Below are 56,899 nucleotides of genomic sequence, written 5' to 3'. Positions count from 1 at the left end.
CGATTAGTCGTACAAGCCCTCACAACGGAAAGCGGGGTGTCACCGGACCCACGACCGGTGACACCCCGCGGTTCGCCGCCCGGTTCTACCGGGCCGTCGTCACCTCCACGTCGGAGGCCTTCACGAACGCCACCCGGTGGCCGAACTGGACCTGGTAGTACATCTCCTGGCCCCGCACCACCCGGTGCCCGGCCGTGTCGAACGTCGTCGCGTACAGGTACTCGCCCGGCAGCCGGTCACCGGCCACGTACGCCTGGCCCGCGCGGAGCGTGTACGGCAGCGGCGAGACCGACTGCACCGGCACCCCCGCCGGATAGGCCGACGCCTCCGGGTACGCCCGCCCGTACACCGGCACCTCGGCGAGCCCGTCCCTCGGTGTCAGTACCCTGGCCCGCGCGGGCACCGCCGTCGGCTGCGTCCCCGGATTGTGGAACCACGCCTTCTGGCCCAGGTACCAGATCGCCGTCCAGTCGCCCTCACGGCCCGCCACCGCGTACTGCTGTCCCGTCGAGGCCCGCGCACCGGTGTCGTTCACCCCGGTCGTCGAATCCTCACCGCCCGGCCGCATCCCGATGTCCTTGACCAGCGGCGCGCTCTCACTCGGCGCGGTGTGCAGCCGGACCGCGCCCGAGCCGTGCGGCGTGCACGCCTCTCCTGCCTTCGTGCAGCCCGTGTAGAGCGGCCGGTTGGCGTCGTAGTCGGGCCGGATGGTGACCACCGGGCTGTCCGGACCAGCCTCGGGCGTGAAGGGCCGGCCCAGCAGCGTGAAGTAGTGGGCCCAGTCCCAGTACGGCCCGGGGTCGGTGTGCATCCCCGGGATCGTGGCCGTCGTCGTCCCCGGCACGTTGTCGTGACCCAGGACGTGCTGACGGTCCAGCGGAATGCCGAACCGGTGGGCGAGGTAGCGCACCAGCCGCGCCGACGTGCGGTACATCGCCTCCGTGTACCAGGCGTCGGGTGACACGAGGAACCCCTCGTGCTCCAGGCCCACCGACTTGGCGTTCACGAACCAGTTCCCGGCGTGCCAGGCCACGTCCTTGAGCGGCACGTGCTGGGCGATGTGCCCGTCCGAGGAGCGCAGCGAGTACTGCCACGACACGTACTGCGGGTTCTGCACCAGCCGCAGGGTGGTGTCCCACGTGGCCTCGGTGTCGTGGATCACGATGTACTTCACCGACTGCGACCCGGGCCTTTCGGCCTTGTCGTGGTTGCCGTACTTGCCCTCCCCGAACTCCTCATACGGCGCCGGGATCCACTCGCAGGCCACCGAGCGCGGGCACTCCGTCCCGGCCGCGTCGGCGGAGCGCAGACCGAGATCCGCCACCTGCCCGCGGTCCGGCGCCACATCGGGATCGGCCGCGAGCACCACCTGCTGACCGCTGTCGGTCGTGCGGGCCTGGCCCGTGCGGATCACGTCGAACACGTCGTCGGCGTACGTCCTCGCCGTCGCCACGTCGTCCGCACCCGAGAACCGGGCCACCGCGCCGTACCACTGCGCCGGATCGTCGCTCGGCGGCCGGCCCAGCGACTTCTGCGCGTCCGCGAGCAGCGCGGCGCCGCCGCGCACGTTCGCCGCCGTGTTGTCGCGCAGCTCCCCCGGATCGATGCCCGACACCTGCGCCGCGCGGTCCAGCGTGCGCAGCCGCGGCGGGAGCGAGGCCGTGTCGGGCAGCGCCGCGTCGTCCACCGTGCGTACCGCACGCGCGCCGTCGCCCCGCGCGTCCTCGGCGCCGTGCGAATGATGCGGCGCCTCGGCCAGCGCGGTCCGCACGTCGGTCAGGTGCATGGGGCCGTAGCCCCCGGTCACACTGGCGGCTCCGCCGTGCGCGTCCCAGCGGGACTGCAGATACGACACGCCGAGCAGCACGCTCTGCGGCACACCGAACTCGTCGGCGGCCGCCGCGAAGTCACGCTGCAGCGCGGAGGGGGAAGGGCGCCCGCCGGCCGTCGCCGACGACCCCGCGGAGAGGAGGGGCAGGAGCAGCGCGGCAGCGGCCACCGCCGTGCCCGCTGTCCGCGCCTGCCGACGAGTGCTTCTGGAACGGGCGAGGGCACATCCTTGCAAGGCAGCCTCCCAGGACGGATGGTGAGCAGCGGCCGGACCGTTAAGGGGTATCGGCTTACGGACGATCCGTCAATCAGGCTCAGACGCAAGGAATTTGCACGTCAATCGGCGTGTCGGCGAGTTTCGGGAGGGCGGCTCGCGGGCCTGCGGCGTGTCAGTGGCATGGACCGATGTCCAGGTCAGCCCGCCCCGCTCACCCGGACCGCCACGAGACACGCGTCGTCGTGGACCGTGCGTACGTCTCCTTGGCGAGGCGGTCCTACTGACCCGCGGCGTTCACCGGGACGGAGCAGGGCGGTGGACCCGACGGGACCACGACAGTGCGCTGCGCCCCCGGTGTGCCGGCACCGGGCGCGCAGCGCGCTTCCCCCTCGTCCGGCGGTCAGCGGGTGCCGACCGCCGCGCGCACGGCCCTGCGGGCCAGTGCGCAGTCGTCGTGCAGCCGTCGCAGCAGCAGTCGCTGCTCCTCCCCGGCCGCGAGCCCCGCCGCCGGCGCCTGGCCCCCGACGACGGGCGGCGCCTCCCGCATCGTGCGCTGCACGGCCGTCTCATACGTACGGATCTCCCGCGTCAGCACGAGCATCAGATTCACCAGGAAGGCGTCGCGTGCCGCCGGACCCGACTGCTGGGCCAGCTGACTGATCTGACGGCGTGCCGCGGGGGCCTCCCCGAGGACCGCCCACAGCGTCGCCAGGTCGTACCCGGGCAGGTACCAGCCGGCGTGCTCCCAGTCCACCAGGACCGGGCCGGTGGGGGAGAGCAGGATGTTCGACAGCAGCGCGTCGCCGTGGCAGAACTGGCCCATGCCGTGCCGACCGCCCGCCTGGGCGAGACCGTGGAGCAGCTTCTGCAGGTCACCCAGGTCCCGGTCGGTGAACAGACCCAGCTCGTGATAGCGGGAGATCCGCGAACCGTAGTCGAGCGGAGCGTCGAACATGCCGGCGGGCGGCCGCCACGAGTTGAGCCCGGCGACGGCGCCGAGCGCCGCCCGCACGTCCGCCCTCGGCGGCGCCTCCAGAGGATGCCGGGCGAGAGCCGCCGGGCGGCCGGGCATCCGCTCGATCACCAGCGTGCAGTTCTCCGGGTCGGCGGCGATGAGCCGGGGCACCCGGACCGGCGGCCGGTGCCGCACGAACGCACGGTAGGAAGCTATTTCGTGCCGGAGCGACTCCGCCCACGCGGGCGAGTGGTCCAGTAAGCACTTGGCGACCGCGGTGGTACGCCCCGTCGTTCCGACGATGAGCACGGAACGTCCGCTGCGGCGCAGCACCTGCACCGGATGGAACTCCGGGCAGATCCGGTGCACCGACGCGACAGCCTTGCGCAGCTGGGCGCCCTGAGGGCCGGACAAGTCGATTCTCCCGCTGAGGGGGTGGCCGACCGCACCGGCGGGCACGCGTGCCCGGCCGGCGTGAGCGGGGGCGAGATACGGTCCGGAGCCGGCCGGGACAGCCGGACGCTGCGGCCGGGTGGGGGCGGACACGGAGGACGATGCTGCGTACATGGGCGATACAGATCCCTTCGTGTGCCGACAAGTTGCGTGCGCTGCCCCGCTCCGGACGTACCGGAGGCAACACCCTGGGGAATGTGCCCCTGGCAGCCGGAGCGGGGTGGCGCGTTCCTACCTGACACCGGCTCGCGGGTGGCACACCATCTGGCGGACCCTGGCGAACCCTGGCGAATAGTCGCCAGCCCCATGACGCGGGGTTACTGTCAACTCAGCCGAGAACCTGGGGGCTTGACGTGAGCGGAGAACCCAACACGCGCCTGAGCGACCTGTTCGGCCTGGCCGGCTGGTCCAAGGGCGAACTCGCGAGACTCGTGAACCGGCAGGCGGCGGCCATGGGCCACCCCCAACTGGCCACCGACACCTCGCGGGTACGGCGCTGGATCGACATGGGCGAGTCCCCGCGCGATCCCGTGCCGAAGGTGCTGGCGGCCCTGTTCACCGAGCGACTCGGTCGTGTCGTGACCATCGAGGACCTCGGGTTCGCACGGAGCGGGCGAGCGGGGAAGCGGCGGGACGTCCAGGGCACCGACAACCCTGACGGTCTGCCGTGGGCGCCCGACCGTACGGCGGCGGTCCTCACCGAATTCACGGGAATGGACCTCATGCTCAACCGACGCGGCCTCGTGGGCGCCGGCGCGGCGCTCGCCGCGGGCTCAGCGCTCACCAGCGCCATGCACGACTGGCTCAAGACCGACCCCGGCACCTCCCACGACCCCGCCCTCACCGCCGATCCGCTGCACGCCGACCCCGCTGGGTACGACCGCTACGAGGCCGCCCCCATCGGGTCGCAGGAGATCGACGCACTGGAGCGCTCCGTGGAGGTGTTCCGCGCCTGGGACGCCGCCCGCGGCGGCGGCCTGCAGCGCAAGGCGGTCGTGGGCCAGCTCAACGAGGTGGGCGGCATGCTCGCCTACCGCCACCCCGACCACCTCCAGCGGCGCCTGTGGGGCGTCGCCGCCAATCTCGCCGTCCTCGCGGGCTGGATGTCCCACGACGTCGGCCTGGAGCCCACCGCCCAGAAGTACTTCGTCATCGCCGCGCATGCGGCGCGCGAGGGCGGCGACCGCCCCCGCGCCGGCGAAGCGCTGTCCCGTGCCGCCCGCCAGATGGTGCACCTGGGCCGCCCCGACGACGCCCTGGACCTGATGAAGCTCGCCAAGGCGGGCTCGGGGGAGCAGACCCTGCCCCGTACGCGGGCCATGCTGCACACCATCGAGGCGTGGGCGCAGGCGTCCATGGGGCGCGGGCAGGCCATGCGCCGCACCCTCGGTGAGGCCGAGGAGCTCTTCGTCTCCGACAAGGGCGATGTGCCGCCGCCGAGTTGGATGCAGATGTTCGACGAGGCGGACATGCACGGCATGCAGGCGCTCGCGTACCGCACGCTGGCCGATCACGACCCGTCGGCAGCGAGCACCGCCCTGCGGCACGCCAAGCTGGCGCTCCAGCTGCGCGAGGGCGGGCGTCAGCGTTCCAAGATCTTCGACTACATCTCGCTGGCGTCGGCGTGCTTCATCGCCGACGATCCGGAGCAGGCCGACCGTTACGCCCGGCTCGCGCTGGTGTCGATGGGGGAGACCTCCTCGCACCGGACGTGGGACCGGCTGCGCGAGATGTACCGGCTCACCGGGCAGTACGCGGGCTACGCGAAGATCGAGGACCTGCGCGAGGAGATTCAGCTGGCGCTGCCCGCCGCCCCGTCGACGAAGCGCGGAAGCGCACGGATCTGACCGGTGGGCGCGCGGGATCAGCGGGCCCGGCGGTCGGCCCGAGGGGGCGTCCGCCTCGCCCGTCCTACGCGGTCACCTTCGCCACCAGTACACAGGCGTCGCCCTGGCGCTCGTCCTGACCGAATTCGCCCACCACGACCCTGACGCCTTCCTGTGCGTCACGCACCCCGGTGAGCCGTGCTGCCAGTGCCGTCAGCCGGTCCGCCGCATCCTCGCCGTCCTGTGGTCCCGAGCTCCCACGCGTCAGCCCGTCGGAGTGCAGGACCAGCACATCGCCCTGCCGCAGGGTCAGTTCACCCTGCTCGTACGATGCGCCCCTGGTGGCTCCCAGCAGCACCCCGTCGAGCGTCGACAGCGCCCGCCCCGTCCCGTCGCGGAACAACAGCGGGGCGGGGTGCCCCGCCTGCGCCCAGGTCACCAGGCGGCTGGCGGGGTCGTAACGGCAGCACACGGCGCTGCCGAGGGCAGGCTGGGGCGAGGTGTCCAGCAACTGGTTCAGATGGGCCATGAGCTGTCCCGGGCGGATGCCCGCCACGGCCATGCCCCGCAGGGCACCCAGCAGCATGGCCATGGTCGAGGTGACCGCCACTCCGTGACCGGTGAGGTCCCCGACGCTCAACAGCGATGAGCCGTCCGGGAGTTGCAGAGCGTCGTACCAGTCGCCGCCGATGAGCGCGCCGTCGGTCGCGTCGAGGCAGTGCGCGGCGATGTCCAGGGACGTGGGGCTGCCGACCGGGATGTGGCGCGCGCCGCGCCACGGTGTCAGCACCGCCTCCTGCATCTCGACGGCGAGTCGGCGCTCGGTCCGCTCGATGTGCTGGTGGCGCCGGAGCGAGTCCCGGGTCTCACGCACCGCCCGCTGGCTGCGCCGCAGTTCGCCGACGTCGCGGAGGACGGCCCACATGGCGGCCGTGGAGCCGTCGGCGTCGAGGACGGGCTCGCCCATCATGTGCACCGTGCGGACGCGGCCGTCGGGCCGCACCATGCGGAACTCGCCGTCGATCGGCCGGCCGTCGACCAGGCAGTCCGTCACCATCGCCGTGAGCAGCGGCTGGTCCTCGGCGAACACGACCGACGGCAGCTCGTCCAGGGACATGGGTCCGGCCTCGGGGTCGCGGCCGAGGATCCGGAACAGCTCGTCGGACCAGCTGACCTCGTCGGTCAGCAGATTCCACTCCGCGCTGCCGACCCGGCTGAGCAGCGAGCCGCTGCCGGCCGCGCCGTCCGCCTCGTACTCGGCGAGTTCCTCGGCGAACGCGTCGGCCGTCGCCGGTGGCAGGCCCTCCTTGAGCTGGTCCAGGTGCGCGCCCAGGTCGTCCAGATGATGGACGGCGAGGTCGTAGAGCGCGCGCTGCCACCGTCCCTGCGGGTCGTCCTCCGCGCCCACCGTGTCCTGGCGCACCGCGTCCACGTCTCCGCGCAGTCTGCGGGTGCGGGTGATGAGGGCGTCGACAGTGCCGCGCTCGGGCGGCTGGGCGGGACGGTCCGCGAACACATGGGACGGCATGTCGAACTCCGATACAGGCGCGGCCACGGCAGGACGGATACAGGGACCGGTTACGACTGTTGCACAGGCGGCGAGGTGCCGTAAGCCGTTTGGCAACACTCGATCCGGTGGTGTCTTTGGCATATGCCAGCGGCCACCCCGCTGTTCGTCCCCCTGTTCGGGCCGCCTGTGTCGCCCCGTACCCGCGTGAGGACTTGATGCCCGTGGCTGGCGTGATGCATGTGACGGAAGCGGCCTCCGTGGTCTTGGCATATGCCACGGCCGGACGCGTGTACGCCCGGGACGGTGGGGCGTGCGACGCCGAAGGATCCCCCCGTACGGTACGGAAATCGCCGCCCGGGTCGCCGTGCCGAGGTGTCTGTCATACTCGGATCATGACAGAGCCCCTTACCGTCATGACTCGCGGTGCCGGCGGCGTACGGCGTCGCGAGGTGGTGCGGATCGTCCGGGCGACCGCGCGGGACGCCCGGCGGCTGACCCGCATGGTGCGCGGCTCTCGTGCCTACGAGGGGCAGTACGCGGCCATGGTGGCCGGATACCGCGTCGGCCCCGACTACATCGAGGCGCACGAGGTTCATCTCGCGGTGGGTGACGAGGACCGGCTGCTCGGCTTCTACGCCCTCGTCCTGTCCCCGCCCGAGCTCGACCTGATGTTCGTCGCCGACGACGCCCAGGGCCTCGGGGTCGGCCGGCGGCTCATCGGGCACATGAAGGACCGGGCCCGCGAGGCCGGACTCGGGTCCGTACGCGTGGTGTCCCATCCGCCCGCCGAGGGGTTCTACCTGAGTGTGGGCGCCCGCCGGACCGGCACGGTGCGGGCCGCGCCGCCGGCGGTGCTGTGGGACCGGCCGGAGCTGCTGATCGACGTGGAGTGACCCGCGGGCGCGACGGGGCTCACTCCAGGAGCCGCTCACGAAGCCGCGTGACCACCTTCTCGTCGACACCGACGTGTCCGGTGGCGTAGGAGTGCAGTGATCGGAGCGGTAGAGCCGGCGCCATCTGACGGTCCGGCCGTCGGCCGCCCGGTACCCGCCCAAGTCCCGGAAGTTGTGGAGCCGTTCGAAGGTCACATGTCTGCCCATGCCGTCACCCTATGATCACCGGCCGCCGTTGCGGCGGTGGGCAGTGCGGGGTGGGAGCGCTCTCGTACGAGGGGGTGGGGGCGGCTGCGGTTCCCGCTCCGCGAGGGCGGCGGCGTGCCGTCCAAAGCGGCGGGCCTCGAAGGACCGGCTCCGGCGCGCGGTCGGCACCTCGGTCGAGGCCGGCCGTTCGGTCGCGGTCGGCGGTTCAGTCGCGCTCGACGAGTGCGGGGGCACCCGGCGACAGGGGCTGCTCGGTCCAGATCACCTTGCCGCTCCCCGTGTACCGCGTCCCCCAGCGCTCCGCGAACTGGGACACGAGGAACAGCCCCCGGCCCCCCTCGTCCGTGGTCGCCGCCTGCCGCAGATGGGGCGAAGTGCTGCTGCGGTCCGCCACCTCGCAGATCAGACTGCGGTCCCGGATCAGCCGGACCTGGATGGGGCCGTCGGCATAACGGATCGCGTTGGTCACCAGCTCACTGAGGATCAGTTCCGTGGTGAACGCCTCCTCGCCGACATCCCATTCGGCCAGCTTCCGCGACACCGCGGCCCGGACGTCCCGTACGGCGGCCGGGTCCGGCGGCACGTCCCACTCGGCCACCCGGTCGGACGTCAGGACGCGGGTACGCCCCACGAGCAGCGCGATGTCGTCGCGGGGGCGGTCCGGCAGCAGCGCCGCGAGGACCTGCTCGCAGGTCTCCTCGGGTGTCCGGCCGCCGTCGTGGTCCAGGGTGCGGCGCAGCATCTCCAGGCCCTCGTCGATCTCGCGCCCGCGGTCCTCGATGAGCCCGTCGGTGTAGAGGACGAGCCGGCTGCCCTCGGGCAGCCGCACTTCCAGGGTCTCGAACGGCATGCCGCCCAGTCCCAGCGGCGGACCGCCCGGCACGTCGGCGAACTCCGCTTTGCCGTCCGGGAGGACGATCGCGGGCTGGAGATGGCCGGCCCGCGCGATGCTGCAGTTCCCGGAGACCGGATCGTAGATCGCGTAGATGCAGGTGGCCCCCGTGACCGAGGCGTCCACGCCGTCGTCCGTCTCGTCCTGGTCGATACGGGCGACCAGTTCGTCGAGGTGCCACAGCAGTTCGTCCGGCGGCAGGTCCAGGCCGGCGAAGTTGTGCACCGCGGTGCGCAGGCGCCCCATCGTCGCCGCGGCGTGCAGCCCGTGCCCGACCACGTCCCCCACCACGAGCGCCACGCGCGCCCCCGGCAACGGGATGATGTCGAACCAGTCGCCGCCCACTCCGCCGAGGCCACCGAGCCCGGCCTGGGCCGGCCGGTAGCGGTAGGCCATGTCCAGCGCGGTCTGTTCCGGCAGGCCCCGGGGGAGCAGGCTGCGCTGCAGCGTCACCGCCATGGTGTGCTCGCGGGAGTAACGCCGTGCGTTGTCGACGCTCACCGCGGCGCGGGCCACCAGCTCCTCCGCGAGCGACAGGTCCTCCGCCTCGAACGGCTCCGGCGTCCCGGCCCGCCAGAACATCGCCACCCCCAGTACCACCCCCCTCGCCCGCAGGGGCACCGCGATCATCGAGTGCATCCCGTACTCGACCAGTTGCGGCGCCCGTACCGGGTCCTGGCGCTGCCAGCCGGAGAACGCGGCCAGATCCGTCTCCAGGACCGCGTCACCCTTGACGAGTCCCGAACCCAGCGGCGTCGTGGGCACGAAGCGGATCGTATGACCGAGCGGGTACAGCGCCGTGTCGCCGGGACCGCTGAACGCCGTGCGCCGCATGTCGACGTCCACGCCCGTGGCGGTCGGCTCCGCGCCGCGAAGCACGGCCTCCGCCAGATCGACGGTGGCGAAGTCGGCGAACCGGGCGGCGGCGAACTCGCACAACTCCTCGCAGGTGCGCACCACATCGAGCGTCGTGCCGATCTCCGTGCCCGCGTCGTACAGCAGCTTCAGCCGGCCACGCGCCACATCGACCCGTCCGGTCAGCGCCTGGAGCTCCGTGGTGTCCCGGAACGTCGCGACCGTGCCCGGCGGCCCGCCCGCCTGGTCCGTCGAGCGCTGGTTGACGGCCAGCAGCCGGTCGCCGACCGGGACGACCTCGTCGGTGGCGATGCGGCCGGACGAAAGGAGATGTGCGGTGCGCGGTTCGAGACCGAGGTCGTCGACCGGGGAGCCGTCGACGTCGGCCGGCAGGTCGAGCAGCCGGCGTGCCTCGTCGTTGGCCAGCAGCAGCCGGCCGTCCCCGCCCACGATGACGACCCCCTCGCGGACGGCGTGCAGGACGGCGTCGTGGTGCTCGTACATCCGGGTCATCTCGGCGGGGCCCAGGCCGTGGGTCTGACGGCGCAGCCTGCGGGTGACCAGGGCGGTGCCGCCGGTCGTGAGCAGCAGGACTCCCGCCGCGGAGCCGAACAGCAGGGGGAACTGGTCCTCCACGACGCCGCTGACGCGTGCGACGGTGATGCCCGCGGACACCAGACCGACGACCTTGCCGTCACTCGCCCTGACCGGGACGACGGCCTGGACGAGCGGGCCGATCGTCCCGGTGATCTTCTCGGTGACCACACGGCCCGCGAGGGCCGGAGCGTAGTTGCCGACGAACCTCTTGCCGATGCGGTCGGTGAAGGGGTGGGTGTAGCGGATGCCCTCGGTGTTGAAGACGACGATGAAGTCGACTCCCGAGCGTTCGCGGGCCTCCTCGGCCCGCGGCTGGAGCACGGCGGTCGGGTCCGGGGCGGCGAAAGCCTCGACGATGCCGGGCGCGTTCGCGAAGGTCTCGGCCACGGCGACGGACCGGTTGCGGGCCTCCCGTTCGCTGTCGGCGTGGGACTGGAGCACCAGCGCCGCCATGGCCACGGCAACGAGCGACACCACGATCGCCACCTGCAGGAGAAAGACCTGACCTGCGACGGTTCGCATCCGCAGAACCGCGCGCGGGCGGCCGTAGCATCCGGCCATATGCTCTTTCTACACCTCCCGCACAGGGTGGGCGAACCGCGCAGAGCGGAGCGAAGCACCCGCGCTCACGTGGCTGTGCCGCAGGTCGCTCAAGCATGCCAACCCGACGGGTGATGACCAAGGTCTTCGCGCAACTCCCTGACCGGAAAACCGACGTTCTCCACGGCAGTCGCGCCGGAGGAGAACGAATCCGCCAGGTGCGCGGGCTACGCCAGCAGGATCTGCGGACTCGCCTCCTTCAGCTTCGCCTGGGCCCAGCGCGCCTGGCGCAGGGTGTCCGGGCGGCAGGTGGTGGCGAGCCGCAGCAACCCCTGGTCGTTCAGGGCCTGCGCCGCCTGCGCGAGCATCTCCCAGTCGGCCGCCACCCCCGTCGCCTCCGTGCACACCTTCCGCAGGTCGCGCAACAGCAGCAGTTCCGCCTGCCCGTGGCGGCCGGCCAGTTCGCTCGCCCTCTCCCGCATCTTCGCCACCGGCGAGATCTCACCCGGCCCGGCCGGATCGAGATCGGCGCCGTACGCCGGGCCCGCCTCGGCCAGTGCCTTGATGTGCCGGTGCGACCAGCCCGCCAGGTCACGGGCCAGGTGGTACACCTCGTGGTCCACGCGGTGACGCTCGGAGACCACCATCAGATGGTGCGCCAAGGCATTCTCGCCGTCGTGCAGTTCGCGCAGCAGCAGGCCGATCCTCATGGCGTGCCTTCCTGGTCGTCGCCGCCGGCGGGCGGGCGTGCCTCCTCCGCCTCGGCCGCGGGGCCGCCGCGTGTGGGTGCGATGCCCGCGGTCACCGGGGCGGAGGCGGTGTTCGTGGGAACGGGCTGGATACCGTCGCCCGCGCCGATGCGCCGGATCCTGGCCGCGGCCGTCTTGAACAGCGGCTGTTTGGACGCCGGATCCCAGTCGGTCAGGGTGAGTTCGTTCGCCGCCCGGGGTGGCCGGCCGGCTCCGTGCCCGTCACCGTCGTCCCAGTAGCCGTAGTGGAAGGGCAGGAACAGCACGCCGTCCCGGATCGCCGTGATCCGTGCCGTGGCCCGCACACTGCCGCGCGGCGTCGTCGCCTCCATGAGGTCGCCCTCGGCGATACCGGCGGCCTCCGCGTCGTGCCGGGACAGCTCGATCCACATCCGGGGCGCGGCGGCCTGGAGTTGGGGCGTGCGGGCGGTCTTGGTACGGGTGTGGAAGTGGTACAGCGTCCGGCCCGTCGTCAGGACGAGCGGATACGCGTCCGAGGTCTGCTCGTGCGGCGGCACGTACTCGGCCGCCTTGACCACGGCCCTGCCCGAGGGGTTGAGCGCGCGGTACTCGGCCTCCTCCAACGGGGCGCCGGTGACGAGATCCCGGCCGTAGCTCTCGCAGGACGCCGGATCGCTGAAGAACCGGCCGTCGGCGTAGAGGCGTTCGGCGCCGTCGGGGTGCTCGTCGTCGCACGGCCACTGGATGCCGCCGTGCTCGCGCAACCGGTCGTAGGTGATGCCCGTGTAGTCGCACGGCCGCCCGCGGCTGCACTCCTGCCACGCCGCGAACGCCGACTCGGGCCCGTCCCACGGGACCAGGGGCCCGCCGTCCTTGTCGCGCAGGTCCAGGCGGGTGGCGTAGTCGAGGAAGATGTCCAGGTCGGAGCGTGCGTCGCCGGGCGGATCGACCGCCTTCTCGGACAGGTGCACCGTACGGTCGGCGTTGGTGAACGTGCCCGTCTTCTCGCCCCACGCGGCGGCCGGCAGGACGACGTCCGCCAGCTGGGCCGTCTCGGTCAGGAAGATGTCCTGCACCACCAGGAACAGCCGCCTCTGGCCCAGCACCCCGCGGATCCGGTGCAGTTCGGGCAGGGACACCGCCGGATTGGTTCCCGACACCCACAGCATGCGGATCGAGCCGTCCTCCACGTAACGCATCATCTGCATGGCGTGCGTGGGCGGTCCGTAGTGCGGGATACGTTCCGGTGCGACGTTCCAGATCCGGGCCAGCTCGGCGACGTGCGCGTCGTTGTTCCAGTTGCGGAATCCCGGCAGGTCGCCGTCGGCGCCGCATTCGCGGGTGTTCTGGGCCGTCGGCTGGCCGTTCATCTGCAGCACCCCGCAGCCGGGCCGCCCGAGCATGCCGCGGATCAGATGCAGGTTGTTCACCTGGACCGCGGCGGCCGTCGACTGGTGCGACTGGTAGAACCCCTGCAGAACGGTGGACAGCAGCCGCTCGGCACCGCCCAGCAGCTGTGCGGCACGCCGGATGTCGTCGGCCGGCACCCCGCAGATCCCGGCAGCCCGCTCGGGGGGATACTCCGCCACGCACCGCTCGAATTCGTCGAAGCCGACCACATGGGCGTCGATGTAGTCGCGGTCGATCCGGCCCGTGCGCACGATCACGTGGAGCAGCGCGTTCATCAGGGCGACGTTGGTGCCCGGCTTCGGCGCCAGGTGGACGGTCGCCGCCCGCGCGACCGGGGTCGGCCGGGGGTCGACGCAGACCAGCGCGGGCGGATGCGGCCCGGCCAGCCGGTCGAGCACCCTGCTCCACAGGACGGCCTGGCTCTCGGCCATGTTGTGCCCGAACAGCGCGATCACGTCGGCGTGGTCGACGTCCGTGTACGAGCCGGGTTGGCCGTCGCAGCCGAAGGACGTCTTCAGCGCCTCGGCCGCCGTCGCCGTGCACAACCGGGTGTTGCCGTCCAGGTGGTTGGTGCCGATGCCGCCGTGGGCGATCAGGGAGAGCGCGTAGTACTCCTCCAGGAACAGCTGCCCGCTGGTGTAGAACCCGATGGCGGAGGCGCCCTGGTCGTCCAGGAGCCGGCGGGTGCGCGAGACGACGCGGGACATCGCCGTCTCCCAGTCGCTCTCCACCAGCTCGCCGCCCTCCCGCACCAGCGGGCGGGTCAGCCGGTCCCGGGAGGCGTTCGCCTGCCAGCCGAAGAGGTCCTTGGGATCGAGCCGCCCGTGGTTGACGCGGTCGTCGGGCCGGCCCCGCACGCCCACGATCTTCCCGCCGCGGACGGCGAGGTACAGGGCGTCGCCGTTCGAGTGCAGCACCGAGGCGCTGGGCACCCAGCGCTCCACGTCGTCGGCGCCGATCCCCTCGGCGAGGTGCGAGTCGACCCGCACCGGCCAGGTACCGCCGTGGTCGTAGGGCGTGCGGGTGCCCCAGGGCTCGGCGATGCGGTCCGTTCGTTTCATGCGGGCCTCCTCGGGGCTCACGCCGCGAAAAATCCTCGTCACCTGCCGCCTGTCCCCCCCAGGGCCGGGACCGCCTGCCCTCCGGCACCGACCCGTCACTCCTCCGGCCCGACCCGTCACCGCGCGGACGCCGGCCGGCCCGCGGACGCCGAGGCCCGCAGGATGCCGATCACTTCCTCGTCGCTGACCTGGCCGAAGTCCTCGTACCACTGGCCGACCGAGTGGAACGCCTCCGGCGTGTACAGGCACACGAGGTCGTCGACCTCGGCCCGGAGCACGGCGGCGGGCTCCCTGGCGGAGACGGGCACCGCGAGCACGATCTCCGCGGGGTCCATGCCCCGCACCGCGCGCACCGCGGCCCGCGCGGTCACGCCCGTGGCCAGACCGTCGTCGACCACGACGGCCGTACGGTCGTGCAGGGCGGGGGCGGGCCGCTTCCCCCGGTACAGGTCCTCCCGCCGGTGCAGCTCGGTACGCTCCGCCGCGACCTGCGCGCCGAGCCGGTCGGCGGTCAGATCGAGCATGGCCATGGTCCGCGCGTCGTACAGCGGAGGGTCCTCGCCCGCCAGCGCACCGACTCCGAGCTCCGGATTGAACGGCGCACCGATCTTGCGGGCCACGACGACGTCGAGCGGCGCGCCGAGCGCCCGCGCGATCTCGTCCCCCACCGGCACCCCGCCGCGCGGCAGCGCGAGGACGACCGGGGCGCGCAGCCGCTCCTCCCGCAGTCTCTCGACGAGCAGCGCCGCCAGTTCCCGTCCGGCCGCCCTGCGATCACGGAAACGCATGAGTGTGCCTCACTCCCGGCCGGCCCCCGGCTCTTCCTCGGTGCCCAGCCGGTCGTCGGAGGTGACGTACATGGCCGCCTCCTCCGCGGAGGCCGCACCGCCGTCGATCCCGACGTCACGGGCCACGATGTGGCTGGGCCTGCGGGGCGCGGGATCCTCGACGTCGGCCAGCCGGCCCGCTCGTTCCTCACCGGCCAGCTCGTCGACCGGTTCGCCGTCGCCGTCCACCTGGTCGCCGATGCCGTTTCCCTCGGGCGGAGCCACGTCCGGCATCTCCTGGGCGAGCCGCTGGTCCAGCGTCTCCCCGGCCTGCTGCTCCTCGCCCGTGGTGCCGTACCGGCCGACGCCCAAGGGGCGCTCCGGCGGCGAATAGCCCTCGGCGATCATGTCGTCCAGATCGCGCTCGCCGATCACGTTCTCCATGTCGAGATCGTCGCTCGGCCGGTTCTGCACGTCCGAGTACGTGGGCTGGTACACGTCGTCGCCACGGGCCTCGTCGTCCCGGGCCCGGTCGCCCTGTTCGGATCGTTCGGACATGGCGCACTCCCTTCTCGGACGGTCCCGGGTGGCGTGTGCCCGGGACTCTCGGGCGGATGCGCGGGGTCCTTCGGCCCCGCAGCCGGTCATGACCTCACAGCAGGAGGACGAGCGCGAACGCGAGGAAGAACGCCGCGCACAGGACCACCACGATGCCGATGACGAACAGTGGTCCCTTCGCCCAGCCGCGGGTGAGGTCTCCTCGCGGTCCGGTGCCGGAGCCGGCGCTCGCCTCGCCCTGCGGTGTCTCACCCGGCGGCACGCCGCGTCCGGCTTCGTGACCTGGGGTGGTGCGTGGATCGGGGTCTGGGTTGTTGCTCTTCATAGGGGGCGAGTGCCCGGAATCGCCCGGATCAACAGCCCGGATTCCGATCGCTCGCGGAAGCCTGGACCGCCTGCCGGGACGGGGCACCCGCGTGAGTACGGCCGGTCCGCAGGGGTAACCGGCCGGAAGGGGCCACGAACCGCACACGGCGGGAGGCGAGAGCGGTGACCACCAGTGAAGAGCCCCGGCCGGGCGAGGGCTACGACGCCGGGCCGTTCGTGCCGCGCAGCGGCGGACTGCCGACGCTGCGGCGGGCCGCCGCCGGCTGCGAGGGCTGCCCCCTGTTCCGCAACGCGACGGGGACCGTGTTCGGCGCGGGGACCTCTTCGGCCCGGGTCGTGATCGTCGGAGAACAGCCGGGCGACCAGGAGGACCGGGCCGGGGAGCCGTTCGTCGGCCCGGCGGGCCGGCTGCTGCGCAGGGCCCTGGAGGAAGTGGGCATCGACGAGAGCACGGCGTACTTCACGAACGCCGTCAAACACTTCAAGTTCCAGCCCGCGCAGCGCGGCAAGCGCCGGATCCACAAGGCCCCCAGCCTGCGCGAGATGACCGCCTGCCGCCCCTGGCTCGCCGCCGAACTGCGCGTGGTGGACCCCCACCTGGTGATGGCTCTGGGCGCGACCGCGGGCAAGGCGCTGCTCGGCGGCACGTTCCGGGTGAGCGAGCAGCGAGGGCTGCTGCTGCCCTTGCCGCCGTGGGACCGGCTGGGGCAGGTCGACGTGTCGGGTGAGACGCAGGGGATGCCGCCCGAGCGGGCGGCCCACGAAGGCTGCGTGATCGCCACCGTCCATCCCTCGGCGGTCCTGCGGGCGGACGACCGGGAAACGGCCTACAAGGGGCTCGTCGCCGACCTGCGCGTGGCCGCCGAGGTACTGGCCTGAGTCACTGCTCGGACGGGCGGCGGCCGGAGCGGCGTTCGGGGTGGGCCCGCCGACGGGTCCCGGACCGAGCGGTCCGGGACCCGCGATACCGGTGGTCAGGAAGGCAGACCCCGGACCGGTGTCAGCAAGGCAGCCCACGGACCGGTGGTCAGGCAGGCAGCCGCCGGACCCTCAGTACGTTGTCGGTCCGCGTCGCGGGCAGGCCCCCGGGGTCGTTCTGCGCGCGCTCGAACTCCTCGCAGCGCTGCACCTCCCACTCGCCCGTCGGCAGCTCCAGCGAGTCGAGGACCTGCTGCGGCGTCGGCAGCGGCACCCCCTCGTACGTGGGGGGCTCCCACGGGGCGATCCCCGCGTGTCCGACGATCAGCAGGACGCCTCCGGGAGCGACCGCCGAGGCCGCCCTGCGCAGGATCTCCTCGCGCGGCATGTCACCGGGGGAGTGCAGGTAGTGGGCCGAGACCAGGTCGAACTCCCCGTCCGGGAACGACACGGCGAGGTCCAGCCGCCGCCATTCGACGGCGTCGGCGACCCCCGCCTCCTCGGCATGACGGGCCGCACGGTCCAGCGCGACCGCGGAGATGTCGGTGCCCGTCACCTGCCAGCCGCGCTGCGCCAGCCAGATCGTGTCGGCGCCCTCCCCGCATCCCAGGTCGAGCGCGGTGCCGGGCCGCAGACCGGCGACTTCACGGACGAGCGCGGCGTTCGGATCGCCGCTCCACATCCGCTCGCTCTCGCTGTAGCGGGAGTCCCAGAACTCCGCGCCTCCCGCATCGCTGTCGGTCACCGGTGTGTGCTCCTCGTCGTGGCGCTGTGCCATGCCGGAAGGCCAAGGGGCCCCGGTCTCTTCTGCGAAAGCCGTCATGTCGTGTACCTCCGTTTCACGGCGATACTCCGCCCGGCCCCCGACCGGTGGCAAAGAAGCTTGCCGACTCCGCAAAAACCTGCTCGCGCCGCTTCGCGCGCGTCGAGCGGCCCCGGGTCAGCCTGCCTCGTCGCCGGACGCCACCACCCAACGGCCCGGACCGTAGTCGTAGTCGTGGACGGGCAGTCCCCGCACGCCGCTCGTACGGAACGGCCTGCCGCCGTCGTCGATCCGCACCGTGCCACCGCGCTCACCGCTGCTCCACCGCAGCTCCAAGAACCAGTCGCAGTCGCACCCGGACGTACGGCCGCTGACGAGCAGCGACTCCGGATCGGCGGAGGAGACGGTGTACGGGAACGACACGGCCGGGATCGGCTCCCCGGAGTCGTTGCCGGGCACCGGGCGTGCCACGGGGCGCTCCGCGTCGAGGTCGACGTCGAACAGTCGCGGCGTCAGCGCACCCCCGCACCCGGAACTCGTGCGGAACACACCCCGCTCGGGCGGCGTCCGGCGCTCCACCACGCGCACGTGCAGCGACTCCAGCACGACGGCTTCGGCGCCCCTGCCCCGTACCGTGATGCGCACCTGCGTCTCACCCCCGTGGAGCGCGCCCAGCGAAGCGGCCCATGACGCCGCGTCGGCCTGTACGGGCGGCGGCGGTACGGCGGCGGGCTCGCGGTCCACGAGATACGCGTGGTCGCAGCCGTTGCGCCAGACGTGGTCGTCGACGGTCCAGGCGAACGGCGTCCCGGTCGCGGGTGCGCTGCCCGTGCCGCCGGAAGCCGCCGTGCCGGGCCCGTCGCTCCCGTCACCGGAGCGGGGACGCGGAGCGGCGGTCCCGGACTCCGCGGCCGCCGGCGGACTCGCCGGGGAGCTACGCGGACGGGCGGGCGGCGGGGGGACCGCCGGTCCCTGGCCCGGCCGGGGGTGGGCCGTGCGGGTTTCGCCGCCTGGGCCGGGATCGAGCTTGCGGAAGCCGACCAGCACGGTGAGCGCGGCGAGCAGGGAGAGTGCTGCGACGGACGCCACGACGAGGGTGCCGCGACGGGAACGCCAGGGCACGCGCACCGGCCCCGCGGGCCGTGGCACGTGCGGGGCATCTCCGACGGCATCGGCGTCCGCCGCGGATCCATCGGGGACCGCGGCAGCCTTCGGTGACGCGTCGACGACAGCAGCCGGGCAGGCTGCGGCCTCGGCGGACGGCTCGGGTGACGTGCCCCTCGCGGGAGCGGCGCTCGCCCTCGGCACCCAGTCGGCGGCGGCCGACGGCCGCGCGGCGCCGGCCTCCCGGCGTACCCCGCGGTCCGCGTCCGCCAGGACCCACAGCCGGTGCAGCTCCGCGAGTTCGTCGGGCCCGCAGCCGCACAGCCGCGCCAGCCGTTCCACCGGCGCGAAGTCCATCGGGACCGTCTGCCCGGCGCAGTAGCGGTGCAGCGTCGCCGCGCCGACACCCATCCGCCGTGCCAACGCCCCGTACGTACGCCCCGATCCGCTGCGCAGCTCGTGCAGCCGCCGTGCGAAGGCCTCGGTCGACGTTCCTCTCGGTGTGTCCGTCACTCTCGGTCCTCCAGTCGGTCCGCCCGGGAGGCGTTTCGTCCCACTACGGAAATCCCACGTCAGCCGGGGTGGAACGGTTCCCCGTGCGCGTGCGGCGGGTGACGAGGGGATAGACGCCGGCAAGACGAGCCTGACCGAGCGGCTGCTCAACGCCACCCATGTCATCGACGAGCTCGGCAGCGTCGACGACGGAAGCACGCGCACCGACTCGCTCGATCTGGAGCGGCTGCGCGGCATCACCATCAAGGCCGCCGTCGCGTCCTTCGACGTCGACGACGTCACGGTCAACTTGATCGACACCCCGGCCACCCCGACTTCATCGCCGAGGTCGAGCGCGCCCTCGGCGTTCTCGACGGCGCCGTGCTCGTGGTCTCCGCCGTCGAAGGCGTCCAGGCGCAGACCCGCGTCCTGATGCGCACCCTGCGGCGGCTGCGCGTCCCGACGCTCGTCTTCGTCAACAAGATCGACCGCCGCGGCGCCCGGTACGGGAGCCTGCTGCGCGCGATCGGCGAGAAGCTGACGCCGGCCCACATCGCGATCAGCGCCACCGAGGGGCTCGGCACCCCCGGCGCGGTCAGCGGGCCGCGTACCGGCCCCGCCTTCCGCTCCGAGCTGACCGCCCTGCTCGCCGAGCACGACGACGCCCTCCTGGCCGCCTATGTGGACGACGCCGTGCAGGAGTTGCCGGATGCCCGGCTCCGCGGCGAACTCGCCGCGCAGACCCGTCGCGGGCCCGTGCACCCGGTCCTCTTCGGCTCGGCGATCACCGGGGCCGGGACCGATGCCCTGATCGGCGCCATCACCGAACTGCTGCCGACCGCCCCCGCGGACGCCGCAGGCCCCGTCTCGGGCACCGTGTTCAAGGTCGAGCGCGGCCCCGCCGGGGAGAAGACCGGCGTACGTCCGCATGTTCTCCGGCACGGTACGGGTCCGGGACACACTGCCCTTCGGCAGCGGCGCGACAGCGGGAAAGGTGACCGGCATCAGCGTGTTCGCACACGGCGCGGCCGTCAGCCGCGAAGCCGTCTCGGCCGGACAGATCGCCGGGCTCCGGGGACTCGGGGCGATCCGCGTCGGGGACACCGTCGGCGTGCGGGGACCGGCGCGGACCGCCGGCCGTCAATTCGCCCCGCCCACGCTGGAGACGATCGTCGTCGCCCGCCGGCCCGGCGAGCGGGGCGCCCTGCACGCCGCCCTCACCCAGCTCGCCGAGCAGGATCCGCTGATCGGCCTGCGCCGGGACGAACTGGGCCAGGAGATCTCGGTGTCGCTCTACGGCGAGGTGCAGAAGGAAGTCGTCCAGGCCACCCTGGCCGATGACTTCGGCATCGACGTCGACTTCCGCGAGACGACGACGATCCACGTGGAACGCCTCGTGGGCACGGGGGCCGCCGCGGAGTTCCGGCACGTCGACCCGAATCCCTTCCTCGCCACGGTCGGGCTGCGGGCCGAACCCGCGTCCGCGGGCTCGGGCGTGGAGTCGCCGGACCGGCGCCCGTGACGACCACCGGTGACCGCCCGCGCCGCCCTGCCGCCTCCTCGCCGCTGCCCGCCGTGCCCGACCGGACACCGCGTCAGCGGCAGCGTCAGCCGCCGACCCCGGGCGATGCCTGCGGCAGGGCGGGCACCGTCGCGGTCGTGGGACCGCGCACCGCCGCGATCACCGCGTCGTGCAGGTCACGGCTCGCGGCCTCCGACGGGCACGGCGCCGGACTCCCCGACACCGTGAACCAGTCGGCCGCGCCGGTGAACTGCACCGTCACGGACGCCTCGCCGTCGACCCAGGTGGTGTGCACGGTGAGGTCGCCCGTGACGACACCGACCTCGTCGGTGAGCACGCCGCCACGGCCCGAATACACGCCAGGAGTAGTCCAGGATGCCCAGCTCATGCCTCCAACGTCACACTGTTCCCGCTTGATCGCTACTGGCGCGACAGGACTTTTCAGCACAGAATGCCGAGCGCCCCCGGCTGCACCCGCGCCGTCACCGGCAGCACCGCGTCCACCTCACCGTCCGCGCCGTACGGGACGGGGCGGTCCGCCTCGATGCGGACCTCCTTGCCCCGCAGGATCTCGACCTGGGGCCGCGCCACGTGCGCGCCGGTCTTCAGCTCGTTCATCATCGTGAAGAACAGCCGCTTCGGAGCTTCCTGGACCACCACCACGTCGAGCACGCCGTCGTCGAGCCGTGCCCCCGGCGCGATCTGTCTGCCGAAGCCGTAGAAGCCGGAGTTGGCCGCCACCACCGTGTAGCCGCGGCGCTCGTGCACGGTTCCGTCGATCGTGATCCGGTACGCGGCGGGCCGCCAGGCCACGACCGCCCGGAGCCCGCCCGCGTAGTAGGACGCGGCTCCGCGCAGCAGCCGGGAGGTGTTGGCATACCGGTTGGCGACGGCGTCGACCCCGGCGTACACACTGCCCAGGACGGAGACGCCCGCGTGCGCCGCCGATGCGACCTCGATGGTGTCCACGGCCCGGACCTCGCCGCGCAGCAGCACCTCCGCGAGCCGCGGGGCGTCGGTGGGCAGGCCCAGGGCGCGGGCGAAGTCGTTGCCGCGGCCGGCCGGTACCAGGCCGAACACGGTGTCCGTTCGGCTGAGCGCCCCGCCGACGCAGCCCGCCATCCCGTCGCCGCCGACGGCGAGGACCACGTGGCCCCGCGCACCGGCCTGCCGGGCCAGTTCCCGGGCGTGGTCCAGGCTGCGGCTGTACACGGTGTCGAGCCGCGCCCCCGCCTCCCGCAGGAGCCGGGCCACGGGGAGCAGTGCGGCCGTACCGCTGGAACCGCCTGCGGTCGGGTTGACGACGGCGGTGAACTGTCGCATGGATGGCGCCTCCGGACGGCGGGAACGGGTCAGCGGACGGGGATGAGGACGCCGGGGCTGAGGACCCCGGCCGGGTCGATCTCGGCCTTGACGGCCTGCAGCATGCGCACCCCCACCGGCCCGATCTCCGAGGTGTACCAGTCGCGGTGGTCGGTGCCCACCCCGTGGTGGTGGCTGATGGTGCCGCCTGCCGCCAGGATCGCGTCGTTGGCCGCGCGCTTCGCCCGGTCCCAGTGGGCGACCGGCTCGTCCCCCTGTGCGCAGACGACGGTGAAGTAGAGCGAGGCGCCGTTCTCGTAGACGTGCGAGATGTGGCACATGACCAGCGGCGGGGTGCCCGCCTCGGTCAGCGTGGCGGTGAGTGCCTGGCGCACCGCCGCGTACAGCCCGGGCACGGCGGACCAGAACGCGGCCGTCTCCAGGGTCTCGGCGAACGCCCCCGCGTCCAGCAGCGCGTCGCGCAGGTACGGGGCGTTGTACCGGCCGTGCTCCCAGCGTTCGCCCGGCTCCTCGCCGACGAACTCGCCGCCGCAGGCGAGCAGGACCTCCCGGGCCGCAGCGCGCCGCGCCGCGGTGTCCTCCTCGGTGCCCTCGTAGCCGGCGATCGCCATGCAGCCCGCCCCCTGCAGGGCCTCGGTGGTGCCGATGGCGTCCGGTTGGGCCAGGCCGATGAACGTCTCGGTCTCGTCCGACAGGCGCAGCACCGTGGGGCGCGGCCCGTCCTGCGCGAGCCGGCGCAGGGCGGCCGCTCCCGCCTCGAACGTGGCGAAGCGCCAGCCCTCGTAGACGCGCTTGTGCGGCAGCGGCCGGATGCGCACCGTCACCGCGGTGATCACGCCGAACGCGCCCTCGGAGCCGAGGACCAGCTGCCGCAGGTCCGGGCCCGCCGCCGAGCGGGGCGCACGGCCGGTCTCCAGCGTGCCCTCGGGGGTGGCGAGCGTGAGGCCGAGGACCATCTCGTCGAAGCGGCCGTAGCCGGCCGACGCCTGACCGCTGGAGCGCGCCGCAGCGAAGCCGCCGACGGTGGCCCACTCGAACGACTGCGGGAAGTGGCCGAGGGTCCAGCCCCGCTCGCGCAGCAGCGCCTCGCACTGCGGGCCGCGCAGGCCCGGCTGGAGGGTGGCGGTGCGGGAGACCTCGTCGAGGGCGAGCAGGCCGTCGAGCCGGCGCAGGTCGAGCGCGACGAACGGCCGCTGCGCCTCGGGCGCGAGTCCGCCGACGACGGACGTGCCGCCGCCGAACGGCACGGCGGCGAGGCCGTGTTCGGCGCAGGCGCGCAGCACGGCGAGCACCTCGTCGTGGCTGCCCGGCAGCAGGACCGCGGCCGGTGTGTCGTCGACCTCCCCGGCGCGGATGCGCAGCAGGTCGGGGGTGGACTTGCCGCGGGTGTGCCGGATGCGGCTCTCGGCGTCGAGACGCATGTACGCGTCGCCGCCGACGCAGGCGGCCAGCGCCTCGCGCACGCCGTCCGGGAGCGGGGAGGCCGGGACCTCGATGGCGTCGAGCGACGCGGGGCCGGTCTCGCGGGGCGTGACGCCGAGCAGATCGCGCAGCAGTCCGGTCACCGTGCCGGGCAGCGGGGCCGCCTTGGCCGGGTCGCCCCAGCCGCTCCACAACATGTCCACTTCGGTCTTCCTCACCGTCGGTTTCGCTGGGGTGCACTGCCGCGCGGCCGCACTGCATTACACTGTGACAGATGACGCCCATTCGTCACAACCATGCGGACGCGGACGCCGTGCTGGACGCCGCACGCGACTGTGTCCTCGCCGTCGGCGTACGCCGCACGACCCTGACCGACGTGGCCCGGCGCGCCGGGGTGTCCCGGATGACGCTGTACCGCCGCTGGCCGGACGTGCGCACGCTCGTCGGCGACCTGATGACCCGTGAGTGGATCGCCCTCGCCGTCGGCGCCATGCCCGACCCCGTGCCGGGCGCGCCCGTGCGGGCGCGCATCGTCGACGGGCTCGTGGCGGGGGTCGCCGCGTTCCGCGCCCACCCGCTGTTCCACAAGATCCTCGACGTGGACCCGGAACTGCTGCTGCCCTACGTCATCGACCGCCGCGGAGCCAGCCAGGACGCCCTGCTCGGCCTCATCGCTCCGGCGCTCGCCGAGGGCCACGAGGACGGTTCCGTCCGCCGCGTGCACACCGACCTGCAGGCCCGCTCACTGCTGCTCGTCGTCCAGTCCTTCGCTCTCTCGCTGCGCACGATGACCGAAGAGGACGACCCCCATCTGAGCGACTCCGCCTTCCTCGGCGAGCTGCGGACCGTACTGGAGAGGACCCTCACGCCATGACCCGCCCCAGCGGCCCCGCCCTGCCCGCCTCCTCCCTCAACGCCGCACGGCGCCGCAACGAACTCGCGGATCTCGCGGAGGGCAGCGTCGTCGACGTACTCGTCGTCGGTCTCGGCGCCACCGGAGCCGGAGCCGCCCTCGACGCCGCCTCGCGCGGCCTCACCGTGGCCGCCGTCGACGCGCACGACCTCGCCTTCGGCACCTCGCGCTGGAGTTCCAAGCTCATCCACGGAGGGCTGCGCTACCTGGCCTACGGCCAGCTCGACGTGGCCCACGAGAGCGCCGTGGAACGCGGCGTCCTCATGGCGCGCACCGCCCCCCACCTGGTCCGTGCCCAGCCCTTCGTCCTGCCGCTCACCCCCCTGGTCAGCCGCGGCCAGGCCGCCCTCGCCTGGGCCGGCTTCCGGGCCGGCGACCTGCTGCGCGCCTCCGCCCGCACCCCACGCGCCACCCTGCCCGCACCGCGCGTCCTGTCGGCGGTGGAGACCCGGCACATGGCGCCCGCCCTGCGCGCCACCGGCCTGCGCGGCGGACTGCTGTCCTGGGACGGTCAACTTACCGACGACGCCCGCCTGGTGACCGCGATCGCCCGCACCGCCGCCGCCCACGGCGCCCGCATTCTCACCCGCGTCCGCGCCGTCGAGCTCACCGGCGGCGGCGCGCTCGTACGTGACGAGACCACCGGCGAGGAGCTGCGCATCCGCGCGCGCACCGTGATCAACGCGGCCGGGGTCTGGGCCGGCGGACTCGTCGGCGACATCCGGCTGCGCCCCTCCCGCGGCACCCATCTCGTGCTGCGCTCGGACGACCTGGGCGGCCTCGCCGCCGGCATGCACATCCCGATCCCCGGCGAGACCAACCGCTTCGTGCTCGTCCTGCCGCAGGGCGACGGCCGGGTGTACGTCGGCCTGACCGACGAACCGGTCGACGGCAGCGTCCCCGACGTGCCCGAGGTGCCCGAGACGGACATCGGCTTCCTCCTCGACGTCCTCGGCTCCGCCCTCGACGTGCCCGTCGGCCGCGACGACGTCGTCGGCGCGTTCGCCGGACTCCGCCCCCTGCTCGACACGGGCGACGGCCCCGGCCGGACCGCCGACATCTCGCGCAAGCACGCGGTTCTCACGTCGCCCGACGGCGTCGTCACCGTCGTCGGCGGCAAGCTCACCACGTACCGGCGCATGGCGCAGGACGCCGTCGACGCGGCCGTCCTCGCCCGTGGCCTGCGCTGCGGCCCGTGCCGCACCATCGCCGTCCCGCTCGTCGGCGCCGACCACCCCGGCGCCCTCGCCCGGCTGGACGTGCCCCGTCGCCTCGTCCGCCGGTACGGCTCGGAGGCGCCGGCCGTCCACGCCCTCGGCCTGGCGGACCCGTCCCTGGCGCGCCCCGTGGTCCCCGGCCACCCCGTCACCGGCGCCGAACTCGTCTGGGCGGTCCGCCACGAGGGGGCCCTCGACGAATCCGATCTCCTCGACCGCCGGACCCGCATCGGCCTGGTGACCGGCGACCGGCACGCCGCTCACGACGCCGCCCGCGACGCGCTGGCCCGCAACTCCTGACCGACCTGTCCCCGGAGCACGCGTGGTGGGGCGCCACAGGGGCGCCCCACCACGGTCACGCCCCGTGCCCGGGACGCGGTACGGCTACGGGAGTCGGGTGAACGGGGCAAGGAAGTCCCGGGCGCCGGGAGTGTCCAGACGGTACGTCACGTTCGTCGCGTAGCACGGCGAGTCGCCCGTGATCGTCGTGGAGACGAGAGTCAGCTTCCCGCCCAGCGTGGCGAAGTTCGGTCCGCCCGAATCGCCGTAGCACGCGCCGCCGTTGCCCTGCGGCGCGGTCATGGCGAGGCGTATCCAGGCATTATTCAGCGCGTCGAAGGTGACCGGGGCCTTCATCCGGACGCCGCCGCCCGGGTGGGTGTGGCCGCCGGGACCGCGACGGGACTCCTCGGTGCCGTAACCGGCGACCATGAACGAGGTGTCGTTCAGCGCCTGCGGCCCGGCCGCGTCGAGGGCGCCGGCCTTGGGCAGCGTGGCCGGCGTGAACGACCAGCGCGCCTTGACCTGTGCGGCGGACAGCTGGATGACGGATATGTCGCGCGTGTCGGAGGCCGGCCCGGGATACCCCGGGTGGTTGTGTTCGGTGCCGGGGACGCCGACGGCACGCGCCACGGCGGCCGGGTCGCCCGGGTGCGCGGCGGCGGCCTTGTCGAGACCGGCCTGCACGTCCTGGTCGAGGGAGACGTAGAACCTCACGTTCTCGGGCCAGTCGGTGGTGCAGTGGGCGGCGGTCAGGAACGTGTCCTCGTCGATCATGGTGCCGGAGCAGACCCAGTCGACGCGGTCCGGGGTCGCCGGATCGTCGTCGGCGTCCCAGGTGGCGACCAGCGCACCGACCTCGGTGCGCTCGGGCGCGGGCGTCGCGTTGTAGGAGTTGATCGCCGATGACGGCAGAGCCGCGGCGAGCACGACGGCGCAGGCCGCAGCGGTGACGGCCAACGGACGTAGGGGCAGGGCAGTCAAGTCGGACCCTTCGGTGTGGGCGAACGGAGATTCTCCTGTGGGGTGACCGACAGTGAAGCGTGCCCTCGGGCGCCCCGGCAAGAGGCCGTCACCAGGGGAAAACGGTCGTCCCACCGGCCCCGAGATGCGCTCGGCCACGAGCGCTGATTCGCTGGGGGCACCCGCTCAGACGGAACACAAGGAGTGATCATGAGCGTTTCGGACGAGTCCCGCGGCCGGGTCCGGCAGATGAGGGAGAAGGCGAAGGAACTGAACGCGGCCGCGGAGCGCAGCACCGATCCCAAGGAGCGTCAGCGGCTGAAGGAGAAGGCCCAGCGGCTGCAGGCCCAGTCGGAACAGGAGTCCGGCATGAGCACCGGGGACATCTACCCCGACGTGTGACGGACGGCGCCGCACACCACCGCGGCGCGGAGCCGGGGCGCCGGGAGCGCCCCGGCACCTCAGGTCAGTCGACCGGCCAGGTGTGGACGGGGGCGTTGAGATGCATGTAGTCGATGTACTGCCGCGTCATCAGCCGCAGCGCCTCATGGTGGTCGACCCTGCTGGTCCGGTCGATGTGGTGGAACGTCTCCGCCTGCCACACGGCGCCGTTGCGGCCGGCCACGCAGCGCTGCTCGATGATGCCCAGCAGTGGCTCCCGCCACGGCGCGTCCATCCCCGAGGCCTCCAGGCCGCGGTGCGCGAGCGGCAGCAGCCTGCGCAACACCAGTTCGGAGACCGGCACTTCACCCATGCCCGGCCAGTAGAGCCGGGCGTCGATCCCGTGTCGCGCCGCCGTGTGCAGATTGTCCTCCGCGGCCTGGAACGACATCCGCGACCACACCGGCCGCTCCTCGTCCACGAGGGCGCGCGTCAGCCCGTAGTAGAAGGCGCCGTTGGCGAGGATGTCGGCCACCGTCGGCCCGGCGGGCAGCACCCGGTTCTCGACCCGCAGGTGCGGCTTGCCGTGGTCGACGGCGTAGATGGGGCGGTTCCACCGGTAGATCGTGCCGTTGTGCAGGGTCAGCTCGGACAGCTCCGGGATGTCGCCGCCTTCGAGCGTCTCCTTGGGGTCCTCCTCGTCGCACACCGGCAGCAGGGCGGGGAAGTAGCGCACGTTCTCCTCGAAGAGGTCGAAGACGCTGGTGATCCAGCGCTCGCCGAACCACACCCGGGGCCGTACGCCCTGCACCTTGATCTCCTCCGGGCGGGTGTCCGTCGCCTGCTCGAACAGCGGGATGCGGGTCTCGCGCCAGAGCTCCTTGCCGAACAGGAACGGAGAGTTCGCGGCCAGCCCCACCTGCACACCGGCGATGGCCTGCGCCGCGTTCCAGTAGGCCGGGAACTGCTCCGGGGCGACCTGCAGGTGGAACTGGGTGCTCGTGCACGCCGACTCGGGAGTGATCGTGTCCGCGTACGTACGCAGCCGGTCGATGCCGTCCACCTCGATGAGCAGGTCCTCGCCGCGTGCGGCGAAGACCTGCTCGTTGAGCAGCCGGTAGCGGGGGTTCTCCGACAGGGCCGCCCCGGTGACGTCCTTGCGGCGCAGCGTCGGCAGGATGCCGATCATGGCCAGGTGCGCCCCGACCTCCGAGGCGCGCTGCTCGGCGTGGTTCAGGGCGTCGCGGATCTCCTGCTCCCAGGAGTCCGGTCCGCCGGCCGTCAGCGCGCGGGGCGAGATGTTGATCTCGAGATTGAACCGGCCCAGCTCGCTCGACCACGCCGGATCCGCGATGGCCTCCAGGACGTCGGTGCTGCGCATCGCGGGTTCACCGGTCTCGTCGACCAGGTTCAGCTCGATCTCCAGACCCACCTGCGGCCGCTCGAACTCGAACTTCGCCGCGCGCAGCATCTGCGCGAAGGTGTCCAGGCACGCCTGCATCTTGTTCCGGTAGCGGCGGCGGTCCTCACGGGTGAAGACCAGCGCCGGGACGTCACGCCCCATCGGCCCTCCCGAGATCGTCGGGCACAGACCCCCGTCCCAGCGTGACACCTGAGGGCGGCGGCGACCAGTGAGGCGGCCGCCGACGGGGACCAGGGCCGGTGCGGCGCGGGCGGCAGCCGCTCGCACCGTGCCCGTCAGGCGCGGAGCCGGGCGAGGCTGCCGCGGACGAATGCCGCCTGCCCGGCGTGCTGGAGGTCGTCGGAGATCACGCTCACGAGGCGTACGCCCAGCGTGACGGGCGGATCCCAGGACGTGTCGACGACCCGGTCGAGCGCCGCGTCGTCGAGTGTGCGCACGAAACGCAGCGTCTCGTCGTGGACCGCGTCGTAGTAGCCCAGCAGCAGGCCGGCGGACTCGGGGCGTACGGCGGCGACGTCCTTGGCGGTGTGCCCGAAGCCCGTGGCGGCATCGGGGAACGGCAGGGCGAATCTGCCCGCCCAGTCCTGCGACGTCCACACCTGCTCCCGGTCCGCGACGTCGGCCACGTGGTCGTCCTGGATGCGCGTCAGATGCCATACGAGCCAGCCGACGGAGTTGCCCCGCTCGTCCAGGCGGGCCGCGAGGTCCTCGGCCGCGAGTCCCGCCACGGCGTCGTGGACCACCTCGCGCACCCGCCCGAACGCGTCTGCCAGCAGGTCGGCGCTTCTCATCGTCTGCCTCCTCCGGTCGTCTGCCCCTCAGCCCATCGTGGGGCCCGCCCGCGTCTCCGACGCGTTCCCGCACCGGTGTCAATGAAGGTTGACACCTGCTCGACTGTCAACGTAGGTTGACAGTCATGACCGAAGCAACCGATCTCGCCGAACGGGCGGGTGACCGGGACCCCCGGGTCGGGCTGCGAGCCGTCGCCGCGCTGCGCCGGCTGCTGGAGCAACTCGAGGCCGTGCAGGTCCGCAGCGCCCGCAATCAGGGCTGGTCCTGGCAGGACATCGCGGCGGAGCTGGGCGTCAGTCGCCAGGCCGTCCACAAGAAACACGGGAGGCAGTGATGTTCGAGCGTTTCACCGGTGATGCCCGAGCGGTGGTGACCGGTGCCGTCGCCCGGGCCGAGCGGGGTGACGCGCCCGCCGTCACCGACGAGCACCTGCTGCTCTCCTTGCTCGACCTGCCGGGCGGCCGCACGTGGCTCGCGCTCCGTTCCCTCGGGGTCCTCGGCCGGCGCGAGGCCCTGGAGTCCGCGCTCGTGGACGCCCGCCGCCGCGGGGGCATGACGAAGGCCGACGAGGAGGCGCTCGCGGGCATCGGCATCGATGTCGGCCGGATCGTCGCGAGTGTGGAGGCGGTGCACGGGGAGGGTGCGCTCGCACAGGACCGGCCGGACCGGCGCAGGCGAGACGGTCACCGGCCGTTCACGGCCGGTGCGAAGGGCGTGCTGGAGGGGTCGCTGCGGATCGCGCTCGGCCGGCGCGACCGCACGATCGGCGCGGAGCACATCCTGCTCGCCCTCACCGCCCGCCCCGGCGCGGTCGCGGAGGTGCTGGCGGATCACGGGGCGACGTACGCGTCCGTGGAGCGCGCGATGTACGGCACGCAGAACGACGGTTCGCCACAGGTGGGTTGACAATCGGCCAGAAGCCCCGCTGTTGAAGGAAGGCTGCGTCGCGCCTCTCTCAACAGCGGGGCCCTTACGCTATTTTGGGCCTATTGCCGTGTCATCTGCGTCACGTCATGGCCAAAACTTGAAACCCCTGAGACGCCTGTCGCGTCTGTGTGAATGGCTCCGGTGGCGCGTGTCGCCGTCGGGTCACGTTCGGATCCGAAGGCTTTTCGGTGAACGGCGTTCACAAATGTCACTCTATGTGTTGAGACCGTCATGGCTTCGCCACGTACTGTCACATGAGCAGCCCGGCGGGACCGCGCGGGCAGGGGAGGAAGCAGCACATGAAACCGTTCGCGTGGAACTACGCACGCCCCGCGGAGCCGGCCCCGGCCCTGGCCGCCTACTCGTACGACTCCGCGCTGCAGCTGAACGTCCTGCCCGACGGGCGTCCGGCCATCTCGGACCGGGCCCTGCTCGCCGCCGCCGGGACGACGACGTCCAAGGCCGGCTCCGCGACCCACTTCGACGACTGAGCCGGACCGCGCCGTGACGGTGTTGGTGCTGACGTGCGAGCAGGACGTCACTGCGGACCTGGTGGTGGCCGAACTCCACGAACAGGGCGTGCCGCTCGTGCGGTTCGACCCGGGCGACCTGCCCGGTGACGTCGCCCTGTCCGCGGAGTACGTACGGGGGGAGTTCCGCGGCTACCTGTCCACCGGCGGACGCGTGGCGAGCGTGGACGGGCTGCGCTCGGTATGGGTCCGCAGACCGAGCGAACCGGCCGCGCACGCCGGTGAGCCCTCCGCCTGGCTCTCCGACGAGAGCGGCCATGCGCTGTACGGCATGCTCGACTCCACGGCCGCGCGCTGGATGAACCATCCGAGCGCGGCCGCCAAGGCCCGGCGCAAGCCGTGGCAGATGCGCGTCGCCCACCGGTGCGGCTTCCCGGTGCCCGCGACCCTGGTGACCACCTACCCCTCGATGGCCCGGCGGTTCACCGAGCAGTACCGGCAGGTGGTGGTGAAGTCCGTCTCCGGCAAGTCACCGGGCGATCCGCCCATGGCGCTGCCCACGACGCTGGTGCCGCCCGACGCCGACTTCTCCGGCGTCGCCGCGGCCCCCACCCTCCTGCAGCGCTACATCCCCAAACGTGCCGACATCAGACTGACCAGCGTGGGCGAGACACACTTCGCCGCGCGCAAGGTCGCCGAAGCCGACCAGGTCGACGGCCGGTTCGGCGACACCGGCCACACCTGGGAGCCCGTGGAGGTGCCCGTACAGATCGCACGGGCCGTCGAGACGTACAAGAAGCACACGGAACTCGCCTACGGGGCCTTCGACTTCGCGGAGGACGCGGACGGCACCTGGTGGTTCCTGGAGTGCAACCAGGGCGGTCAGTTCGGCTTCGTCGAGCTGGAGACCGGTCAGCCGATAGCCCGTGCCGTCGCCTCCTGGCTGGGCGCCGAGCCGGTCTGAGGACGGGCCCGTGGGCGCCGGCGCACCGTCCGCCGCGCCCAGGGACAGGGCATGCCTCGGAGCCTCTCGGGACCGGCCGCGCCCTCAGGAGCGGCCGCGCCGCCACTCCGCCACGACCGCGTCCGCGTCGTACGGCTTCAGGCCGAGCGGCGGTCCCGGCGGCGGACGCAACAGCATCGCCCGACCCCATGGCAGGTCGTCCGGTGCGCCCCGGGGGGAACCCCTTGCGCGTCAGCCGACCGTGAACGGCCTCGTCGCCCCGGTGAACGCCGTGATCGTGCCGAACAGGCTCTTCCAGTCGCCGTGGTGCACGATCCGGTAGGTGCCCGCAGGGGTTCCGGCCGGCGGCTTCCAGGTGATCACCGCTTTCGAGGTCCCGGTCACCCCGTTGATCCGCACCCACCGGTACGTGGTGTCCCAGTCGCCGTCGTCCCGCACGCGGTCCCACCGCCCGTCCACCCGCCGCTGCACCTCGAGGAACGTCCCGCCCCGGCGCAGGTTGTTCTTGGGGTGCCCGGTCGCGAACTCGGCCGTCACCGTCGCCCCCGGCGCGTACGACGCCGCGGGTTCGCTCAGGACGTCACCGAACGCCGTGCCCGACGGCGGGTTGTCCATCACCACCCCGGTCTGCAACGTGATCTGACGGCCCGACAAGTCCGGCGGCGTCGGTCCGAGTCCGATGTCCGTGCCGTCCTTCAGGGACGCGGCGAGCCGGCTGAACTCCTGCTGGTGCGCGGGGAGCGTGTAGCGCCCGTAGAGCGTCGAACCGCCCTCGTAGTGCTGGAGGTCGTACTCCTCCGGCGTCGTCACGTACTGGCTGTAGGCGTTGGCGTAGCCCTGCATCAGGACGTTCTCCACCGGGACGCCGAGCTTCTCGGCGACCGACCGGCGGATGCGCAGCCCGGACACGATCGTGTACTCCGCGGGGCCGGCCACCAGGTAGAGCTGGCCGATCTTGACGATCTGCACGGGCAGGACCTTCGGAGTCGCCGGTACCGCCTCGGAGATCAGCCCCGTGGGCACCAGGTTGGCCTTCGGGTACTGGCAGCCCACCAGCCACTCGGGCGGGTCGATGCGCAGCGGCTCCAGCAGCTTGGCGACGGGACTGTTCATGCCCTCGGTGAACCCGGGGATCGCGGGGCCGTCCTCCACACTCCCCGCGAGGGTCGAGGCGCCGACCATCGCCGGGCAGGTGCGGTGCTCCTTGCCGTCCGGGGTGTACCTGCCGGAGACGGTCACCTCCTCCATGTTCACGTACCGCATCCGCGCGTCCACGCTGCCGGTCAGCAGGGTGCGGGCGGCGTCGTGGATCTGCCGCGCCCGGGTGAACTGGCGGTCGCCGATGATCCGGGTGTTCTCGAACTCGTCCTCCGTCGGGCCCGAGCCGGGCTTCAGGTTCAGATTCGGCGACATGTCACCGGCATTGGTGTTGGGGAACGCGGCGACGAACCCCTTCACGTCCTCCAGATAGCGCACGCCCTTCGCGTCGTGCTCCCACGCGTAGGAGGCGTAGCCCTTGTTGTCCGGGCTGAGCAGTGTGTTCTTGTTCGTCAGCGAGGTGTTGTGGGTGGCGAACCAGCTGATCGCGCCGACGTCCCTGCCGCCCTGCCGGAACCGCAGCACCGTCATCGCCGGGTCGATCGCGCCCGGGAACGCCGCCTTGTCGGCCGCGGGGTTCTCGTCGAACGCCACCTTGGAGCGGTTGACGCTCGCGTTCGTCAGCTCGCCCCGGCCGAGCGAGATCGTGCCCGGCTTCAGGTCCTCGTGGGCCTCGGTCACCGACTCGACGATGCCGTCCACGATCGCCCGGTACGTGTCCTTCTGGAAACCGAGCGACGCCAGGTTGTACGCGACGTGGTGGGAGTGCCCGCCGGAACCGGCGTGGGTGTGCGTGGCCGACAGCAGCACGTTGCGCTCGGTGTACAGCGAGCCGTACCGCTGCTTCAGGCGCGCGAGCACCCCCTGATGCACCGACTGGAAGACCATGCCCAGATCCGCGTTGACGTAGACGATCCGGCCGCCGCTCGCCGGGTCGGCGACGACGAACGCCCGTGAGCGCTGGCGCTGATGGATCCCGGTCGCCTTCTGCTCGAAGCTGGAGTAGCCCATCATGCCCACCTCGGCGGCCTCGCCCGTCACATCGGCCATACCGCGGCCGACGAGGTAGTCGCCGCCGCCCTGGGCCGCCTCGTCCTGTCCTGGGGCCGCACCGGCGGGCACGGCACCCGGCACCGCCGCCAGGGCCAGCGCTCCGAGCGATCCGGCGAGCAGCAGGGAGACCGCCCTGGAGCGCGTCGTGGGGAACCGCATGCCTTCTCCCTCACAGATGGGCAACTGTGCCGCGGGTCACGGGTGTGACCGACGGTAAGGGGCGCGGCGGCCCGGGGGACAGGACCTGACCGGCCAGTAACGGGACTTCGGCGGCCATCCGGCCTGTCCCCGGGCCGCCGGGGTCCCTACAGTGACGCCCGGAGGTGGACGCATGAAGTGCCAGGCACCGCAGGCCCGTGCCACGACCGACCCCCGCTACGGATCGGCGACGATCACGCCGCACCTGCTGCGCTACCTCACCCTCGTCGCCGCCGAACGCGGCCACGACCTCGGCCCGGCCCTGCGCCGCGCCGGCCTCACCGAGGCCGCCCTGAGCGCCGTGGGCCAGCGCATTTCCTACCGGCAGGGCAGCTCGGTCATACGCGAGGCCATCCGCGATCTCGACGACCCCGCTCTCGGCCTCGCCGTCGGCCGCCGCCAGCGCGCCACCGCGTGGGGTCTCGTCGGCTTCGGGCTGCAGGCCAGCCCCACTCTCCACGACGCCCTCGAACTCGGCGTACGTCACCACGGCGTCACCGGCTCCATGCTCGACCACCGCACGCAGACCGTGCCCGGCGGCGCCGCGATCCTGGCCACGGCCCGCTACGCGGACTCCGAACTGCGAGCGTTCCTGCTGGAGGAGGCGTTCGCCAGCATCGTCGCCCTCGTCCGGGACTCCCTGGACGAAACGTTCGCACCGCACACCGTCGCCGTACGCCACCCCCGCCCGCCGTACGGCGGCGCGTACGAGGACTACTTCCGCTGCCCTGTCGTCTTCGACGCCACCGACGACCGGATCGTCTTCGGTGACGACTGGCTGCGCACGCCGCTGCCCGGCGCCGACGCCTACACCCTGGCCCAGGTCCGCGCGCTCCTCGACGCGGCCCGTGCGCGCAGCCGCGACCGCCAGGACCTGGTGCAGGGCCTCGAGGTCTCGGTGGCCCGCGGCCTGCCCCATGTGCCGCCGCTCGCGCAGCAGGCGCTCGCCCGGGGTATGAGCGAGCGCACCCTGCGCCGCCGCCTCGCCGAGCACGGCACGTCGTACGAGGCGCTGGTCGACTCCGTACGCCTCGTCCGCGCCGAGGAGTTGATCACGGGGAGCGACCTCCCGCTGCAGAACGTCGCGGGCCTGCTCGGCTTCAGCGACGCCCGGACGCTGCGCCGCGCGGTGGCCCGCTGGTTCGGCACCAGCCCTTCCGCGCTGCGCGGCAACCGCTCCCCGCAGCGCCGGCCGTGACGGCCGAGGGCGTGTGCGACGCGGAGGTCGACGGGGCACTCACGGTTGCTTTTCGTCGCATAACGTAAGAAATGCCTTTCGGGTCAGGAGGCGGAGCACACCCCGGACAACAGCAGCGAGCGTGGGGAGCGGCGACCATGAGCACAGGCCGAGGCAGTGCGGGCCACGACGGGCCGGATCCGCAGCACCTGCGCCCGCCGGGCGTCGACGACACGACGGTGGAGGCACTCGGCGCCCTGTCGAAGTCGCTGGAGACCACGGAGCGGGCGCGGGGCCACCTGTACGCGTTCCACCAGCTGACCGGCCGGGCGGACCTCGGCCTCGACGACGCCGTACGGCTGCTCCGCGAGGCCGGGCACGACCGTGAGGCCGACCTGGTCGAGCGGGAGATCCTGGGCCGCAACGTGATCCCCGGCCACTGGACGTACCAGATCGTCGAGGCGTACAACGCCACGTACTACCGCCCCTTCGCCGAGGTCGAACTCCAGGTGCGCGACCGGCTCGCCCAGGGCCGCGACCATCTGTACGAGGCGGAGATGAAGGAACGCCGCAGGACCCCCGGCCACCCCGACCACACCGCGCTGCCCGACTGACTGCGCCGGGGTGCCGGTCCGCCCCGGCCCGCGTGCGTGGCGGCATCCGACCTGGGTACCCGGGGTGGTGCCCACGTAGTGGACGGGCCACGACCGGAAGGCGGTGAGGATCCGTGAGCCAGACCTATCGGACCAGGGCCGACGAGCCGATCGGCGCACTGGTCTCCGACGCGTCCCAGCAGATCTCCCGGCTGGTGCGCGCGGAGATGCGTCTCGCACAGGCGGAGATGACACAGAAGGGCAAGCGCCTCGGGAAGGGCGGCGGCCTGTTCGGCGGTGCCGGACTCGTCGCCGTGCTCGGCCTGCAGGCCCTGGTCGCGGCGGCGATCATCGCGCTCGCTCTCGTGCTGCCCTGGTGGGCGTCCGCGCTCGTCGTGGCCGCTGTCCTCTTCCTCGTCGCGGCGGTCCTCGCGGCCGCGGGCAGGAAGAACATCAAGCAGGCGACTCCTGCGGCACCGCGCCAGACGATCGACAGTGTCCGGGCCGACATGGAGACGATCAAGGGAAGGGCACACCGATGAGCGGCACACCCGCCTCCCACGACGGGGGCAGGCCAGGGCTGCAGGAGTTGCGGGCCCAGGTGGAACACTCCCGTGAGGAGCTCGGCCGGACCGTGGCGGAACTGGCCGCCAGGACGGACGTGAAGGCGCGGGCCCGCAGGTCCGCGACCGAGGCGAAGCACCACATGGCCGCGAGGACCGGGCACGCCAAGGAGCAGGTCGCCGCCACCGTCGCAAGTCCCCGTGGCAAGGCGGTGTCGTTCGTGGCCGGCGCGACCGCGGTCCTGGTGCTGGTGATGCTGGCACGGCGCAGGTGGCACCGGTGATGTCCCGTCTGATCCACCGCCGCCGTCGGGCCGACCCGACGCACCCGCCTCCCGCGGCCGCACCGCGCCGCGGCGCGGAGCCGGCCGCCCCCGTCGCCCCGCCCGGCCGGACCGGCGAGGACGACACCCGCCCCGCGGGCCCGCGGGAGAACGAACCGCAGGAGAGGGGAGCGGTCGCTCCTGACAAGCCCACACAGCTGCCCGAGGGCTCCTGGGGGCAGCTGCTGCGCCGGACGCTGAAGGAGTTCAAGGACGACGAACTCGCCGACCGCGCGGCGGCGCTGACCTATTACGGTGTACTCGCCCTCTTCCCGGCCCTGCTCGTCCTCGTCTCCCTGCTCGGGATCGCCGGAGCGGACATGACGCAGAAGGTCGTGGGCAACCTGCAGCAGCTCGCTCCCGGTGCGGCCCGCGACGTGATCACCGACGCGGTCACGCAGCTGCAGGGCAGCGCAGGCACCGGGTCGGTCCTGGCCGTCGTCGGCCTGCTGGGAGCCCTCTGGTCGGCCTCCGGTTACGTCGCCGCCTTCATCCGTTCCTCCAACGCGGTCTACGACATGCCCGAAGGCCGTCCGGCCTGGAAGATCTTTCCCGTGCGGCTGGGGGCGACCGTCGCGCTGATGCTGCTCGCCTGCGCGAGCGCGCTGATCGTGGTCCTCAGCGGAGGCATCGCCCGCCAGGTGGGGACGGCGTTCGGGATCGGCGGCACCGCCATGACGGTGTGGTCGATCGCGAAGTGGCCGGTCCTGGTCGTGCTGGTCAGCCTGATGATCGCCCTGCTGTACTGGGCCGCGCCGAACGCGAGGGGCCGGGGCTTCTCCTGGGTCACGCCGGGAAGCTTCCTCGCCGTGGTGATCTGGATGCTCGCCTCCGCGGGCTTCGCCGTCTACGTCGCCAACTTCGGCTCGTCAACAAGACGTACGGCAGCCTCGCCGGAGTGATCGTCTTCCTGGTGTGGCTGTGGATCACCAACCTCGCGATTCTCCTCGGCCTGGAGTTCGACGCGGAGATGAGCAGGCAACGGGCCATCGTGAGCGGGCATCCGCCCGCCGACGAGCCCTACGTCGAGCCGCGCGACACACGCAAGTGGAGCGACGAGGACCGACGGCGCGCGACCTGACCGCCTGGACCCACGTGTGAACTGACCGCCCTCGGCCGTGTGACGCCCGGGCACGGGCCGCACACGTGGGCCGAGGGCGGGACGGTACTGCGACCAGCGACGGAGAGTGTCATGACCACCCAGCAGGAACACCGGCCCGCCCCCGTCGCCATCGTGACGGGCGCCGACTCCGGCATCGGCCGTGCCACCGCCGTCCGTCTCGCCACGGCGGGCATGGACATCGGCATCACCTTCCACACCGACCGCGAAGGCGGCGAGTCGACCGCGGAAGAGGTGCGCGCACACGGCCGCAAGGCGGTCGTGGCCCCCATGGACCTGACCCGACTGCCGGCCGCCGCCGGGGTGGTGGACCGGCTGGCCGACGAACTCGGCCGGGTGGACGTCCTCGTCAACAACGCCGGAACGGGAACCGCCACCCCCTTCCTGGAACTCGACCTGGAAACCGTGCGCCGGGTCGTCGACGTCGACCTCGTCGGACCGTTCCTGTGCGGGCAACGGGCCGCACGCCGGATGATCGCGCAGGGCGACGGCGGCCGGATCGTGAACGTCACCTCCGTCCACGAGCACCAGCCCCGCGTCGGAGCGGCCCCCTACTGCGCGGCCAAGGGCGGCCTCGGCCTGCTGACACAGGTCATGGCACTCGAACTCGCCGAGCACGGCATCACGGTGAACGCCGTGGCCCCCGGCGAGATCGCGACCCCCATGACCGGCCAGGAGGACGCGGACGTCCGGCGCGAGGAGCGCCCCGGCATCCCCCTGCGACGCCCGGGCGACGCCCGCGAGGTGGCGGCGGTCATCGCGTTCCTCGCGGGCCCGGACGCCTCCTACGTCACCGGAGCGTCGTGGTCGGTCGACGGCGGGATGCTGCGCATGGGCCCGATGGCCGGCTCCCACCTGCGCGAGGACGACTGGCGGCGCCCCTGAACGCCGTCGACGACTCGCTCGGCGTGCGGCCATGCGGAGGCGGACCGGACGCGTCCGCGGCATGAGAAGGAACGCGCCGAGCCCCGGCGTCAGGTGTCCCGCACCTCGTCCGAGGCGTTCCGTACCGGCGTGTGCTCGACACGGGAGCCCGGTGCCGCCCGGTTGTCCGCGGCGGGGCTGTGCGCGGGATGTGCGGGCGGCGGCTCCTCGTCGTCCGCGCCCTCTCCCGCGGCCGGCAGGCGCAGGGCGAGCAGGGCGACGTCGTCGCCGCCCGGCTCGATGCGGTCGAGCAAGGCGTCGCAGAAGCTCTCGACATCGAGGTGCGCCAGCGCGGAGGCGTGCTGCCGCAGCAGCGCGAGCCCGGAGTCGATGGGCTGCGAGCGGCTCTCGACGAGCCCGTCGGTATAGAGCAACAGGGTGGAGCGGGGCGGCAGTTCCACGCGGGCGTCCGGCCAGCCGAGGCCGAGGTGCAGCGCGGAACTCATCCCCAGCAGCGGCCCGTGGCCCTCCTCCAGGAACCGTGCCCGACCGTCGGCGGTCACCAGCAACGGGGGCGGATGCCCCGCGTTGACCCAGTGCATCTGCCACGGCCCGCCCGACGACCCCTCGATGCGGGCGAAGATCGCCGTCGCCATCGGGGCGTCACTGGTGTGGGTCATGGCCTCGTCCAGGCGGCGCATGATGAGGCTGGGCGGCTCCTGCCGGTCCCAGGCCAGCGCGCGCAGCATGTTGCGGACCTCGGCCATGTGCGCGGCCGCCTTGAGGTCGTGCCCGGCGACGTCACCGATGACCATCGTGGTCACGCCGTCGGCCAGGAGGAACGAGTCGTACCAGTCGCCGCCGATCTCCGCGGCGCTCTGCGCCGGCCAGTAGCGGGCGGCCATCCGCAGGCGGTTGATCTGCGGCAACGGGGTGAGCAGCTGCCGCTGCATGGTCTCGGCGACATGGCGCTGCTGGTCGAACAGCAGGGCGTTGTCCATGACAAGCCCGGCCCTGCGTCCGATGTCGGCCAGCACCAGCAGATCCGCTTCCGTGTACGCGGGAGAGCCGGTGGTCCGGGCCACGGTGAGCGCGCCGTAGACCTTGCTGCGGGAGTACAGCGGTACGACGGCGGCCGAGTGGCCGCCCAGGCGGTGGAACAGCTCGTGGTGGGCCCGCCCCAAGGCGGAGTCCGGTTCGGCGGCCAGGCCGCGGGCGTCGAGCAGAACGTGCTCCGCGTGGCGCAGCACCCGCGTCAGTGCCCCGGCCGATGTCATCGGCAGCGGCGGAAGCGGGCCCTCCAGGGAGCGCGCGCTCTCCTGGTCGTGCCAGCTGTGGACGGCGACGCGACGCGCCACCTGGGTTTCCTCGCCGGTGAGCAGATCGGCTGCGGCCCAGTCGCCCAGTTCGGGCACCAGCAGTCGTACGAGCCGGTGCAGCATCTCGTCGATGTCCAGCGTGGAGATGAGCACGGTGGAGATGCCGGCCACGGTGCTCAACCGGCCGGTCAGCTCCTCCAGCGCGGCCAGGTGCGCCGCGGTCCGTTCGGCTGCCTCCCGGTGGAGGGTGAAGTCGTGGAAGACGATGACGGCCCCGTCCACCCGGTCCTCCCGCATGATGGCGGTCGCCGCCCAGATGATCGGAGTCAGCGTGCCGTCGGCGCGCAGGTAGTAGTCGGCGCTCCCCTCGGCGGCCCGTCCGTCGGCCAGTACGTGGAGGATTGGACACTCGTCACGGGGGATCGGCCTGCCGTCGGCGTCGCGATGGAGCAGGTCGTGCAGGTCGCGCCCGATCGTCTCCGCCTCGGAGCGCCCCACGATCCGCTGCGCCCAGGGGTTGGCCGCCGTGACACGGCCGTCGGCGTCCGTGACGTAGATCCCCGCGCCCAGGGCGTCGAACACCGCCTTGAGGAACGAGGGCGACGGAAGCCGGTCCGGGCTGCTCATCGCCCTGCCGGTGCCGTCGGCGGGTGTGGATGCACGGTTCACCGCTTTCGGTGCCACCCGTCGCCCGGGTGGCTTGCAGGCTGACCTCTCCATGCTTCACCGGGGCACCTGGTTGTGCATGTCCAGTGCCTCTCCTGCGGGCCCGCGCTTGCTCGAGTACGCCCGGACGGACGTATTCCGGTGGCGCGCGGGGGGGCGTCCGGGCCCGGACCGCCGCGCCGTCCCGACGACATGCCCGTCGTCCGCGTGGTGCGCAGAATGGTCCTGCGGGCTGCCGTCGGAAAGGTTGTGGCATGCACAGAGCCGACCCCTCAGAGCTCGTACGCCACGTGCTGCGCGTCCTGCGCTGCCGTGAACCACAGGCCATGGTCGACACCCTCACCGCCGATGGCGACGGGCTCTGGAGTCTCCCGGCCGGGAACACACGCCTGTACGTGGGACGGGGGGCCGTCCTCGACGTGTTCCCCGACGGACCCGGCCGCGACGCCGCGGTCGAGGAGGCGGCGCACGAGGTGGTGCGCACCGGGCGCTCCAGGACGGTCCACGGTCCCGCCGGACGGACCTCGGTGCTCCCGCTGGCGACGGACGGGCAGGTGCTCGGCGCGCTCGCCGTGGGCACGGACGACGCCACCGGCCGGGACGGCGACCGGTCGGATCCCGCCCACTGGGCCCTGTTCGCCGAAGGGTGCGCCCTCGCGCTCCGGGCCCGCGCCGAGGCGGGCCTCCTCGCCTCGGCGATGGACGCGGCGGAGGCGGGCGTCTTCGCCTGGGACTTCTCCGCGGACGACGTCTACTGGGACGACCGCGCGTGCGCGATCTACGGCGTCGACCCGGCCGAGTTCGACGGCAGGGGCGAGACGTTCTTCGCCCTGCTGCATCCCGACGACGTGCCCGTGCTCCAGGCCGCGATCGCCCAGGCCACCGAGGCCGCCGTCGTCGCGGCCGAGTCCCGTGACCGGGCCGGACCCGACCGGTACCACCTGGACTACCGGGTCGTGCATCGCGACGGCAGCGTGCACCATCTGGCCGAGTGCGGCCGCGTCCTGCTGGACCAGGCGGGCCGCCCGTCGCGGGCGCTCGGGTTCGTCTACGAGACCGGGGCCGGCGGCGCCCCGTCGTCCGCCGTCCGCGTCTCGCCGGACACCTCCCGCGACGCCTTCCTGTTCACGCTCACCCGTGCCCTGTCCAAGGCGGTCACGGTGCGGGACGTCACCCAGGTCATGACGGATCTGGCGCGCCCCGCCCTCGGTGCCGAGAACCTGGCCCTCGGCATCGTGGACGGCGGCCGGCTGGAGATCGTGGGGGAGACCCGCGTCGCTCCCGCGCTGGAGCACCTGCGCGGACCGGCCCGCGCCATGATGACCTTCGCGGCGACCCAGGAGGAGCCGCTGTTCATCGAGGACCTCACGCAGCACCCCCTGCCGCACCTCCCCGGCCTCGCCGTCGCCGGCCCGCTGCCGCCGAGGTCCTGGGTGGTGCTGTCCCTCGGGTCGGCCGACCACGTCACCGGGGCGTGCCTGATCGCCTTCGCCCGGCCCCGCCGTTTCGACGCCGGCGAACGCACCTTCTACACGGCGGTGGCCGTCATCCTCACCCAGAGCCTGGAGCGCGCGCAGCTGTTCGACGACGAGCACCAGCGCGCCACCGACCTGCAGGAGGCCATGCTCCCGCGCCACCTGCCCGCGCTCTCCGCGCTCAGCGCGCAGTCCCGCTACCTGCCGGGGACCCGCGGCATGCACATCGGCGGGGACTGGTACGACGTCCTGCCCCTGAGCGAGGGAACGGCCGCCCTGGTCATCGGCGACGTCCAGGGTCACGACGCCCATGCCTCCGCCGTCATGGGGCAGTTGCGTGTCGCGCTGCGGACCTCCGCCGAGGCGGCCGTCTCGCCCGGCTCGATCCTGTCCCGGGTCAACCGCGTGCTGTGCGACCTGGAAACCGACCGCTTCGCGACCTGCGCCTACCTCGTCCTCGATCCCGCCGACGGCACGCTCTACGGCGCCCGGGCGGGACACCCCCACCCGATGCGGGTGCGCCGGGACGACGTCGACGAGATACGGCTCGCCGGCGGTCCGCCGCTCGGCGTGGACCCGCGGGCGCGCTACCCCACGACGGCGGCGACGCTCGGCGCAGGCGAGGCCCTGGTGCTGTTCACCGACGGACTGGTCGAGCGCCGGGACGCGGACATCGACACCTGCGTGCGCCGCATGGCGGACGACATCAGGGGCTGGCTGCGGACGACGGTCCACGGAGACGAGATGGATCTCGCGGCCCTCGCGGAGTTCCTCACGGGCCAGGACGGCCCGGGCCGCATCGACGACGTCGCCCTGCTCGCCGTCAGGCGGACTGCCTAACCTCCCTAGCCGTGCTGCCGGGCAGGGACCGGGACGGGCGCGGGGGACGGCGGAGCGGAAGGGGGCGGGGCGACGAAGTAGTCGGGGTCCTTCGGGCGGCGGTCCGGTGAGAGCCGCGGCCGCTGGGCGGGTTCCAGGTGCGGGATGTGCTTCGAGCAGTGCACGTACGCCTCTTCCACGACGACGTGCACCCACAGCTCGGGGCGACGCCCCGGAGCCGTGTCGACGGGGAGCCGCGGATACGTCCGCCGCTGCTCCTCGTCGGTGCGCAGGAACGCCCGGCCGTTGACGTGCAGCCCGATGTGATGGTGGGTGAAGTCGATGAACAGCAGGCCCATGTGCGGGTTCTCCGTGATGTTCCCGGCGCTGGCGAGGACGCCGTTGCCCCGGTACTCGGGATAGGTCAGGGTCTGCTGGTCCAGATCGACGACGAACCCCGGCGGACCGGCTCGGAAGCTCGCGTCGCACTCTCCGCCGGCGTCGGCCGTCGAGATGAAGACCATGTTCTGGCGGCGTATGAAGTCCCGCATCTGGGGCGTGAGCTGCGGTTGTACCTGGCGGCCGTAGAATCCGGCGGCCCGTTCCGCGCTGCCGAGGTGGTTTTGCAGCAGACGCTCGCCGGCGGATCCGAAAGTGCCGCTGTGAGGTGTCACGAGGGGTCGTCCTCTTCCTGATGGGCCTGGAACTGGTGGTGCCTGCCGTCGGGTTCGGCGCCCGGGGGATGGCCGGGCGATGGGGCCACTATGGTGCCCGGCCGAGGCTGTGGGAAGGCGTCGAAGCCGTCGCGCAGTTGTGAAGATCCTTTGGCCCCGCGCCGCGCAGGATGCGGCGCAGACATGTCGTCAGTGGTCGGCAGAGGACGAACCGGGCCGCATGCGCCCCCGGTGTCGGCCGAGTTCGAGGCCGGTGATGCCGAACAGGTCGGTCACGGACGGCGGCGCAGCGGATGGTCCTCGGGAACCTCGACCACCGCGATACGCACCCCGTCCGGGTCGGCGATCCACATCTCGACCAGCCCCCACGGCTCCTTCTGCGGCGCTCTGAGCACCTCCACGCCCCGGGCCAGCAGTTCGTCGTGGGCCGCCCGCACGTCGGGGACCTGCAGCCACAGCCGCACGGCCGGCGAGGGCGGGGTGTCGGAGCGGCCCGAGAGTTCGAGGAATCCGCCGCCGAGGAAGTACACCGTTCCCCGCTCGGGGCCGGTGCCGAACTCACGGTAGATCGCCAGCCCCAGAGCGCGGCCGTAGAAGTCGCGCGAGCGCTGCGGATCGGTGGGGCTCAGCAGCAGCCTGCTGCCCAGTACATGCACCATGCACAGAGCGTAGCGGGCGCGCGGGGAACCGGGGACGGTGAACCGTCCCCGGTTCCCCGCCGTCGTCGAGGATCGGCCGGGCGGTGATCAGCGCTCCGGGCCTGAGGTCATCCGGGCTTGATGCGACCGCGCCAGCCCCCGCTCTCGCCACCCTGGTGCTCGATGTACTCCTTGAAACGTCGCATGTCACCCTTGACGCGCCGGTCGATCATTCCGGTCATGTCAGCGGCCTTCTCCACCATGCCGCCGGGCTCGACGTCCATCACGAGTTCCACCCGCGTGTGCGTGTCGTCCAGGCGCTGGAAGCTGACCATGCCCTTCTGCTTGGTGTCGCCGCTGATGGTGCGCCACGCGATGCGTTCGTCGGGGAGCTGATCGATGATCTCGGTGTCGAATTCCCGGCGTACTCCTCCGATCCTGGTGGTCCAGTGGTTGTGGCGGTCGTCGACCTGGGTGACCTGCTCCACACCCTCCATGAAGTTCGGGAACTCCTCGAACATCGTCCACTGGTTGTAGGCGGTGCTGACGGGGACCTCGACTTCGACGGTCTCCTTCACCGTGCTCATCACTGCGCCTCCTCTGGATCTGCCGCGTGGCAGGGGCTGCCCGCGCGGGCTGTGCACGGTGTGCCGGGTACCCAGGGGCCGCCTTCCTGCACCAAAGGGATTCGCTCGTTCCGGGAAGCCGGTGCCTAGCCGACCAGCTTCCCGTCGCGTGCCACGACGCGACCGCCGTGCACGACCATGTCGCGCCGCGGTGTGTCCACCACCACCGGCGGCAGACACTCGCCGCGTACGAGGACGAAGTCGGCCGGAGCCCCGGGGGCGAGATCCGCGTGGGCGATGCCCAGGATGTCCGCGCCGCCGTGCGCGGCCACGCGGTAGCAGTCCGTCAGCTCCTCGTCGAGGCGTACGTCCGTGACCCAGCCCAGCAGATGGGTGCGGTGGAGCATGTCCGCGTTGCCGAACGGGCTCCACGAGTCGCGCACCCCGTCGGAGCCCAGCCCGATGTCCACGCCGTGCTCGCGCAGCCGCGCCACGGGGAGGACCAGTGAGTGGGACGGCGCCACCGTGGTCAGCGAGATGCCCAGGTCGCCCATGTCGGAAGCGATCGCTCCCAGCTCGCGGTCGCTCAGCCCGGCAGGCAGAAGACGTGACTGACGGTCACCTTGCCCCGAAGCGACAGCGCTCGCGTGCGGTCGATGATGCCGCGCAGCGCCGTGAGCCCCTTCTCCCCGCGGTCGTGCAGGTGGATGTCGACGCCGACCCCGTGCCGGTCCGCGATGCCGAAGACCAGATCGAGCTGCTCGTCGAGTGCCTGGTCGAAGCCGATGGGGTCGATGCCGCCGATCAGGTCGACGGCTCCCGTCCGGGCCGCCTCCTCGAGCAGCTCCGCGGTACCGGGTGTGCGGATCACGCCGTGCTGCGGGAAGGCGACGATCTGGACGTCGAGCGCGTGCCGCAGCCGCTCGCGGGCCGTGCCGACGCCTTCGACGCCGGCCAGGTCGTACGCCGGGGCCACGTCCGCGTGGGCCCGCATCGCACGGGTGCCGCGGGTGACGGCGTGGGCCATCAGGCCGTACGCGCGTTCCGCGACGGGCCGGTCCTGGCTGTGGAACAGCTCCACGTCCTGGGCGACGTAGTCGGCGAGGCCGGTCGCCGGCTTGCGCGACACCCAGGAGCCGCCCCAGGTCGTCTTGTCGGGGTGGATGGGCGCGTCCACGAGCGAGGGGAGCGCGATGCGGCCGTCGCCGTCGACCACGTCGGCGCCGGGCGGCGCGGGCCGGTCGGAGATGCGGCCGTCGACGACCGTTAGGTCCACAGGGGTCCGCGCCCCGAACGGCCGCACGTCGCGGAAGACCACGGCCCTGGAGGGACGGCCGCCGCGCGGCTGCCCGGCGGGGGCGGAGGCGGTGGGGGCCTGGGCGTGGGACAGCGAGGCGGATGCGGACAGCGCCGCGGTCGTACCGGCCATGGCGGCGGCGCCTGCGATCACACGGCGACGGGACAGGCCGCCGGCGGAATGCGGGGACGGTGTCATGCAGACTCCTTCGACTTCGACTTCGACTTCGGCTTCGAGTGCTGCTTCGAGTTCACCTGCGCCCCGGTGCGTCGAGCGCGATGCCCGCCCGGATCACCCGTACGGGCTTCTTCAGCACCGACACGTCCGCCAGGGGGTCACCGTCCACGACGATCACGTCGCCCGCGAACCCTCGTACGAGACGGCCTGCCGTGCGCTCCAGGCCCAGCAGGCGGGCCGCGCCGGTCGTGGCCGTACGGATCGCGTCGAGCACCGGCAGCCCGGCCTCCCGCATCAGCTCGACCTCCCGGCCCACGGGTTCCACGGTCGCGCCCGCCGAATCGGTGCCCGCCGCCAGCGGCACACCGAGCTCGTGCGCGGCGAGGACGGCGCGTTTGAGCACCGGCAGGTAGGTGCGGCCGCGTTCGGCGAGCACCGGGTCCGGCGACGTGGCCAGGCCCGCTATGGCGGTGAGCGTGGGAGTGAAGTACGTGCCACGGCGGCGCATCTCGTGCAGGGTGCGCTCGCCGACGAACGCGCCGTGCTCCAGGGAGCGGATGCCGGCCGTGACCGCGTCGTGGCAGCCCTGCTCGCTGTAGCTGTGGCACAGGACGCCCTTGCCGCCGCGCCGGGCCGCGGCCACGACCTCGGACAGCTGCTCGTGCGAGTACACCTGCGTCAGCGGGTCCTGCTCGGGCAGCCCGGCGCGCTCGTTGACGCGTGTCTTGATCACGTCGGCGCCGCGCGCGAGGTTCACCTCGACGACCCGGCGCAGCGCCTCGGCCGAGCGGACGCCGTCCTTCAGCCGGACGAGCGGGGTGAGGTCGGGGTCGGCCAGCACCGTGTCGCCGAGGTGCGGTGTGACGAAGACGCCGGCGGCCCGCAGCCGGGGCGCCTGGACGGGGGTGTGGCGGGCCAGTTCCCGTACGGCGATGTCCTGGTAGAAGTTCGTCGAACCGCTGCGCGCGCTCGTCGCGCCCAGGGCGACCGCGGCACGGGCCTCGGCCACCGTGCTCAGGTGGATGTGCGCGTCGACCAGGCCGGGCAGGATCCACCGGCCGGGGGCGTCGACGACCTCCACGCCCCGGGGCACGTCCGTGTGCGCCCGGGCCCCGGCCGCCAGGACTACGCCGTCCCTGATGACGACGACCGCGTCCTCGGTGACCTCGCCGGTCGCCGGGTCGAGCAGCGTGCCGCCGCGGACGACGAGGTCGCCGCCCGCCGCCCTGCCGCCGTGTGCCGGACGGGTCCGGTCGGCCGCCGTGGCCGTCGTCGTCGTGGACGAGGCGCCCGCGACGGTGCCGGCGAGCGCGGCGGCGCCCGCGAGGATCCCGCGGCGGGTCAGTCGGCTGGAGGGCGGTGGTGCGGCGTCGACACACATGGCGGTTCCCTGGGGAGTAGGTAGGGCGGGTTTCCAGTTTGTATACCAAGCTGATCGTAACGAGCAAGGGTGATGCCCAAGCGGCAAGAGAACCTAGGTGCGAGCGATCACCGCGCGGTGTAGATCCGGAGAGTGGTATACAAACGGCTCAGCGGGGGCTGTCGCCGAAGAGGGAACGCAGGGCCACCGTCCTGCTGTCGCGTACATGCAGCAGTGTGCTCGCCGCGGCGGCCTCGGCGTCGCCCAGCGCGATGTGACGGAACATCTCGGCGTGCTGGGCGCGCATGTGCGCCGGCTCCTCGCGCATCCCGAACAGCAGTTGGAGCTGCCAGCTCAGCTGCTCCATCATGCGGGCCAGCAGGGGATTGCCCGACAGCGTCACCACGCCCTCGTGGAACGCCGTGTGCGCGGCCACCTCGCGCGCGCCGGCGTCGTCCGCGGCCGCCTGCTCGGCCTGCCGGAGCGTCGCCTCCAGCGCGGCGAGCTGCTCGGGGGCACCGGCTGCCGCCCGCGCCGCGAGCCGCGACGCCTGGACCGCGAGCGGCTCCCACACCTCGTACAGGTGCTCCACGTCGAGCCGTTCCAGGCGGCGCACCCGCACCCCGCTGTGCGGCAGCAGTTCCAGCAGGCCCTCGGCGACCAGCGCCCGCAGGGCCTCGCGGACCGGGACGCGCGACATCCTGAGCTCCTCGGCGACCTCGCGCTCGACCAGTCGCGCGCCCTGCGGATAGCGCCGGTCGACGATGCGCTGCCGGACGGCCTCGCGCGCCTGCGCGCTGAGCGAGGCGGAGGGACGCGAGCCGCCTTCCGTACCGCCCGAAACGGTCTTCCTGCTCTCCGCCACCTCTACGGCCCTCCACTCGGCATGCCTCGGGTGAGGATATGTGCCGCCCGGTGCGGTGCCGCCGCAGCCGCCCTCGCGCACGCCCTTCCGCGACCCCGCCTCGTCGCAGAGTCGTGCAGCCGTCGAGGCCGTCGAGGCCGTCGTCCGGCTGACGGCGAGTCACATGGTCAAGCCCGGCGCGTCCGTCGAGGAAGCAGCCAAGCGCATCGCCGGGATCACGACCCCGCGCCGCCCGATACACCCATCCCGGCGAGTGGCTGGGGCCGAGGGCCGACGGGGGCTCGGGCCCGCAGGGTCACTCGTACGCGCTGCCGTTTCGGCGGGCGTCACGCCGTGGACTCGGGGTAGTCAGGAGAGCGGCACGCCGGGGCCGGGCCCCACCGCCCGGTGGGGCCGTGCTCCGCCCAGCCCGACACGGAAGGGTTTCCATGGCGACGCCGACCGAGCAGACCGTCACACCGGTGCCGGTTCCCCACCGCGGACGAGGGCAGGTGCTGATCTCGTGGATCACCACCACCGATCACAAGAAGATCGGGCACCTGTACCTGATCGCGTCGTTCCTCTTCTTCGTCGTCGGCGGTGTGATGGCCCTGCTGCTCCGTGCGGAGCTGGCGCGGCCGGGCCTCCAGATCATCAGCAACGAGCAGTACAATCAGATGTTCACCCTGCACGGCACGATCATGCTGCTGCTCTTCGCCACCCCGACCTTCGCGGGTTTCGCCAACGCCGTCATGCCGCTGCAGATCGGCTCGCCCGACGTCGCGTTCCCCCGGCTGAACATGCTGTCCTTCTGGCTGTTCCTCTTCGGCGGGCTGATCGTGGTGAGCAGCCTGCTGACCCCGCAGGGGGCAGCGGACTTCGGCTGGACCGCCTACACGCCGCTCAGCGGCGGCGAGCGGACCCCGTTCGTCGGCGGGGACCTGTGGATCATGGGACTCGCCCTGGCCGGTTTCGGCACGATCCTCGGCGCGGTCAACTTCGTCACCACGATCATCTGCCTGCGGGGCCCGGGCATGACGATGTTCCGGATGCCGATCTTCACCTGGAACGTGCTGTTCACCTCGGTGCTGGTCCTGATGGCGTTCCCGGTCCTCGCGGCCGCCCTGCTGGTCCTGGAGGCGGACCGCCGCTTCGGCGCCCAGGTGTTCAACCCGGCGAACGGCGGGGCGCTGCTGTGGCAGCACCTGTTCTGGTTCTTCGGCCATCCCGAGGTCTACATCATCGCGCTGCCGTTCTTCGGCATCATCACCGAGATCATCCCGGTGTTCTCGCGCAAACCGATCTTCGGCTACGTCGGGCTGGTCGGCGCCACCATCTCCATCACCGGTCTGTCCATGGTGGTGTGGGCGCACCACATGTTCGCGACCGGTGCCGTGCTGCTGCCGTTCTTCTCGTTCATGACGTTCCTCATCGCCGTGCCGACCGGGGTCAAGTTCTTCAACTGGATCGGCACGATGTGGACCGGGTCGCTGTCCTTCGAGACGCCGATGCTGTGGTCGACGGGCTTTCTCGTGACCTTCCTCTTCGGCGGCCTGACGGGCATCATCCTCGCGTCGCCGCCGATGGACTTCCATGTCACCGACACCTATTTCGTCGTGGGCCACTTCCACTACGTCGTCTTCGGCACGGTCGTCTTCGCGATGTTCGCCGGCTTCTACTTCTGGTGGCCCAAGATGACCGGCACGCTGCTCGACGAGCGCCTCGGGAAGATCCATTTCTGGACGCTGTTCGTCGGTTTCCACACCACGTTCCTCGTGCAGCACTGGCTCGGCGCCGAGGGCATGCCCCGCCGCTACGCCGACTACCTCGCCGCCGACGGCTTCACCGCGCTCAACACCGTCTCCTCCATCGGCGCCTTTCTGCTGGGCATCTCGACCCTGCCGTTCCTCTACAACGTGTGGAAGACCGCGCAGGCGAACCAGCGCGTGGACGTCGACGATCCCTGGGGCTACGGGCGCTCACTCGAATGGGCCACCTCCTGCCCACCGCCCCGCCACAACTTCACCGCCCTGCCCCGGATCCGCTCCGAATCCCCCGCGTTCGACCTGCACCACCCCGGCGTCGCGCAGCGCGACGAAGCGCGCGCTCGCGGCCGCCGCGACGCCGTGGAGCCGGGCAAGGGCGTCGAGTGGCCGCCAGGCGAGGAGAACGGGCGCTGACCGGCCCCTGCCCACCGGCCTCGGCGCGGGTCGCCGCCGCCGAACGGCGGTCCTAGACTGAAACGCGGGTGTCCTGCGACGTCATGGGAGGCTCGCTTGACTGCCGGAGCCACGAGTGCACGCCCCACCAAGGCGGACGCACCGCGATACCTCCCCATCGCCGAGCACGGGCTCATCGGCGACCTGCGCAGCGCGGCGCTCATCGGCACGAACGGCACCATCGACTGGTACTGCTGCGCACGCTTCGACGCGCCCAGCGTCTTCGCGTCGATCCTGGACGCCGACCGCGGCGGCTCGTTCGCCCTCGCCCCGGATGTGCCGGTCCGCACGAAGCAGTTCTACTTCCCCGACACCAACATCCTGATCACCCGCTTCTTCGCGGACGACGGCGTCGGCGAGATCCAGGACTTCATGCCCGTCGTCGACGACTCGCGCGAGGCCGGCCGCCACCGCCTGATCCGCCGCGTGCTGTGCGTCCGCGGATCGTTGCCCTTCACCGCACGGGTGGCGCCCCGGTTCGACTACGGCCGGCAGAGCCACTCGATCAGTACGCGGCAGGGCCAGACGGTCTTCGACTCCCCGGACCTCTCCCTCGCCCTGACGTCCACCGTGCCGGTCGAGATCGACGGCCCGGACGTCCGCTCCTCGTTCAAACTCCTCGAAGGCGAGTCCGCGGTCTTCGCCCTCGACCGGATCGGCGGCCCGGTCGAGCCGCGGTCCTGCGCCCTCACCGAGGCGGAGGACCTGTTCGACGCCACCGTCCGGTACTGGCGCCGCTGGCTGTCCCGGTCCCGCTACCGCGGCCGCTGGCGGGAGATGGTGCACCGGTCCGCGCTCACCCTCAAGCTGCTCACCTACGCACCGACCGGCGCCATCGTGGCCGCTCCGACGACCAGCCTCCCGGAACACGTCGGCGGCGAGCGCAACTGGGACTACCGGTACGTCTGGATCCGCGACGCCGCCTTCTGCGTCTACGCCCTCCTCAGGCTGGGCTTCGCCGACGAGGCCGAAGCGTTCGTCGCCTTCCTCTCCGAGAAGACCATCGCCCCGGCAGGTGCCGACTGCCGGCTGCAGATCATGTACGGCATCGACGGCCGCCGCGAGCTTCCGGAGGAGGAACTGACGCATCTGGAGGGCCACTTGGGCTCGGCCCCGGTCCGTATCGGCAACGGCGCCGTCGGCCAGCTCCAACTGGACGTCTACGGCGCACTCGTCGACTGCCTGTACCTCTACGACAAGTGGGGCCAGCCGCTCTCCAGCGGACACTGGGACACCGTCGTGGAGCTGGTCGACTGGGTCTGCGAGAACTGGGACCAGCCCGACGAGGGGGTGTGGGAGACCCGCGGCGGCCGCAAGAGGTTCCTGTACTCACAACTGATGTGCTGGGTCGCGATCGAACGCGCGATGAGGGTCGCCAGGCACCGCGGCCTGCCGGCCGAGCTGAGCCGCTGGGGCCACGTACGCGACACAATCTACCGGCGCATCATGCAGCGCGGCTGGTCCGACGAACGCCAGGCGTTCGTCCAGCACGAGGACGGGGACGTCCTCGACGCGGCCGTCCTGATGATGCCGCTGGCCAAGTTCATCTCCCCGACGGACCCCAAATGGCTGTCCACCCTCGACGCGCTCGGCGAGGACCTGGTGTCCGACTCCCTGGTGTACCGCTACGACCCGCAGGCCAGCCCGGACGGACTGCGGGGCGAGGAAGGCACGTTCTCGATCTGCTCCTTCTGGTACGTCGAGGCGCTGGCCCGCGCCGGGCGCGTGGACGAGGCGCGGCTCGCCTTCGAGAAGATGCTCACCTACGCCAACCACCTCGGCCTGTACGCCGAGGAGATCGGCCGGACCGGCGAGCAGACCGGCAACTTCCCGCAGGCGTTCACCCACCTGGCGCTCATCAGCGCCGCGTTCAACCTCGACCGGGCCCTGGGCTGATGCGTCCGGCTTGCGACAACGACGATCCACTCGACGCGGGGAACACGGCCGGACTCCTGGTGGACGGCACCGGAACCGTCCTCGGCTGCACACCGGCGGCCGAGGCCCTCCTGAACCGCCCGGCCGACGACCTGTCGGGCCGTCGGGTCCGTGAACTGCTGGCCGACCCCGCCCGCTGGCCGGACGTCCTCGCCCAGCGCGACGGCCCGGTCTGGGAGGGCAGTGCCGTGGTGCGGAAGGGCGGCGGAGGGGAGGCGGACATGCTCTTCCGTGGGACGGAGATCCTCGTACGAACCCGGGTCGACCCGAGGGCGGACCCGCATCGTGGCCGCCCTCTCCGCGTTCCGCCTCCAGGACCCGGACGGCCAAGTCACGGGCGTCACCGCCCTGTTCGTCGACGTGACGGAGCAGCGGCGGGCACGCGAACGGCTCGACCTGCTGCACCGGGCCACCGTCGTACTCGGCAGCTCCCTCTCGCTCGCGGAGACGACGGCGGACCTGGTGGACGTCCTCGTGCCCGCCCTGGCCGACGCGGCGGCCGTCGACATCGCCGAGGCCGTGTTCGCGCCCGAGGAACACCGACATGCACGAGGACGGGCAGCACCTGTTGCGCCGGGCGGCCGCGGCCGGGGCGGGCGGCGCGCTGAGGGTGGGCGTACCTGCGTCCGTCGACGTCACAGGCCGGCCCGCCGGCCGGATGTGGACCGCCGAGAGGCCCCCGGCGGCCGACGCCCCGCCGTCCGGCCCCCGGGCGCCCACTCCGGGATGAGCGCACTGCTCAGGGCCAGAGGGCGGCTCCTGGGGCAGGTCACGGTCTGGCGCAGCGACCCGCGCCACTCCTTCGACAACGACGACATGGCCCTGCTCGAGGAGACGGCGTCCCGGGCCGCGCTCGTCGTGGACAACGTACGCCGCTATGCGCGCGAGCGGCACGCGGCCGTGAGCCTCCAGCGCAGCCTGCTGCCGCCCACGACCACGGACGAGACCGCCGACGCAGGCACCGCGCACGACCACGCTCCGCGGGCGGCTTTCGACTCGTACGGCGCGACCTGCCTGTACCTGACGTACGACCCGGTGACTTGGCACTGCGTCGTGGCCAGCGCCGGCCATCCACCGCCCGCCCTGCTGCGCCCCGAAGGCACCGTCGGCCATCTGGACGTCAGCCCGGGCCCGCCGCTGGGAGTCGGCGGCCTGCCCTTCGAGCCTCTGGAGACGGAGGTCGAGGCGAACAGCGTCCTCGCCCTGTACACCGACGCCTGGTCGAGCGGGGCCGGGCCGACCTCGACGAGGGGATGGCGACCCTCGCCTCCCTGCTGACACGCGCGAGTGCGCCCGGCCGCCCGCTCCAGGACACCGGCCGGCAGATCGTGTCCGAACTCGCCCCGCGCCCCTTGTCGGACGACGTGACGCTGCTGCTGGCCCGTACGCGCGTGATCGCCCGGGACGACTGTGCGACCTGGCGGCTGGAAGCCGATCCCGCGGTGGTCGCCGACGCACGCACCTAGTGGTGCGGCAGCTGTCCCACTGGGGTCTCGACAAACTCTCCTTCACCACCGAACTGGTGGCGAGCGAACTGGTCACCAACGCCATCCGCTACGCGGGCGGCGGCCCCGTCGGTCTCCGGCTCATCCGGGCGGCGGTACTGATCTGCGAGGTCTCCGACGCCAGCAACACCCACCCCAGGATGCGGCGGGCGCGGGCCACCGAGGAGGGCGGACGCGGCCTCTTCCTGATCGCCCAGCTCACCGAGCGGTGGGGGAGCCGGTACACGCGCCAGGGGAAGACCATCTGGACCGAGCAGCCGCTGCCCGGTCCCTGAGGGCGGCGCGGACCGAGTCCGCTACATGTTGATCATGTGCCCGGCCAGGCCGTGGACCGCTTCCTTCACCGCCTCGCCCAGGGTCGGGTGGGCGTGCACGTTGCGGGCCACTTCGTGCACGGTCAGGTCCCATTGCTGAGCCAGGGTCAGTTCCGGGAGCAGTTCGGTGACCTCGGGGCCGATGAGGTGGGCGCCCAGCAGTTCGCCGTGCCGTCCGTCGCTGAGGATCTTCACGAAGCCGGCGGGATCGCCGAGGCCGTGGGCCTTGCCGTTGGCGGTGAAGGGGAACTTCTGCACCCGCACGTCGAAGCCGCGCTCGCGCGCCTGCGCCTCCGTCCAGCCGAAGCTGGCGATCTGCGGCTGGCAGTAGGTGGCGCGGGGGATCATCGTGTAGTCGAGTTCCATGGTCTCCGTGTCCGCGATGGTCTCGGCGGCGACGATGCCCATGGCCTCGGCGGCGTGCGCGAGCATCAGCTTCGCCGTGACGTCACCGATCGCGAAGATGTGGGGAACGCTCGTGCGGCAGCGGCCGTCGACATCGACCGCCTCCCGGTCGGTCAGCCGCACCCCGGTGTTCTCCAGGCCGTACCCGGTCACCCGGGGCTGGAACCCGATGGCCTGGAGCACCGTGTCGGCCTCGAGCGTCTGGCGCTGCCCGCCCGTGGTGACATGCACCCGCACCTGCGGCCCGGAATCGTCGATCGCCTCGACCCGCGTCGACGTCAGGACGTTCACCCCCAGCTTGCGGTACCGGCGGGACAGTTCGGCGGAGACCTCCTCGTCCTCCAGCGGGACCACCCGGTCCAGGAACTCCACGAGCGTGACCTGCACGCCGTAGTTGTGCAGGACGTACGCGAACTCGACGCCGATCGCACCGGCTCCGGCGATGATGACGCTCCCGGGCAGCCGGTCGCTGAGGATCTGCTCCTCGTACGTCACCACACGTTCGCTCACGCTCGTGCCCGGCAGCAGGCGCGTCGTGGCCCCGGTGGCGAGAATGCAGTGGTCGAAGTCGATGCTCTGTTCCGTGCCGTCGGCGGCCCGGACAACCAGGGTGTGCGCGTCGGTGAAGACGCCCGTTCCGTCGTACTCGGTGATGGCGTTCTTCTTCATCAGGTAGTGCACGCCGCCGACGCGTCCCTCGGCCACCTTCCGGCTGCGCAGGAACGCCTCCCGGTAGTCGAAGCCGACCTGACCCTCGACGCGGATCCCGAAGGTCTTCGCCTCGTGCGTGAACAGATGGGCCAGCTCGGCATTGCGCAACAGCGCCTTCGAGGGGATGCACCCCACGTTCAGGCACACGCCGCCCCAGTACCGCTCCTCGACCACCGCCACCGACATTCCGAGCTGGGCGCATCGGACGGCCGCCGTGTAGCCGCCGGGGCCGGCACCGAGGACCACGACATCGAAGTGTGCACTCATGCCGGCACGATAGGTGTGCGGCCGCCGGTGAGCTGGGCGATTCCCGTACGACATGGGCGGAATGCACCGGGCGGACCAGAGACGCGGGACCGCACGGCCCCACCCGGTGGAGGGGGCCGTGCGGGGAACCGGGGCCGCGTGCCGTCACCGCCCGCAGACCGGTGGCGCGTGCCGGATGTCGAGCACGAAGCGCTCCGGCGAGTGCAGGACGCGCGTCGTGTAGCTGGGCCTGGTGTGGAACGCGGCTCCCAAGGTGACCACTCCTTCGAAGTCGCCGGTGAGGGCGAGGCCCTTCAGGGAGGGCAGCCAGATCCTGGTGAGCTTCGGGCCCTTGTAGACGGACCTGCCGTTGTCGTCGTGTGCGGCGGCCGGCGAGAGCCTGATCTCCAGGAAGTGCTTCCCGGCGAGCGGCACCTCGGTCCCGATGGCGTCGTAGTGCAGCCGCTGCACCGCCTGCACGGTGATGGGCGGCACCTTGCCGCGGATGTCGACGACGAGCCGGTCGAAGGAGCTGTGGCCGCCCCAGCGCACGTTGGTGACGAGGGCGGTCGCCGGAGCCTGCGACGGTGCGGCGGACCGCGAGGCGGATGCGGGGACCGTCGATCCGGTCCCGGCGACGAGGAGAAGGGCCGCGGCGGCGGCCGCGAGCCGTGAGTGGTGGTGCATGGTGTCCCCCGTTTCTTTCTGTGCGGGGACAGTGGTGTCACTGAGGGAGACACACCTCGCAGAGGAATGGTTGCGGCATTGTCGTCCTATTCCTTGATATATCCCGATGCTGCCGGGCGCTGTCCCGGGCCTCCCGCGTCGGGGGTCGTCGTCGGCGTTCAAGGGGCCGTCCACCATGATCGGCGCGCCGTCTATGGGCTCCCAGCCCATAGTGATCGCCGCCGTCCTGCTCTACCTTCCTGGTCCGCGGTGCGCGCGATGCGCCCGGCCTGTGCGGTGTGAGGAGATGTCGGATGGCAGTGACGGGTACCGGGCGGACCACGGACGACACGCGCGAGAACGTCCTCGCCCGCATCGCCCTGCGATTCACCGCCGCCACGGAGCGCTGGCTGCCGGACGCCTTCGGTTTCGTCCTCGTCGGTACCTTCGTGGTCCTCGCCCTCGGCCTCCTGACCGGCGCTCCGGTCACGGGCGCGCCCGACGATCCCACGGCGACCACCGGCTACGGCCTCGTGGACGCCTGGGGCAAGGGCTTCTGGTCGCTCATCCAGTTCACGCTCCAGATGGCGATG

Annotated in this window: 48 protein-coding genes and 4 pseudogenes (1 of these 52 cut by a window edge); 24 read left to right on the top strand and 28 right to left on the bottom strand. The window is 72.4% G+C overall.

The features are described from left to right. Positions 1–85: 85 nt before the first annotated feature. Positions 86–1,999, bottom strand: coding sequence for an N-acetylmuramoyl-L-alanine amidase (locus tag ACLB9X_RS04020; RefSeq protein WP_410358811.1), 1,914 nt, complete (start codon positions 1,997–1,999; stop codon positions 86–88). Between the two features lie 448 nt (positions 2,000–2,447). After that, positions 2,448–3,569, bottom strand: coding sequence for an aminoglycoside phosphotransferase family protein (locus ACLB9X_RS04015; protein ID WP_410358810.1), 1,122 nt, complete (start codon positions 3,567–3,569; stop codon positions 2,448–2,450). Between the two features lie 239 nt (positions 3,570–3,808). Between ACLB9X_RS04015 and ACLB9X_RS04010 the strand changes: the two genes are divergently transcribed. Next, a complete protein-coding gene (locus ACLB9X_RS04010; RefSeq protein ID WP_410358809.1) occupies positions 3,809–5,302 on the top strand; it encodes a hypothetical protein in 1,494 nt (497 codons plus the stop codon). 64 nt (positions 5,303–5,366) lie between these two features. On the opposite strand, the gene ACLB9X_RS04005 is transcribed toward ACLB9X_RS04010, so the two are convergent. Beyond that, positions 5,367–6,809 carry a PP2C family protein-serine/threonine phosphatase gene (locus ACLB9X_RS04005; protein ID WP_410359134.1) on the bottom strand — a complete coding sequence of 481 codons (1,443 nt, stop codon included), beginning with the start codon at positions 6,807–6,809 and terminating at the stop codon, positions 5,367–5,369. A 395-nt stretch (positions 6,810–7,204) separates the two neighbouring features. On the opposite strand from ACLB9X_RS04005, the gene ACLB9X_RS04000 reads away from it, so the two are divergent. After that, positions 7,205–7,684, top strand: a complete 480-nt coding sequence (locus tag ACLB9X_RS04000; RefSeq protein WP_410359133.1) for a GNAT family N-acetyltransferase — start codon at positions 7,205–7,207, stop codon at positions 7,682–7,684. 99 nt (positions 7,685–7,783) lie between these two features. On the opposite strand, the pseudogene ACLB9X_RS03995 reads toward ACLB9X_RS04000, so the two are convergent. The 7 genes and pseudogenes from ACLB9X_RS03995 to ACLB9X_RS03965 all read right to left on the bottom strand — a co-directional run. After that, positions 7,784–7,891 (bottom strand): annotated as a pseudogene (locus ACLB9X_RS03995) (tyrosine-protein phosphatase); the annotation flags it as partial. A gap of 205 nt (positions 7,892–8,096) precedes the next feature. Then, the gene (locus ACLB9X_RS03990; protein WP_410358808.1) at positions 8,097–10,796 is read right to left on the bottom strand and encodes a SpoIIE family protein phosphatase; all 2,700 of its coding nucleotides are present in this window, start codon (positions 10,794–10,796) and stop codon (positions 8,097–8,099) included. A 206-nt stretch (positions 10,797–11,002) separates the two neighbouring features. Further along, positions 11,003–11,485: a hypothetical protein gene (locus tag ACLB9X_RS03985; RefSeq protein WP_410358807.1), complete on the bottom strand. Its 483-nt coding sequence runs from the start codon at positions 11,483–11,485 to the stop codon at positions 11,003–11,005. Then, on the bottom strand, positions 11,482–13,956 hold the full coding sequence (locus ACLB9X_RS03980) for a molybdopterin oxidoreductase family protein (protein ID WP_410358806.1): 2,475 nt from the start codon (positions 13,954–13,956) through the stop codon (positions 11,482–11,484). Before ACLB9X_RS03980 ends, ACLB9X_RS03985 begins: the two co-directional genes overlap by 4 nt. A 116-nt stretch (positions 13,957–14,072) precedes the next feature. Then, positions 14,073–14,744, bottom strand: a complete 672-nt coding sequence (locus ACLB9X_RS03975; RefSeq protein WP_410358805.1) for a phosphoribosyltransferase — start codon at positions 14,742–14,744, stop codon at positions 14,073–14,075. 9 nt (positions 14,745–14,753) lie between these two features. After that, complete coding sequence (locus tag ACLB9X_RS03970; RefSeq protein ID WP_410358804.1) at positions 14,754–15,281, bottom strand: DUF5709 domain-containing protein; 528 nt, start codon at positions 15,279–15,281, stop codon at positions 14,754–14,756. Positions 15,282–15,375: 94 nt separating this feature from the next. Next, positions 15,376–15,606: a DUF6480 family protein gene (locus ACLB9X_RS03965; protein WP_410358803.1), complete on the bottom strand. Its 231-nt coding sequence runs from the start codon at positions 15,604–15,606 to the stop codon at positions 15,376–15,378. A 164-nt stretch (positions 15,607–15,770) separates the two neighbouring features. Here ACLB9X_RS03965 and ACLB9X_RS03960 point away from each other — a divergent pair, with 164 nt between their 5' ends. Next, entirely contained in the window at positions 15,771–16,487 is a 717-nt protein-coding gene (locus ACLB9X_RS03960) for a UdgX family uracil-DNA binding protein (protein WP_410358802.1), read from the top strand. Between the two features lie 148 nt (positions 16,488–16,635). Here the strand turns inward: ACLB9X_RS03960 and ACLB9X_RS03955 are convergent, their stop codons facing one another. Both ACLB9X_RS03955 and ACLB9X_RS03950 read right to left on the bottom strand, forming a co-directional pair. Further along, complete coding sequence (locus ACLB9X_RS03955; RefSeq protein WP_410358801.1) at positions 16,636–17,304, bottom strand: class I SAM-dependent methyltransferase; 669 nt, start codon at positions 17,302–17,304, stop codon at positions 16,636–16,638. Between the two features lie 162 nt (positions 17,305–17,466). Beyond that, positions 17,467–18,906, bottom strand: a complete 1,440-nt coding sequence (locus ACLB9X_RS03950; RefSeq protein ID WP_410358800.1) for a helix-turn-helix domain-containing protein — start codon at positions 18,904–18,906, stop codon at positions 17,467–17,469. Between the two features lie 109 nt (positions 18,907–19,015). On the opposite strand from ACLB9X_RS03950, the pseudogene ACLB9X_RS03945 reads away from it, so the two are divergent. Further along, positions 19,016–20,383: pseudogene (locus tag ACLB9X_RS03945) on the top strand (GTP-binding protein); the annotation flags it as partial. Between the two features lie 109 nt (positions 20,384–20,492). Here ACLB9X_RS03945 and ACLB9X_RS03940 read toward each other — a convergent pair. From ACLB9X_RS03940 to ACLB9X_RS03930, 3 genes are read right to left on the bottom strand one after another with little or no spacing between them, the layout of a single operon-like run. Further along, positions 20,493–20,795 carry a hypothetical protein gene (locus ACLB9X_RS03940; RefSeq protein WP_410358799.1) on the bottom strand — a complete coding sequence of 101 codons (303 nt, stop codon included), beginning with the start codon at positions 20,793–20,795 and terminating at the stop codon, positions 20,493–20,495. Between the two features lie 53 nt (positions 20,796–20,848). Then, positions 20,849–21,730: a diacylglycerol/lipid kinase family protein gene (locus tag ACLB9X_RS03935; protein WP_410358798.1), complete on the bottom strand. Its 882-nt coding sequence runs from the start codon at positions 21,728–21,730 to the stop codon at positions 20,849–20,851. Between the two features lie 29 nt (positions 21,731–21,759). Beyond that, positions 21,760–23,355, bottom strand: a complete 1,596-nt coding sequence (locus ACLB9X_RS03930) for an FAD-binding oxidoreductase (protein WP_410358797.1) — start codon at positions 23,353–23,355, stop codon at positions 21,760–21,762. Positions 23,356–23,426: 71 nt separating this feature from the next. Between ACLB9X_RS03930 and ACLB9X_RS03925 the strand changes: the two genes are divergently transcribed. Then, entirely contained in the window at positions 23,427–24,026 is a 600-nt protein-coding gene (locus ACLB9X_RS03925; RefSeq protein ID WP_410358796.1) for a TetR/AcrR family transcriptional regulator, read from the top strand. Beyond that, complete coding sequence (locus tag ACLB9X_RS03920; RefSeq protein ID WP_410358795.1) at positions 24,023–25,582, top strand: glycerol-3-phosphate dehydrogenase/oxidase; 1,560 nt, start codon at positions 24,023–24,025, stop codon at positions 25,580–25,582. Before ACLB9X_RS03925 ends, ACLB9X_RS03920 begins: the two co-directional genes overlap by 4 nt. A gap of 84 nt (positions 25,583–25,666) precedes the next feature. Here ACLB9X_RS03920 and ACLB9X_RS03915 read toward each other — a convergent pair whose 3' ends face one another. Next, the gene (locus tag ACLB9X_RS03915) at positions 25,667–26,545 is read right to left on the bottom strand and encodes a trypsin-like serine protease (protein WP_410358794.1); all 879 of its coding nucleotides are present in this window, start codon (positions 26,543–26,545) and stop codon (positions 25,667–25,669) included. A 189-nt stretch (positions 26,546–26,734) separates the two neighbouring features. Here ACLB9X_RS03915 and ACLB9X_RS03910 point away from each other — a divergent pair, with 189 nt between their 5' ends. Continuing rightward, positions 26,735–26,926 carry a DUF6381 family protein gene (locus tag ACLB9X_RS03910; protein ID WP_410358793.1) on the top strand — a complete coding sequence of 64 codons (192 nt, stop codon included), beginning with the start codon at positions 26,735–26,737 and terminating at the stop codon, positions 26,924–26,926. Between the two features lie 64 nt (positions 26,927–26,990). Here the strand turns inward: ACLB9X_RS03910 and ACLB9X_RS03905 are convergent, their stop codons facing one another. Continuing rightward, positions 26,991–28,469, bottom strand: a complete 1,479-nt coding sequence (locus tag ACLB9X_RS03905) for a glutamate--cysteine ligase (RefSeq protein WP_410358792.1) — start codon at positions 28,467–28,469, stop codon at positions 26,991–26,993. Between the two features lie 134 nt (positions 28,470–28,603). Beyond that, complete coding sequence (locus ACLB9X_RS03900; RefSeq protein WP_410358791.1) at positions 28,604–29,119, bottom strand: mycothiol transferase; 516 nt, start codon at positions 29,117–29,119, stop codon at positions 28,604–28,606. Between the two features lie 125 nt (positions 29,120–29,244). On the opposite strand from ACLB9X_RS03900, the gene ACLB9X_RS03895 reads away from it, so the two are divergent. The 4 genes from ACLB9X_RS03895 (at position 29,245) to tgmB (ending at position 31,481) form a co-directional block, all read left to right on the top strand. Then, complete coding sequence (locus tag ACLB9X_RS03895; RefSeq protein WP_410358790.1) at positions 29,245–29,454, top strand: helix-turn-helix domain-containing protein; 210 nt, start codon at positions 29,245–29,247, stop codon at positions 29,452–29,454. Continuing rightward, positions 29,454–30,026, top strand: a complete 573-nt coding sequence (locus ACLB9X_RS03890) for a Clp protease N-terminal domain-containing protein (RefSeq protein WP_410358789.1) — start codon at positions 29,454–29,456, stop codon at positions 30,024–30,026. Before ACLB9X_RS03895 ends, ACLB9X_RS03890 begins: the two co-directional genes overlap by 1 nt. 320 nt (positions 30,027–30,346) lie before the next feature. Then, the gene (gene tgmA / locus ACLB9X_RS03885; RefSeq protein WP_177148025.1) at positions 30,347–30,538 is read left to right on the top strand and encodes a putative ATP-grasp-modified RiPP; all 192 of its coding nucleotides are present in this window, start codon (positions 30,347–30,349) and stop codon (positions 30,536–30,538) included. A 13-nt stretch (positions 30,539–30,551) separates the two neighbouring features. After that, the gene (gene tgmB, locus ACLB9X_RS03880) at positions 30,552–31,481 is read left to right on the top strand and encodes an ATP-grasp ribosomal peptide maturase (protein ID WP_410358788.1); all 930 of its coding nucleotides are present in this window, start codon (positions 30,552–30,554) and stop codon (positions 31,479–31,481) included. Between the two features lie 231 nt (positions 31,482–31,712). Here the strand turns inward: tgmB and ACLB9X_RS03875 are convergent, their stop codons facing one another. Then, complete coding sequence (locus ACLB9X_RS03875; RefSeq protein ID WP_410358787.1) at positions 31,713–33,791, bottom strand: neutral/alkaline ceramidase; 2,079 nt, start codon at positions 33,789–33,791, stop codon at positions 31,713–31,715. Between the two features lie 172 nt (positions 33,792–33,963). Here ACLB9X_RS03875 and ACLB9X_RS03870 point away from each other — a divergent pair, with 172 nt between their 5' ends. The 6 genes and pseudogenes from ACLB9X_RS03870 to ACLB9X_RS03845 all read left to right on the top strand — a co-directional run bounded on the left by ACLB9X_RS03870 (position 33,964) and on the right by ACLB9X_RS03845 (position 38,491). Beyond that, entirely contained in the window at positions 33,964–35,028 is a 1,065-nt protein-coding gene (locus tag ACLB9X_RS03870) for an AraC family transcriptional regulator (RefSeq protein WP_410358786.1), read from the top strand. Between the two features lie 137 nt (positions 35,029–35,165). After that, positions 35,166–35,621, top strand: coding sequence for a hypothetical protein (locus tag ACLB9X_RS03865; protein ID WP_410358785.1), 456 nt, complete (start codon positions 35,166–35,168; stop codon positions 35,619–35,621). A 113-nt stretch (positions 35,622–35,734) separates the two neighbouring features. Then, complete coding sequence (locus tag ACLB9X_RS03860) at positions 35,735–36,142, top strand: phage holin family protein (protein ID WP_410358784.1); 408 nt, start codon at positions 35,735–35,737, stop codon at positions 36,140–36,142. Then, positions 36,139–36,447: a DUF3618 domain-containing protein gene (locus ACLB9X_RS03855; protein WP_410358783.1), complete on the top strand. Its 309-nt coding sequence runs from the start codon at positions 36,139–36,141 to the stop codon at positions 36,445–36,447. The genes ACLB9X_RS03860 and ACLB9X_RS03855 overlap by 4 nt, the downstream gene beginning before the upstream one ends. Then, a pseudogene (locus ACLB9X_RS03850) lies at positions 36,447–37,567 on the top strand (YihY/virulence factor BrkB family protein). Before ACLB9X_RS03855 ends, ACLB9X_RS03850 begins: the two are co-directional and overlap by 1 nt. A 111-nt stretch (positions 37,568–37,678) precedes the next feature. Further along, positions 37,679–38,491, top strand: coding sequence for an SDR family oxidoreductase (locus ACLB9X_RS03845; protein ID WP_410358782.1), 813 nt, complete (start codon positions 37,679–37,681; stop codon positions 38,489–38,491). A gap of 89 nt (positions 38,492–38,580) precedes the next feature. Here the strand turns inward: ACLB9X_RS03845 and ACLB9X_RS03840 are convergent, their stop codons facing one another. Further along, a complete protein-coding gene (locus tag ACLB9X_RS03840) occupies positions 38,581–40,416 on the bottom strand; it encodes a SpoIIE family protein phosphatase (RefSeq protein ID WP_410358781.1) in 1,836 nt (611 codons plus the stop codon). A 293-nt stretch (positions 40,417–40,709) separates the two neighbouring features. On the opposite strand from ACLB9X_RS03840, the gene ACLB9X_RS03835 reads away from it, so the two are divergent. Next, positions 40,710–42,770, top strand: coding sequence for a SpoIIE family protein phosphatase (locus ACLB9X_RS03835; protein WP_410358780.1), 2,061 nt, complete (start codon positions 40,710–40,712; stop codon positions 42,768–42,770). Positions 42,771–42,775: 5 nt separating this feature from the next. Here the strand turns inward: ACLB9X_RS03835 and ACLB9X_RS03830 are convergent, their stop codons facing one another. The 6 genes and pseudogenes from ACLB9X_RS03830 to ACLB9X_RS03805 form a co-directional block, all read right to left on the bottom strand. After that, positions 42,776–43,423, bottom strand: coding sequence for a pyridoxamine 5'-phosphate oxidase family protein (locus ACLB9X_RS03830; protein WP_410358779.1), 648 nt, complete (start codon positions 43,421–43,423; stop codon positions 42,776–42,778). A gap of 272 nt (positions 43,424–43,695) precedes the next feature. After that, positions 43,696–44,082: a VOC family protein gene (locus ACLB9X_RS03825; RefSeq protein WP_410358778.1), complete on the bottom strand. Its 387-nt coding sequence runs from the start codon at positions 44,080–44,082 to the stop codon at positions 43,696–43,698. A 107-nt stretch (positions 44,083–44,189) separates the two neighbouring features. Next, positions 44,190–44,648 carry an SRPBCC family protein gene (locus ACLB9X_RS03820; protein WP_410358777.1) on the bottom strand — a complete coding sequence of 153 codons (459 nt, stop codon included), beginning with the start codon at positions 44,646–44,648 and terminating at the stop codon, positions 44,190–44,192. Positions 44,649–44,773: 125 nt separating this feature from the next. After that, positions 44,774–46,122: pseudogene (locus ACLB9X_RS03815) on the bottom strand (amidohydrolase family protein). Between the two features lie 52 nt (positions 46,123–46,174). Further along, the gene (locus tag ACLB9X_RS03810; protein ID WP_410358776.1) at positions 46,175–47,482 is read right to left on the bottom strand and encodes an amidohydrolase family protein; all 1,308 of its coding nucleotides are present in this window, start codon (positions 47,480–47,482) and stop codon (positions 46,175–46,177) included. 148 nt (positions 47,483–47,630) lie between these two features. Beyond that, complete coding sequence (locus ACLB9X_RS03805; RefSeq protein WP_410358775.1) at positions 47,631–48,326, bottom strand: GntR family transcriptional regulator; 696 nt, start codon at positions 48,324–48,326, stop codon at positions 47,631–47,633. A gap of 428 nt (positions 48,327–48,754) precedes the next feature. Here ACLB9X_RS03805 and ctaD point away from each other — a divergent pair, with 428 nt between their 5' ends. The 5 genes from ctaD to ACLB9X_RS03780 all read left to right on the top strand — a co-directional run bounded on the left by ctaD (position 48,755) and on the right by ACLB9X_RS03780 (position 54,239). Then, complete coding sequence (ctaD, locus tag ACLB9X_RS03800) at positions 48,755–50,485, top strand: cytochrome c oxidase subunit I (protein ID WP_410358774.1); 1,731 nt, start codon at positions 48,755–48,757, stop codon at positions 50,483–50,485. Positions 50,486–50,581: 96 nt separating this feature from the next. After that, on the top strand, positions 50,582–52,420 hold the full coding sequence (locus ACLB9X_RS03795) for a glycoside hydrolase family 15 protein (protein WP_410358773.1): 1,839 nt from the start codon (positions 50,582–50,584) through the stop codon (positions 52,418–52,420). A 324-nt stretch (positions 52,421–52,744) separates the two neighbouring features. After that, the gene (locus ACLB9X_RS03790) at positions 52,745–53,737 is read left to right on the top strand and encodes a SpoIIE family protein phosphatase (RefSeq protein ID WP_410358771.1); all 993 of its coding nucleotides are present in this window, start codon (positions 52,745–52,747) and stop codon (positions 53,735–53,737) included. Next, positions 53,713–53,925, top strand: a complete 213-nt coding sequence (locus ACLB9X_RS03785) for a hypothetical protein (RefSeq protein WP_410358770.1) — start codon at positions 53,713–53,715, stop codon at positions 53,923–53,925. Before ACLB9X_RS03790 ends, ACLB9X_RS03785 begins: the two co-directional genes overlap by 25 nt. 2 nt (positions 53,926–53,927) lie before the next feature. Beyond that, positions 53,928–54,239 (top strand): ATP-binding protein, encoded by a 312-nt coding sequence (locus ACLB9X_RS03780; protein ID WP_410358768.1) that lies wholly within the window; start codon positions 53,928–53,930, stop codon positions 54,237–54,239. A 21-nt stretch (positions 54,240–54,260) separates the two neighbouring features. Here the strand turns inward: ACLB9X_RS03780 and lpdA are convergent, their stop codons facing one another. Then, on the bottom strand, positions 54,261–55,661 hold the full coding sequence (gene lpdA, locus ACLB9X_RS03775; protein ID WP_410358767.1) for a dihydrolipoyl dehydrogenase: 1,401 nt from the start codon (positions 55,659–55,661) through the stop codon (positions 54,261–54,263). Positions 55,662–55,805: 144 nt separating this feature from the next. Continuing rightward, positions 55,806–56,327, bottom strand: a complete 522-nt coding sequence (locus tag ACLB9X_RS03770) for a hypothetical protein (RefSeq protein ID WP_410358766.1) — start codon at positions 56,325–56,327, stop codon at positions 55,806–55,808. Between the two features lie 293 nt (positions 56,328–56,620). On the opposite strand from ACLB9X_RS03770, the gene ACLB9X_RS03765 reads away from it, so the two are divergent. Then, positions 56,621–56,899, top strand: partial view of a short-chain fatty acid transporter gene (locus ACLB9X_RS03765; RefSeq protein WP_410358765.1) — the 5' portion only. It continues 1,203 nt past the right edge of the window; only the first 279 of its 1,482 coding nucleotides appear in the window; its start codon is at positions 56,621–56,623; the stop codon falls past the right edge of the window.

It is taken from the genome of Streptomyces sp. 5K101 (assembly GCF_046506645.1).
GTDB lineage: Bacteria > Actinomycetota > Actinomycetes > Streptomycetales > Streptomycetaceae > Streptomyces.
This window is presented reverse-complemented; position numbering and strand designations above follow the sequence as displayed.

Coding starts and splice junctions, on each gene's coding strand:
- ACLB9X_RS04015 (WP_410358810.1), bottom strand. CDS start 3,569: ATGTACGCAGCATCGTCCTCCGTGTCCGCCCCCACCCGGCCGCAGCGT.
- ACLB9X_RS04005 (WP_410359134.1), bottom strand. CDS start 6,809: ATGCCGTCCCATGTGTTCGCGGACCGTCCCGCCCAGCCGCCCGAGCGC.
- ACLB9X_RS04000 (WP_410359133.1), top strand. CDS start 7,205: ATGACTCGCGGTGCCGGCGGCGTACGGCGTCGCGAGGTGGTGCGGATC.
- ACLB9X_RS03990 (WP_410358808.1), bottom strand. CDS start 10,796: ATGGCCGGATGCTACGGCCGCCCGCGCGCGGTTCTGCGGATGCGAACC.
- ACLB9X_RS03985 (WP_410358807.1), bottom strand. CDS start 11,485: ATGAGGATCGGCCTGCTGCTGCGCGAACTGCACGACGGCGAGAATGCC.
- ACLB9X_RS03980 (WP_410358806.1), bottom strand. CDS start 13,956: ATGAAACGAACGGACCGCATCGCCGAGCCCTGGGGCACCCGCACGCCC.
- ACLB9X_RS03975 (WP_410358805.1), bottom strand. CDS start 14,744: ATGCGTTTCCGTGATCGCAGGGCGGCCGGACGGGAACTGGCGGCGCTG.
- ACLB9X_RS03970 (WP_410358804.1), bottom strand. CDS start 15,281: ATGTCCGAACGATCCGAACAGGGCGACCGGGCCCGGGACGACGAGGCC.
- ACLB9X_RS03965 (WP_410358803.1), bottom strand. CDS start 15,606: ATGAAGAGCAACAACCCAGACCCCGATCCACGCACCACCCCAGGTCAC.
- ACLB9X_RS03955 (WP_410358801.1), bottom strand. CDS start 17,304: ATGGCACAGCGCCACGACGAGGAGCACACACCGGTGACCGACAGCGAT.
- ACLB9X_RS03940 (WP_410358799.1), bottom strand. CDS start 20,795: ATGAGCTGGGCATCCTGGACTACTCCTGGCGTGTATTCGGGCCGTGGC.
- ACLB9X_RS03935 (WP_410358798.1), bottom strand. CDS start 21,730: ATGCGACAGTTCACCGCCGTCGTCAACCCGACCGCAGGCGGTTCCAGC.
- ACLB9X_RS03925 (WP_410358796.1), top strand. CDS start 23,427: ATGACGCCCATTCGTCACAACCATGCGGACGCGGACGCCGTGCTGGAC.
- ACLB9X_RS03920 (WP_410358795.1), top strand. CDS start 24,023: ATGACCCGCCCCAGCGGCCCCGCCCTGCCCGCCTCCTCCCTCAACGCC.
- ACLB9X_RS03910 (WP_410358793.1), top strand. CDS start 26,735: ATGAGCGTTTCGGACGAGTCCCGCGGCCGGGTCCGGCAGATGAGGGAG.
- ACLB9X_RS03905 (WP_410358792.1), bottom strand. CDS start 28,469: ATGGGGCGTGACGTCCCGGCGCTGGTCTTCACCCGTGAGGACCGCCGC.
- ACLB9X_RS03900 (WP_410358791.1), bottom strand. CDS start 29,119: ATGAGAAGCGCCGACCTGCTGGCAGACGCGTTCGGGCGGGTGCGCGAG.
- ACLB9X_RS03895 (WP_410358790.1), top strand. CDS start 29,245: ATGACCGAAGCAACCGATCTCGCCGAACGGGCGGGTGACCGGGACCCC.
- ACLB9X_RS03890 (WP_410358789.1), top strand. CDS start 29,454: ATGTTCGAGCGTTTCACCGGTGATGCCCGAGCGGTGGTGACCGGTGCC.
- tgmA (WP_177148025.1), top strand. CDS start 30,347: ATGAAACCGTTCGCGTGGAACTACGCACGCCCCGCGGAGCCGGCCCCG.
- ACLB9X_RS03875 (WP_410358787.1), bottom strand. CDS start 33,791: ATGCGGTTCCCCACGACGCGCTCCAGGGCGGTCTCCCTGCTGCTCGCC.
- ACLB9X_RS03870 (WP_410358786.1), top strand. CDS start 33,964: ATGAAGTGCCAGGCACCGCAGGCCCGTGCCACGACCGACCCCCGCTAC.
- ACLB9X_RS03865 (WP_410358785.1), top strand. CDS start 35,166: ATGAGCACAGGCCGAGGCAGTGCGGGCCACGACGGGCCGGATCCGCAG.
- ACLB9X_RS03855 (WP_410358783.1), top strand. CDS start 36,139: ATGAGCGGCACACCCGCCTCCCACGACGGGGGCAGGCCAGGGCTGCAG.
- ACLB9X_RS03845 (WP_410358782.1), top strand. CDS start 37,679: ATGACCACCCAGCAGGAACACCGGCCCGCCCCCGTCGCCATCGTGACG.
- ACLB9X_RS03840 (WP_410358781.1), bottom strand. CDS start 40,416: ATGAGCAGCCCGGACCGGCTTCCGTCGCCCTCGTTCCTCAAGGCGGTG.
- ACLB9X_RS03835 (WP_410358780.1), top strand. CDS start 40,710: ATGCACAGAGCCGACCCCTCAGAGCTCGTACGCCACGTGCTGCGCGTC.
- ACLB9X_RS03825 (WP_410358778.1), bottom strand. CDS start 44,082: ATGGTGCATGTACTGGGCAGCAGGCTGCTGCTGAGCCCCACCGATCCG.
- ACLB9X_RS03820 (WP_410358777.1), bottom strand. CDS start 44,648: ATGAGCACGGTGAAGGAGACCGTCGAAGTCGAGGTCCCCGTCAGCACC.
- ACLB9X_RS03810 (WP_410358776.1), bottom strand. CDS start 47,482: ATGTGTGTCGACGCCGCACCACCGCCCTCCAGCCGACTGACCCGCCGC.
- ctaD (WP_410358774.1), top strand. CDS start 48,755: ATGGCGACGCCGACCGAGCAGACCGTCACACCGGTGCCGGTTCCCCAC.
- ACLB9X_RS03785 (WP_410358770.1), top strand. CDS start 53,713: ATGGCGACCCTCGCCTCCCTGCTGACACGCGCGAGTGCGCCCGGCCGC.
- lpdA (WP_410358767.1), bottom strand. CDS start 55,661: ATGAGTGCACACTTCGATGTCGTGGTCCTCGGTGCCGGCCCCGGCGGC.
- ACLB9X_RS03770 (WP_410358766.1), bottom strand. CDS start 56,327: ATGCACCACCACTCACGGCTCGCGGCCGCCGCCGCGGCCCTTCTCCTC.